At 44.3% G+C, this 57,671-nt stretch carries 63 protein-coding genes (1 of these 63 only partly in view); 45 read left to right on the top strand and 18 right to left on the bottom strand.

From position 1 onward, the window contains the following. Positions 1–13 precede the first annotated feature (13 nt). The 13 genes from bamA (at position 14) to AC790_RS08790 (ending at position 16,379) form a co-directional block, all read left to right on the top strand. The gene (gene bamA / locus AC790_RS08730) at positions 14–2,425 is read left to right on the top strand and encodes an outer membrane protein assembly factor BamA (protein WP_049851495.1); all 2,412 of its coding nucleotides are present in this window, start codon (positions 14–16) and stop codon (positions 2,423–2,425) included. A 95-nt stretch (positions 2,426–2,520) separates the two neighbouring features. Then, the gene (locus tag AC790_RS08735) at positions 2,521–3,021 is read left to right on the top strand and encodes an OmpH family outer membrane protein (protein ID WP_007893920.1); all 501 of its coding nucleotides are present in this window, start codon (positions 2,521–2,523) and stop codon (positions 3,019–3,021) included. A gap of 3 nt (positions 3,022–3,024) precedes the next feature. Beyond that, positions 3,025–4,050: a UDP-3-O-(3-hydroxymyristoyl)glucosamine N-acyltransferase gene (gene lpxD, locus AC790_RS08740; protein ID WP_007893922.1), complete on the top strand. Its 1,026-nt coding sequence runs from the start codon at positions 3,025–3,027 to the stop codon at positions 4,048–4,050. Positions 4,051–4,240: 190 nt separating this feature from the next. Next, entirely contained in the window at positions 4,241–4,696 is a 456-nt protein-coding gene (gene fabZ / locus AC790_RS08745) for a 3-hydroxyacyl-ACP dehydratase FabZ (protein ID WP_007893924.1), read from the top strand. 3 nt (positions 4,697–4,699) lie between these two features. Beyond that, positions 4,700–5,488 carry an acyl-ACP--UDP-N-acetylglucosamine O-acyltransferase gene (gene lpxA, locus AC790_RS08750; protein ID WP_007893926.1) on the top strand — a complete coding sequence of 263 codons (789 nt, stop codon included), beginning with the start codon at positions 4,700–4,702 and terminating at the stop codon, positions 5,486–5,488. 3 nt (positions 5,489–5,491) lie between these two features. Beyond that, a complete protein-coding gene (gene lpxB / locus AC790_RS08755) occupies positions 5,492–6,640 on the top strand; it encodes a lipid-A-disaccharide synthase (protein WP_007893927.1) in 1,149 nt (382 codons plus the stop codon). Further along, positions 6,633–7,259: a ribonuclease HII gene (rnhB, locus tag AC790_RS08760; protein ID WP_049851496.1), complete on the top strand. Its 627-nt coding sequence runs from the start codon at positions 6,633–6,635 to the stop codon at positions 7,257–7,259. Before lpxB ends, rnhB begins: the two co-directional genes overlap by 8 nt. 31 nt (positions 7,260–7,290) lie before the next feature. Next, positions 7,291–10,773 carry a DNA polymerase III subunit alpha gene (gene dnaE / locus AC790_RS08765; RefSeq protein WP_007893933.1) on the top strand — a complete coding sequence of 1,161 codons (3,483 nt, stop codon included), beginning with the start codon at positions 7,291–7,293 and terminating at the stop codon, positions 10,771–10,773. Between the two features lie 12 nt (positions 10,774–10,785). Continuing rightward, the gene (gene accA, locus AC790_RS08770; RefSeq protein WP_049851497.1) at positions 10,786–11,745 is read left to right on the top strand and encodes an acetyl-CoA carboxylase carboxyl transferase subunit alpha; all 960 of its coding nucleotides are present in this window, start codon (positions 10,786–10,788) and stop codon (positions 11,743–11,745) included. 339 nt (positions 11,746–12,084) lie between these two features. Next, positions 12,085–14,235 (top strand): lysine decarboxylase LdcC, encoded by a 2,151-nt coding sequence (locus tag AC790_RS08775; protein ID WP_049851498.1) that lies wholly within the window; start codon positions 12,085–12,087, stop codon positions 14,233–14,235. Positions 14,236–14,310: 75 nt separating this feature from the next. Then, the gene (locus AC790_RS08780; protein ID WP_007893941.1) at positions 14,311–14,700 is read left to right on the top strand and encodes a VOC family protein; all 390 of its coding nucleotides are present in this window, start codon (positions 14,311–14,313) and stop codon (positions 14,698–14,700) included. Between the two features lie 54 nt (positions 14,701–14,754). After that, positions 14,755–16,056, top strand: coding sequence for a tRNA lysidine(34) synthetase TilS (tilS, locus tag AC790_RS08785; RefSeq protein WP_049851499.1), 1,302 nt, complete (start codon positions 14,755–14,757; stop codon positions 16,054–16,056). A 14-nt stretch (positions 16,057–16,070) separates the two neighbouring features. Next, positions 16,071–16,379, top strand: a complete 309-nt coding sequence (locus tag AC790_RS08790) for a cytochrome c (RefSeq protein WP_049851500.1) — start codon at positions 16,071–16,073, stop codon at positions 16,377–16,379. A gap of 39 nt (positions 16,380–16,418) precedes the next feature. On the opposite strand, the gene rof is transcribed toward AC790_RS08790, so the two are convergent. Then, positions 16,419–16,679 (bottom strand): Rho-binding antiterminator, encoded by a 261-nt coding sequence (gene rof, locus AC790_RS08795; protein ID WP_049851501.1) that lies wholly within the window; start codon positions 16,677–16,679, stop codon positions 16,419–16,421. A gap of 575 nt (positions 16,680–17,254) precedes the next feature. On the opposite strand from rof, the gene AC790_RS24875 reads away from it, so the two are divergent. The 5 genes from AC790_RS24875 (at position 17,255) to AC790_RS08815 (ending at position 20,369) form a co-directional block, all read left to right on the top strand. After that, positions 17,255–17,407, top strand: a complete 153-nt coding sequence (locus AC790_RS24875; protein ID WP_161804874.1) for a hypothetical protein — start codon at positions 17,255–17,257, stop codon at positions 17,405–17,407. Between the two features lie 45 nt (positions 17,408–17,452). Further along, positions 17,453–17,929, top strand: a complete 477-nt coding sequence (locus tag AC790_RS08800) for an HNH endonuclease (RefSeq protein WP_049851502.1) — start codon at positions 17,453–17,455, stop codon at positions 17,927–17,929. 92 nt (positions 17,930–18,021) lie between these two features. Then, positions 18,022–18,537: a hypothetical protein gene (locus tag AC790_RS08805; RefSeq protein WP_049851503.1), complete on the top strand. Its 516-nt coding sequence runs from the start codon at positions 18,022–18,024 to the stop codon at positions 18,535–18,537. A 1,032-nt stretch (positions 18,538–19,569) separates the two neighbouring features. Then, positions 19,570–20,079 (top strand): hypothetical protein, encoded by a 510-nt coding sequence (locus AC790_RS08810; RefSeq protein ID WP_049851504.1) that lies wholly within the window; start codon positions 19,570–19,572, stop codon positions 20,077–20,079. A gap of 32 nt (positions 20,080–20,111) precedes the next feature. After that, on the top strand, positions 20,112–20,369 hold the full coding sequence (locus tag AC790_RS08815; RefSeq protein ID WP_049851505.1) for a hypothetical protein: 258 nt from the start codon (positions 20,112–20,114) through the stop codon (positions 20,367–20,369). Between the two features lie 32 nt (positions 20,370–20,401). Here AC790_RS08815 and AC790_RS24145 read toward each other — a convergent pair whose 3' ends face one another. Then, a complete protein-coding gene (locus tag AC790_RS24145; protein WP_072093404.1) occupies positions 20,402–21,214 on the bottom strand; it encodes a chaperonin in 813 nt (270 codons plus the stop codon). A gap of 9 nt (positions 21,215–21,223) precedes the next feature. Continuing rightward, complete coding sequence (locus AC790_RS08820) at positions 21,224–21,883, bottom strand: hypothetical protein (RefSeq protein ID WP_152929120.1); 660 nt, start codon at positions 21,881–21,883, stop codon at positions 21,224–21,226. Between the two features lie 349 nt (positions 21,884–22,232). Between AC790_RS08820 and AC790_RS08830 the strand changes: the two genes are divergently transcribed. Then, positions 22,233–22,430 carry a hypothetical protein gene (locus AC790_RS08830; protein ID WP_049851508.1) on the top strand — a complete coding sequence of 66 codons (198 nt, stop codon included), beginning with the start codon at positions 22,233–22,235 and terminating at the stop codon, positions 22,428–22,430. Between the two features lie 83 nt (positions 22,431–22,513). On the opposite strand, the gene AC790_RS08835 is transcribed toward AC790_RS08830, so the two are convergent. From AC790_RS08835 to AC790_RS08840, 3 genes are all read right to left on the bottom strand, one after another. After that, on the bottom strand, positions 22,514–22,792 hold the full coding sequence (locus AC790_RS08835; protein WP_049851509.1) for a hypothetical protein: 279 nt from the start codon (positions 22,790–22,792) through the stop codon (positions 22,514–22,516). Between the two features lie 300 nt (positions 22,793–23,092). Then, complete coding sequence (locus AC790_RS24690) at positions 23,093–23,773, bottom strand: hypothetical protein (RefSeq protein WP_072093405.1); 681 nt, start codon at positions 23,771–23,773, stop codon at positions 23,093–23,095. A gap of 77 nt (positions 23,774–23,850) precedes the next feature. Further along, positions 23,851–24,180, bottom strand: coding sequence for a hypothetical protein (locus AC790_RS08840; RefSeq protein ID WP_049851510.1), 330 nt, complete (start codon positions 24,178–24,180; stop codon positions 23,851–23,853). Between the two features lie 209 nt (positions 24,181–24,389). Here AC790_RS08840 and AC790_RS08845 point away from each other — a divergent pair, with 209 nt between their 5' ends. Both AC790_RS08845 and AC790_RS08850 read left to right on the top strand, forming a co-directional pair. Beyond that, entirely contained in the window at positions 24,390–24,926 is a 537-nt protein-coding gene (locus AC790_RS08845) for a hypothetical protein (RefSeq protein ID WP_161804875.1), read from the top strand. 12 nt (positions 24,927–24,938) lie between these two features. Next, positions 24,939–25,298 carry a hypothetical protein gene (locus tag AC790_RS08850; protein WP_049851512.1) on the top strand — a complete coding sequence of 120 codons (360 nt, stop codon included), beginning with the start codon at positions 24,939–24,941 and terminating at the stop codon, positions 25,296–25,298. A gap of 16 nt (positions 25,299–25,314) precedes the next feature. Here the strand turns inward: AC790_RS08850 and AC790_RS08855 are convergent, their stop codons facing one another. From AC790_RS08855 to AC790_RS08865, 3 genes are read right to left on the bottom strand one after another with little or no spacing between them, the layout of a single operon-like run. Further along, the gene (locus tag AC790_RS08855; RefSeq protein ID WP_049851513.1) at positions 25,315–25,905 is read right to left on the bottom strand and encodes a DUF4326 domain-containing protein; all 591 of its coding nucleotides are present in this window, start codon (positions 25,903–25,905) and stop codon (positions 25,315–25,317) included. Continuing rightward, positions 25,902–26,342 (bottom strand): DUF488 family protein, encoded by a 441-nt coding sequence (locus AC790_RS08860; protein WP_049851514.1) that lies wholly within the window; start codon positions 26,340–26,342, stop codon positions 25,902–25,904. The genes AC790_RS08855 and AC790_RS08860 overlap by 4 nt, the downstream gene beginning before the upstream one ends. Continuing rightward, entirely contained in the window at positions 26,342–27,016 is a 675-nt protein-coding gene (locus tag AC790_RS08865; RefSeq protein WP_049851515.1) for a hypothetical protein, read from the bottom strand. Before AC790_RS08865 ends, AC790_RS08860 begins: the two co-directional genes overlap by 1 nt. Positions 27,017–27,784: 768 nt before the next feature. On the opposite strand from AC790_RS08865, the gene AC790_RS08870 reads away from it, so the two are divergent. The 12 genes from AC790_RS08870 to AC790_RS08925 all read left to right on the top strand — a co-directional run bounded on the left by AC790_RS08870 (position 27,785) and on the right by AC790_RS08925 (position 40,899). Further along, positions 27,785–28,303, top strand: a complete 519-nt coding sequence (locus tag AC790_RS08870; protein ID WP_049851516.1) for a hypothetical protein — start codon at positions 27,785–27,787, stop codon at positions 28,301–28,303. After that, positions 28,242–30,128, top strand: a complete 1,887-nt coding sequence (locus AC790_RS08875) for a terminase gpA endonuclease subunit (RefSeq protein WP_072093406.1) — start codon at positions 28,242–28,244, stop codon at positions 30,126–30,128. Before AC790_RS08870 ends, AC790_RS08875 begins: the two co-directional genes overlap by 62 nt. A gap of 8 nt (positions 30,129–30,136) precedes the next feature. Next, on the top strand, positions 30,137–30,595 hold the full coding sequence (locus AC790_RS08880; RefSeq protein ID WP_049851518.1) for a hypothetical protein: 459 nt from the start codon (positions 30,137–30,139) through the stop codon (positions 30,593–30,595). Between the two features lies 1 nt (position 30,596). After that, on the top strand, positions 30,597–32,063 hold the full coding sequence (locus AC790_RS08885; protein WP_235440735.1) for a phage portal protein: 1,467 nt from the start codon (positions 30,597–30,599) through the stop codon (positions 32,061–32,063). Then, positions 32,005–33,753, top strand: a complete 1,749-nt coding sequence (locus AC790_RS08890) for a phage major capsid protein (RefSeq protein WP_049851519.1) — start codon at positions 32,005–32,007, stop codon at positions 33,751–33,753. The genes AC790_RS08885 and AC790_RS08890 overlap by 59 nt, the downstream gene beginning before the upstream one ends. Before the next feature lie 2 nt (positions 33,754–33,755). After that, positions 33,756–34,040, top strand: a complete 285-nt coding sequence (locus tag AC790_RS08895) for a hypothetical protein (RefSeq protein ID WP_049851520.1) — start codon at positions 33,756–33,758, stop codon at positions 34,038–34,040. Next, positions 34,040–34,438, top strand: a complete 399-nt coding sequence (locus AC790_RS08900; protein ID WP_049851521.1) for a hypothetical protein — start codon at positions 34,040–34,042, stop codon at positions 34,436–34,438. The genes AC790_RS08895 and AC790_RS08900 overlap by 1 nt, the downstream gene beginning before the upstream one ends. A gap of 4 nt (positions 34,439–34,442) precedes the next feature. Next, positions 34,443–37,457, top strand: coding sequence for a tail fiber domain-containing protein (locus AC790_RS24545; protein ID WP_082204270.1), 3,015 nt, complete (start codon positions 34,443–34,445; stop codon positions 37,455–37,457). A 71-nt stretch (positions 37,458–37,528) separates the two neighbouring features. Next, on the top strand, positions 37,529–37,987 hold the full coding sequence (locus AC790_RS08910; protein ID WP_049851523.1) for a phage tail tube protein: 459 nt from the start codon (positions 37,529–37,531) through the stop codon (positions 37,985–37,987). A 20-nt stretch (positions 37,988–38,007) separates the two neighbouring features. After that, the gene (locus tag AC790_RS08915; protein ID WP_049851524.1) at positions 38,008–38,310 is read left to right on the top strand and encodes a hypothetical protein; all 303 of its coding nucleotides are present in this window, start codon (positions 38,008–38,010) and stop codon (positions 38,308–38,310) included. Between the two features lie 215 nt (positions 38,311–38,525). Further along, positions 38,526–38,708 (top strand): hypothetical protein, encoded by a 183-nt coding sequence (locus tag AC790_RS25115; RefSeq protein ID WP_049851525.1) that lies wholly within the window; start codon positions 38,526–38,528, stop codon positions 38,706–38,708. Continuing rightward, on the top strand, positions 38,695–40,899 hold the full coding sequence (locus AC790_RS08925; protein ID WP_049851526.1) for a phage tail length tape measure family protein: 2,205 nt from the start codon (positions 38,695–38,697) through the stop codon (positions 40,897–40,899). Before AC790_RS25115 ends, AC790_RS08925 begins: the two co-directional genes overlap by 14 nt. 24 nt (positions 40,900–40,923) lie before the next feature. Here AC790_RS08925 and AC790_RS24880 read toward each other — a convergent pair whose 3' ends face one another. Continuing rightward, positions 40,924–41,568 carry a DUF6216 family protein gene (locus AC790_RS24880; protein ID WP_049851527.1) on the bottom strand — a complete coding sequence of 215 codons (645 nt, stop codon included), beginning with the start codon at positions 41,566–41,568 and terminating at the stop codon, positions 40,924–40,926. A 53-nt stretch (positions 41,569–41,621) separates the two neighbouring features. Here AC790_RS24880 and AC790_RS08935 point away from each other — a divergent pair, with 53 nt between their 5' ends. The 11 genes from AC790_RS08935 (at position 41,622) to AC790_RS08990 (ending at position 49,620) form a co-directional block, all read left to right on the top strand. Next, positions 41,622–42,176 (top strand): hypothetical protein, encoded by a 555-nt coding sequence (locus AC790_RS08935; protein ID WP_152929121.1) that lies wholly within the window; start codon positions 41,622–41,624, stop codon positions 42,174–42,176. Further along, the gene (locus AC790_RS08940; protein WP_049851529.1) at positions 42,176–42,814 is read left to right on the top strand and encodes a hypothetical protein; all 639 of its coding nucleotides are present in this window, start codon (positions 42,176–42,178) and stop codon (positions 42,812–42,814) included. The genes AC790_RS08935 and AC790_RS08940 overlap by 1 nt, the downstream gene beginning before the upstream one ends. Beyond that, complete coding sequence (locus AC790_RS08945; RefSeq protein WP_049851530.1) at positions 42,814–43,212, top strand: hypothetical protein; 399 nt, start codon at positions 42,814–42,816, stop codon at positions 43,210–43,212. Before AC790_RS08940 ends, AC790_RS08945 begins: the two co-directional genes overlap by 1 nt. 4 nt (positions 43,213–43,216) lie before the next feature. Then, positions 43,217–46,237 carry a fibronectin type III domain-containing protein gene (locus AC790_RS08950; RefSeq protein ID WP_072093408.1) on the top strand — a complete coding sequence of 1,007 codons (3,021 nt, stop codon included), beginning with the start codon at positions 43,217–43,219 and terminating at the stop codon, positions 46,235–46,237. 291 nt (positions 46,238–46,528) lie between these two features. Further along, positions 46,529–47,170, top strand: coding sequence for a hypothetical protein (locus tag AC790_RS08960; RefSeq protein ID WP_049851533.1), 642 nt, complete (start codon positions 46,529–46,531; stop codon positions 47,168–47,170). A gap of 39 nt (positions 47,171–47,209) precedes the next feature. Further along, entirely contained in the window at positions 47,210–47,473 is a 264-nt protein-coding gene (locus tag AC790_RS08965; RefSeq protein WP_049851534.1) for a hypothetical protein, read from the top strand. Between the two features lie 60 nt (positions 47,474–47,533). Next, the gene (locus tag AC790_RS08970) at positions 47,534–47,986 is read left to right on the top strand and encodes a glycoside hydrolase family protein (RefSeq protein ID WP_049851535.1); all 453 of its coding nucleotides are present in this window, start codon (positions 47,534–47,536) and stop codon (positions 47,984–47,986) included. Positions 47,987–47,989: 3 nt separating this feature from the next. Continuing rightward, complete coding sequence (locus tag AC790_RS08975) at positions 47,990–48,418, top strand: hypothetical protein (protein ID WP_072093409.1); 429 nt, start codon at positions 47,990–47,992, stop codon at positions 48,416–48,418. Continuing rightward, positions 48,415–49,002, top strand: a complete 588-nt coding sequence (locus tag AC790_RS25055; protein ID WP_049851536.1) for a hypothetical protein — start codon at positions 48,415–48,417, stop codon at positions 49,000–49,002. Before AC790_RS08975 ends, AC790_RS25055 begins: the two co-directional genes overlap by 4 nt. After that, positions 49,002–49,316: a hypothetical protein gene (locus AC790_RS08985; protein WP_049851537.1), complete on the top strand. Its 315-nt coding sequence runs from the start codon at positions 49,002–49,004 to the stop codon at positions 49,314–49,316. The genes AC790_RS25055 and AC790_RS08985 overlap by 1 nt, the downstream gene beginning before the upstream one ends. Before the next feature lie 4 nt (positions 49,317–49,320). Then, the gene (locus AC790_RS08990; protein WP_049851538.1) at positions 49,321–49,620 is read left to right on the top strand and encodes a hypothetical protein; all 300 of its coding nucleotides are present in this window, start codon (positions 49,321–49,323) and stop codon (positions 49,618–49,620) included. 13 nt (positions 49,621–49,633) lie between these two features. Here AC790_RS08990 and AC790_RS08995 read toward each other — a convergent pair whose 3' ends face one another. The 4 genes from AC790_RS08995 to AC790_RS09010 all read right to left on the bottom strand — a co-directional run bounded on the left by AC790_RS08995 (position 49,634) and on the right by AC790_RS09010 (position 53,260). Then, positions 49,634–50,611 carry a hypothetical protein gene (locus tag AC790_RS08995; RefSeq protein WP_049851539.1) on the bottom strand — a complete coding sequence of 326 codons (978 nt, stop codon included), beginning with the start codon at positions 50,609–50,611 and terminating at the stop codon, positions 49,634–49,636. A gap of 57 nt (positions 50,612–50,668) precedes the next feature. After that, a complete protein-coding gene (locus AC790_RS09000) occupies positions 50,669–51,265 on the bottom strand; it encodes a hypothetical protein (RefSeq protein ID WP_152929122.1) in 597 nt (198 codons plus the stop codon). 49 nt (positions 51,266–51,314) lie between these two features. Next, complete coding sequence (locus tag AC790_RS09005) at positions 51,315–52,988, bottom strand: recombinase family protein (RefSeq protein ID WP_072093410.1); 1,674 nt, start codon at positions 52,986–52,988, stop codon at positions 51,315–51,317. A gap of 62 nt (positions 52,989–53,050) precedes the next feature. Beyond that, positions 53,051–53,260: a YaeP family protein gene (locus AC790_RS09010; protein WP_049851542.1), complete on the bottom strand. Its 210-nt coding sequence runs from the start codon at positions 53,258–53,260 to the stop codon at positions 53,051–53,053. Between the two features lie 215 nt (positions 53,261–53,475). Here AC790_RS09010 and arfB point away from each other — a divergent pair, with 215 nt between their 5' ends. Continuing rightward, positions 53,476–53,886, top strand: a complete 411-nt coding sequence (gene arfB / locus AC790_RS09015; protein ID WP_007893949.1) for an alternative ribosome rescue aminoacyl-tRNA hydrolase ArfB — start codon at positions 53,476–53,478, stop codon at positions 53,884–53,886. Between the two features lie 30 nt (positions 53,887–53,916). On the opposite strand, the gene proS is transcribed toward arfB, so the two are convergent. The 4 genes from proS to AC790_RS09035 all read right to left on the bottom strand — a co-directional run. Continuing rightward, the gene (proS, locus tag AC790_RS09020; protein ID WP_007893952.1) at positions 53,917–55,635 is read right to left on the bottom strand and encodes a proline--tRNA ligase; all 1,719 of its coding nucleotides are present in this window, start codon (positions 55,633–55,635) and stop codon (positions 53,917–53,919) included. Positions 55,636–55,724: 89 nt separating this feature from the next. Beyond that, on the bottom strand, positions 55,725–56,432 hold the full coding sequence (gene tsaA / locus AC790_RS09025; protein ID WP_007893955.1) for a tRNA (N6-threonylcarbamoyladenosine(37)-N6)-methyltransferase TrmO: 708 nt from the start codon (positions 56,430–56,432) through the stop codon (positions 55,725–55,727). Next, positions 56,429–56,830 (bottom strand): Rcs stress response system protein RcsF, encoded by a 402-nt coding sequence (gene rcsF / locus AC790_RS09030; protein WP_049851543.1) that lies wholly within the window; start codon positions 56,828–56,830, stop codon positions 56,429–56,431. The genes tsaA and rcsF overlap by 4 nt, the downstream gene beginning before the upstream one ends. 128 nt (positions 56,831–56,958) lie before the next feature. Continuing rightward, positions 56,959–57,671, bottom strand: the 3' portion of a protein-coding gene (locus AC790_RS09035; protein WP_007893960.1) for a MetQ/NlpA family lipoprotein. It continues 103 nt past the right edge of the window; the window shows 713 of its 816 coding nt (coding positions 104–816); its start codon lies beyond the right edge, outside the window — the gene reads right to left on this strand; the stop codon is at positions 56,959–56,961.

Genomic DNA, 57,671 nt, shown 5'->3' on the forward strand with positions numbered 1-57,671 from the left:
ACGCATAACAACGATGGCGATGAAAAAGTTGCTCATAGCGTCGCTGCTGTTTAGCAGCGCCACCGTTTACGGTGCAGACGATTTCGTAGTGAAGGACATTCATTTCGAAGGTCTACAACGAGTCGCCGTCGGCGCGGCTCTGCTCAGCATGCCGGTACGTGTCGGTGATACGGTGAATGATGATGATGTCAGAAACACCATTCGCTCACTGTTTGCCACCGGTAACTTTGAAGATGTGCAGGTTCTGCGTGACGGGACAACCCTGATTGTTCAGGTGAAAGAGCGTCCAACCATTGCCAACATCACTTTCTCCGGTAACAAAGCGGTGAAAGAAGATCAGCTGAAACAGAACCTCGAGGCTTCTGGCGTGCGCGTTGGCGAAGCGCTGGATCGCACCACGCTCTCTTCAATCGAAAAGGGTCTGGAAGATTTCTACTACAGCGTCGGTAAATACACCGCCAGCGTCAAAGCGATTGCTACGCCGCTGCCACGTAACCGTGTTGACCTGAAATTCGTCTTCCAGGAAGGCGTTTCTGCGCAGATTCAACAGATCAATATCGTCGGCAATAAAGCTTTCAGCTCTGACGAACTGATCTCACGCTTCTCACTGCGTGATGAAGTGCCGTGGTGGAACGTGGTCGGCGATCGTAAATATCAGAAGCAAAAATTAGCGGGCGATCTCGAAACCCTGCGCAGCTTCTATTTGGATCGTGGTTATGCGCGTTTCAATATCGATTCCACGCAGGTGAGCCTGACGCCAGATAAGAAAGGCATCTACATCACCGTGAACATTAACGAAGGCGATCAGTACAAGATTGCTGGCGTGATTGTGAACGGCAGCATGGCGGGCCATTCTGCGGAAATCGAAAAGATGACCAGAATTCCATCGGGTGAGCTGTACAACGGCACCAAAGTTACCCAGATGGAAGATGACATCAAGAAATTGCTGGGTCGTTATGGCTACGCCTATCCGCGTGTCGTGACACAACCTGAAATTAACGATGCCGACAAAACCGTCAAGCTGCATATCAACGTTGATGCGGGCAACCGCTACTACGTGCGTAAGGTACGCTTCGAAGGCAACGACACATCGAAAGATTCAGTACTGCGCCGTGAAATGCGTCAGATGGAAGGTGCCTGGTTGGGCAGCGACCTCGTTGATCAAGGTAAAGAGCGTCTGAATCGTACGGGTTACTTCGAAACCGTTGACGTTGATACACAGCGCGTTGCGGGTGCACCAGACCAGGTTGATGTGGTTTACAAGGTGAAAGAGCGTAACACCGGTACCTTCAACTTTGGTGTCGGTTACGGTACCGAAAGTGGAGTGAGTTTCCAGGTTGGCGTGACTCAGGAAAACTGGCTCGGCACCGGTAACACCGTTGGCATCAGCGGTACCAAAAATGATTACCAGACCTATGCTGAGCTCTCCATGACCGATCCGTACTTTACGGTTGATGGAGTGAGCCTTGGCGGTCGTTTGTTCTATAACGATTTTAAAGCTGATGACGCGGATCTGTCCGACTATACCAACAAAAGTTATGGTCTCGATGGAACGCTGGGCTTCCCGGTCAATGAAAATAACACGCTGCGTGTTGGTTTAGGATACGTACATAACGACCTGTCCAACATGCGTCCACAGATTGCTATGTGGCGTTATCTTGATTCGGTGGGGCGTCATCAGGGCCTGAATGATGAAGGCGATTTCTCCGCAGATGATTTCACCTTCAACTATGGCTGGACGTATAACACCTTAGACCGCGGCTTCTTCCCAACGCGCGGTAACCGTACCAACCTAAACGGTAAAGTGACCATTCCGGGCTCTGATAACGCGTTCTACAAAGCGACATTAGATAGCCAGCAATATGTGCCGCTGAACCGCGATGGTACGTGGGTGGTATTAGGTCGTGGTCGTGTTGGATATGGTGACGGACTCGGTGGAAAAGAGATGCCGTTCTATGAGAACTTCTACGGCGGTGGTTCAAGCACGGTTCGTGGCTTCCAGTCTAATACCATTGGTCCTAAAGCTGCGTATCTGAACGATGGCTCATCTACCTGTAATCTGACCAACCCGAACGGGGTTTGTAAGTCAGATGATGCGGTAGGGGGTAATGCTATGGCGATTGCCAGCCTTGAGCTGATTACGCCTACGCCGTTCCTGAGCGAAAAGTATGCAAACTCTGTGCGTACCTCGGTGTTTATGGATGCCGGTACCGTTTGGGATACCAAATGGCAGAACACCGCAGAAACACGTGCGGCGGGTGTGCCGGACTACAGCGATCCTAACAACATTCGCGTCTCTGCCGGTGTGGCACTGCAGTGGATGTCACCATTAGGACCGTTGGTATTCTCATACGCCCAGCCGATGAAGAAAGTCGAGGGAGACAAGTCAGAGCAATTCCAGTTTAACATCGGTAAAACCTGGTAAGGCTCTGAACAAGGAAGTGAAAATACCGTCTTGCATGCGTGCCGTTTAAAGATGCGGCACGCTGCAAACACACACGTTGAGGTAAGGAGTTTATAGTGAAAAAGTTGTTCTGTGCTGCTGCTCTGGGTGTTGCATTAGCTGCTTCTGCGGGTGCCCAAGCGGCTGATAAAGTTGCCGTCGTGAACCTGAGCCAGGTTTTCCAGCAGTCTCCGCAGCGTGCCGCTGTTGCTAAGCAACTGGAAGGTGAATTCCAGAGCCGCGCCTCTGACCTCCAGTCTCAGCAGCAGAAGATCCAGCAAGAAATTCAGGATCTGCAGCGTAATGCGTCGACCATGAAAGCGAGCGACCGTACCAAGAAAGAGAAGCAGATTTCTTCTGAGCGTGCTGCCTTTGAACAAAAAGCACAGGCTTTTGACAAAGACAACCAAACCCGTCAGATGCAGGAACGTAACAAGCTGCTGGCTAAAATCCAGACCGCTGTGCAGTCTGTAGCGAAAAGCGAAGGTTACGATCTGGTTCTGGACTCTCAGGCCGTGCTGTACTCTTCTTCTGATGCTAAAGACATCACTGCTGACGTTGTAAAACAGGTTAAATAATTGATGTCATCAATTCGACTGGCTGATTTAGCCCAGCAGTTGGATGCAGAATTGCACGGAGATGGCGATATCGTCATCTCCGGCATTGCTTCTATGCAATCCGCCACAACTGGCCAAATCACTTTTCTTGCAAACAGCCGCTACCGCGAGCAGCTCGCTACTATCCAGGCTTCAGCCGTGGTGCTGACGGAAGCGGACCTGGAGTGGTGTAAAACGGCCGCCCTGGTGGTGAAAAATCCTTACCTAACTTATGCCCACATGGCACAACTGCTGGACACCACGCCGCAGCCCGCGCAGAATATCGCGCCCAGCGCGGTGATCGATGCAACTGCGAAGCTGGGTAAGAATGTTTCGGTAGGCGCAAATGCGGTGATTGAGTCCGGCGTTGAGCTGGGTGATGACGTCGTTATTGGCGCAGGATGTTTTGTTGGTAAGCAGACGCGTATCGGTCGCGGCTCACGCTTGTGGGCTAACGTCACGATTTATCACGAAATCCAGATTGGTCAGGATTGTCTGATTCAGTCCGGCACGGTAATCGGTGCTGATGGTTTCGGGTATGCTAACGATCGCGGCAACTGGGTGAAAATTCCGCAGCTGGGTACCGTAGTGATTGGTGATCGGGTAGAAATTGGTGCCTGTACCACTATCGATCGCGGCGCGCTGGATAACACTCTGATCGGCAATGGTGTTATCATAGACAACCAGTGTCAGATTGCCCACAACGTGATCATTGGTGATAACACCGCAGTTGCTGGTGGTGTGATCATGGCGGGTAGTCTGAAGATTGGACGTTACTGTATGATTGGCGGCGCCAGCGTCATTAACGGCCATATGGAAATCTGTGACAAAGTGACCGTAACGGGCATGGGCATGGTAATGCGCCCCATCACAGAACCTGGGGTATACTCGTCGGGTATTCCACTGCAACCCAACAAAACCTGGCGTAAAACTGCAGCGCTGGTGATGAACATCGATGAAATAAGCAAACGCTTAAAAGCCATCGAACGTAAGGTCGGCAAAGACGACTAAACGCATCCCACGCTACTCGCTTTCATAACAAGAAGTGTACTTTCTTCCACCGTCGGTTAAGCCGAACATGGCAGCAGGTATGGTAAGAAAGCGAAACGCCCCGAACTAATTTGCGGCCTGCGGAAGATCATTTTGATCGGTGCAGGCCGTGTTATTGTTGCCATCAGATTTTTAGGACAGGAAGAGTATTTTGACTACTGAAACGCATACTCTGAAAATTGAAGAGATTTTAGAACTGCTGCCACACCGCTATCCTTTCTTGCTGGTTGATCGCGTGCTGGATTTTGAAGAGCATAAATACCTGCGCGCGGTTAAGAACGTTTCTGTTAACGAACCGTTTTTCCAGGGACATTTCCCTGGTAAGCCGATTTTTCCAGGCGTTCTGATTCTGGAAGCGATGGCGCAAGCGACCGGTATCCTGGCGTTTAAAAGCGTTGGAAAACTGGAGCCAGGCGAACTTTATTACTTCGCCGGTATCGATGAAGCCCGTTTCAAACGTCCTGTAGTACCGGGCGATCAGATGATCATGGAAGTGACATTCGAGAAAACCCGTCGTGGCCTGACGCGCTTTAAAGGCGTGGCGACCGTTGACGGCAAAATTGTCTGTGAAGCGACCATGATGTGTGCCCGTAGCCGGGAGGCATAATAAGTGATTGATTCAACCGCCAATATTCATCCCAGTTCAGTTATTGAAGAAGGTGCCATTATCGGTGCCAATGTTCATATCGGCCCGTTCTGCTTTATCGGTGCCCACGTGGAAATTGGTGAAGGTACCGTACTCAAATCACACGTGGTGGTGAACGGCCATACGCGTATCGGCAAAGATAATCAGATCTACCAGTTCGCTTCCATCGGTGAAGTTAACCAGGATCTGAAATATGCTGGCGAACCGACGCGCGTTGAAATTGGCGATCGCAACCGCATCCGCGAGAGCGTCACGATTCATCGTGGTACCACCCAGGGCGGCAATGTGACCAAAGTCGGCAGCGATAACCTGCTGATGGTTAATGCGCACATTGCCCATGACTGCGTGATCGGCAATCGCTGCATTTTTGCCAATAATGCCACGCTGGGCGGTCACGTAACCGTTGATGATTTCGCTATTATTGGCGGCATGACAGCGGTACATCAGTGGTGCACCATTGGTGCGCATGTGATGGTTGGCGGTTGTTCAGGTGTCGCGCAGGATGTGCCGCCTTACGTTATTGCACAGGGTAACCATGCAACGCCGTACGGTATTAACATCGAAGGTCTGAAGCGTCGCGGCTTTAGCAAAGAAGCGCTGCATGCCATTCGCAACGCGTACAAACTGCTGTACCGCAGCGGCAAAACGCTGGATGAAGTGAAACCAGAGATTGAAGAGCTGGCGAAGCAACACAGCGAAGTACAGCCTTTCTATGATTTCTTTGCCCGTTCAACGCGTGGATTGATTCGTTAATCCATGTCAGCGCGTCCCCTCACGATTGCCCTGGTCGCCGGAGAAACCTCCGGCGATATTCTTGGTGCAGGTCTCATCCGTGCGTTAAAAGCGCGTCATCCCAATGCACGCTTTGTTGGCGTGGCTGGCCCGCTGATGCAGGCCGAAGGCTGTGAAGCCTGGTACGAGATGGAAGAGCTGGCGGTGATGGGTATCGTCGAAGTGCTAGGCCGCTTGCGCCGCTTGCTTAAAATTCGTCACGACCTCACGCAGCGCTTTACCGAACTCAAGCCGGATGTCTTCGTTGGCATTGATGCGCCGGATTTCAACATTACGTTGGAAGGCAGCCTCAAGCGCCAAGGCATTCGCACTATTCATTACGTCAGCCCTTCGGTTTGGGCGTGGCGTCAAAAACGCGTGTTTAAAATCGGCCGTAATACCAATTTGGTGCTGGCCTTTTTGCCGTTTGAAAAAGCATTCTACGATCGCTTCAACGTGCCGTGCCGCTTTATTGGCCATACCATGGCCGATGCGATGCCGTTACAGCCTGATAAACTGGCGGCGCGCCGCGAGTTAGGCATAGCCGAAGAGGCGATTTGCCTCGGCTTATTGCCCGGCAGTCGCGGTGCAGAAGTTGAAATGCTCAGCGCCGATTTCCTGCGCGCTGCCCAACTTTTGCGTCAGCGCTATCCAACGCTGGAAATCGTGGTGCCGCTGGTCAATGCCAAACGTCGCGAACAGTTTGAGCAGATCAAAGCTGAGGTGGCGCCGGAACTGCCGATGCATTTGCTGGATGGCAAAGGCCGCCAGGCGATGCTGGCCAGTGACGCGGCTATTCTTGCGTCTGGCACCGCCGCGCTGGAGTGTATGCTGGCGAAATGCCCGATGGTAGTGGGCTATCGTATGAAGCCGTTTACCTTCTGGCTGGCCAAACGTTTGGTGAAAACGCCGTATGTTTCGCTGCCGAATCTGCTGGCTGGTCGCGAACTGGTGAAAGAGCTGCTGCAGGACGAGTGCCAGCCTGAAGCTTTAGCTGCGGCGTTAGAACCCTTGCTGCACGCCGGGCCTGAGCGCGAAGCGTTACTGAACACCTTCACCGAACTGCATCAACAGATTCGCTGGAATGCCGACGAACAAGCGGCGGATGCGGTACTGGAGATCATCAATGGCTGAATTTATCTATCCCAACGCGCAGCGGATTGCCGGCGTTGATGAAGTTGGGCGCGGCCCGCTGGTTGGTGCCGTTGTCACTGCTGCGGTGATCCTCGATCCTGCCAATCCTATTGCAGGCCTGGCCGACTCAAAAAAGTTGTCAGAGAAGCGTCGTCTGGCGTTGTATGACGAGATCAAAGAGAAGGCGTTGGCCTGGAGCCTTGGCCGTGCTGGACCTGAAGAGATCGATCAGCTCAATATTTTGCACGCTACCATGTTAGCGATGCAGCGCGCGGTGGCAGGTTTACCCGTTGCGCCAGACTTCGTACTGATCGATGGCAACCGTTGCCCAGCATTGCCGATGCCTTCGCTGGCAGTGGTGAAAGGCGATAGCCTGGTGAAAGAGATCAGTGCGGCCTCGATTATCGCTAAAGTGACGCGCGATCGGGAAATGGCCGCGCTGGATCTGCTATTCCCTGAATATGGCTTCGCGCAGCACAAAGGTTATCCGACTGCTTTGCATATGGAAAAGCTAACGCAGCACGGTGCCACACCTCACCATCGTCGCAGCTTTGCGCCGGTGCGTAACGCCCTGATTGATGCCGATGTGCGGGCTGCACATCAGCCAACTACGCTTTAATAGCCTGACGCTGTTTTAACCGGAAACTGATATGGCTGAACCTCGTTTTATACATCTGCGCGTCCATAGCGATTACTCCATGGTTGATGGTCTGGCGAAAACCGGACCTTTAGTCAAGAAGGCGGCCGCGCTTGGCATGCCAGCGATTGCCATGACCGACTACATCAACCTGTGTGGGTTGGTGCGTTTTTACGGCAGCGCGCACGGAGCGGGGATTAAGCCGATTGTGGGGGCTGACTTCCACGTCGCCAGTGAACTGATGGGTGACGAGCTGACGCAACTCACCGTGCTGGCCGCGAATAACACCGGTTATCAAAACCTGACGCTGCTGATTTCACGTGCCTATCAGCGCGGTTATGGCATCGATGGGCCGATCATCGATCGTGACTGGCTGCTGGAATTAGGCGAAGGTTTGATTCTGCTGTCGGGTGGACGCCGCGGTGATGTTGGTCGTAGCCTGCTGCGCGGCAATAGCGCCATGGTGGCGCAGTGTTTGAGCTTCTATCAGGAACACTTCCCTAATCGCTATTACCTCGAGCTCATCCGCACCGGTCGTGCTGATGAGGAAGCTTATCTGCACGCTGCGGTTGAGTTAGCGATCGCCGAAGGCGTGCCGGTGGTGGCCACTAACGAAGTGTGCTTCCTGAATGAAGAAGATTTTGATGCGCATGAAATCCGCGTCGCAATTCATGACGGCTATACGCTGGATGATCCTAAGCGCCCGCGCAATTACAGTCCTCAGCAATATATGCGCAGTGAAGAGGAGATGTGCGAGCTGTTCTCGGACATCCCGGAAGCGCTGGAAAATAGCGTAGAGATTGCTAAGCGCTGTAACGTAACCGTGCGCCTCGGCGAATATTTCCTGCCACAGTTCCCCACCGGTGAGATGAGCACCGAAGACTTCCTCGTGGCGAAGTCACGTGAAGGTCTGGAAGAGCGTATGGAATTTCTCTTCCCGGATCCGGCGGAGCGCGCTGAGAAACGCGTGGAATATGATGAACGTCTGGATATTGAACTCACCGTAATCAACCAGATGGGCTTCCCCGGCTACTTCCTGATCGTGATGGAGTTTATTCAGTGGTCCAAGGATAACGGCATCCCCGTGGGTCCTGGCCGCGGCTCGGGTGCGGGCTCGCTGGTGGCGTATGCGCTGAAGATTACCGATATTGATCCGCTGGAGTTTGACCTGCTGTTCGAACGCTTCCTTAATCCAGAACGTGTGTCGATGCCCGACTTCGACGTCGACTTCTGCATGGAGAAGCGCGATCAGGTTATCGATCACGTTGCCGAGATGTACGGACGTGAAGCGGTATCGCAGATCATCACCTTCGGTACCATGGCGGCGAAAGCGGTAATCCGCGATGTGGGACGCGTGTTGGGTCATCCGTATGGTTTCGTCGATCGTATCTCCAAACTGATCCCGCCGGATCCGGGCATGACGCTGGAAAAAGCCTTCCTGGCTGAACCGCAGCTGCCGGAGATCTACGAGGCAGACGAAGAGGTTAAAGCGCTGATCGACATGGCGCGCAAGCTGGAAGGTGTCACGCGTAACGCCGGTAAACATGCCGGTGGTGTGGTGATCTCGCCAACCAAAATTACCGATTTTGCGCCGCTGTACTGCGATGAAAACGGACAGTTCCCGGTTACCCAGTTTGATAAGAATGACGTGGAATACGCCGGGCTGGTGAAGTTTGACTTCCTCGGCTTGCGTACGCTCACCATCATCGACTGGGCGCTGAAGATGATTAACCCGCGCCGTGAAAAGCAGGGTTTGCCGCCGATCGATATCGCTGCCATCCCGCTGGATGACAAGAAAAGCTTCGACATGCTGCAGCGCTCGGAAACCACCGCAGTGTTCCAGCTTGAATCGCGCGGCATGAAAGATCTGATCAAACGTCTGAAGCCTGACTGCTTCGAAGATATGATCGCTCTGGTGGCATTGTTCCGTCCGGGCCCACTGCAATCGGGCATGGTAGATAACTTCATCGACCGTAAGCACGGCCGCGAAGAGATCTCCTATCCGGATATTCAGTGGCAGCACGAAACCCTGAAACCGGTACTGGAGCCGACCTACGGCATTATCCTGTATCAGGAACAGGTGATGCAGATCGCGCAGGTGCTGTCCGGCTATACGCTGGGTGGCGCAGATATGTTGCGTCGTGCGATGGGTAAAAAGAAACCAGAAGAGATGGCGAAGCAGCGTTCGGTATTCCAGGACGGTGCGGAGAAGATGGGCGTCGATGGCGAACTGTCGATGAAAATCTTCGATCTGGTGGAGAAGTTCGCCGGTTATGGCTTTAACAAGTCGCACTCCGCCGCTTACGCCCTGGTTTCCTATCAAACGCTGTGGCTGAAAGCGCACTATCCGGCAGAGTTTATGGCGGCGGTAATGACCGCCGATATGGATAACACCGAGAAAGTGGTTGGACTGGTCGATGAGTGCTGGCGTATGGGCCTTAAAGTGCTGCCGCCGGACATCAACTCAGGTTTGTATCCGTTCCACGTCAATGACGAAGGCGAGATCGTTTACGGCATTGGCGCGATTAAAGGCGTGGGCGAAGGTCCGATCGAAGCGATCATTGATGCGCGTAACGAGGGCGGCTACTTCAAAGAGCTGTTCGATCTCTGTGCGCGCACTGACACCAAGAAGATCAACCGTCGCGTGATGGAAAAACTGATCATGTCGGGCGCGTTCGATCGTCTGGGTCCGCATCGTGCAGCATTGATGAGTGCGCTTGGCGATGCATTAAAAGCCGCCGATCAGCACGCTAAAGCCGAAGCCATTGGCCAGGCCGATATGTTTGGTGTGCTGGCGGAAGAGCCGGAGCAGGTTGAGAAATCCTACGCCAGCATTACGCCATGGCCGGAACAAGTTCAGTTGGATGGCGAACGTGAGACGCTTGGCCTGTATCTCACCGGCCATCCTATTAATCAGTATTTGAAAGAAATTGAGCGTTACGTTGGCGGCATGCGGCTGAAAGACATGCATCCAACAGATCGTGGTAAAGTAACCGTCGCGGCGGGGCTGGTGATTGCCGCCCGCGTGATGGTCACCAAGCGCGGCAACCGAATTGGTATTTGTACGATTGACGATCGTTCTGGTCGTCTTGAAGTGATGTTATTTACCGATGCGTTAGATAAATACCAGCAGTTGCTGGAGAAGGACCGTATCCTGATCGTCAGTGGACAGGTCAGCTTTGATGACTTTAGCGGTGGCCTTAAAATGACCGCTCGAGAAGTTATGGACATCGACGAAGCGCGGGAAAAATACGCGCGCGGACTTGCTATCTCGCTGACGGACAGGCAAATTGATGACCAGCTTTTAAACCGTCTCCGCCAGTCTCTGGAGCCTCATCGCTCCGGGACCATTCCGGTGCATCTCTACTATCAGAGAGCCGATGCGCGAGCGAAGCTACGCTTTGGTGCAGCGTGGCGAATTTCGCCTAGCGATCGTTTACTCAACGATTTGCGGTCGTTAGTAGGATCGGAGCAGGTGGAACTGGAGTTTGACTAAAACAGGAACATTATGAGTCTTAATTACCTGGATTTTGAACAGCCAATCGCAGAGCTTGAAGCGAAAATCGACTCGTTAAAATCGATTGGCCGTTCGGATGAGAAACACGATATTAATTTGGATGAGGAAGTGCAGCGCCTGCGCGAAAAAAGCGTTGAGCTGACCCGTAAAATCTTCTCCGATTTAGGCGCCTGGCAAGTGGCGCAACTTGCGCGTCATCCGCTGCGTCCTTATACACTGGACTATATCCGCAACGCGTTTGATGATTTCGACGAACTGGCTGGCGACCGCGCTTATGCCGATGATAAAGCGATTGTCGGTGGTATTGCACGTCTCGACGGCCGCCCGGTGATGATCATTGGTCATCAGAAAGGTCGCGAAACCAAAGAGAAAATCCGTCGTAACTTCGGCATGCCGGCACCGGAAGGCTATCGCAAAGCGCTGCGCCTGATGGAAATGGCGGAACGTTTCAAGATGCCGCTGATCACCTTTATCGACACGCCGGGTGCGTATCCGGGCGTCGGTGCAGAAGAGCGCGGTCAGTCTGAAGCGATCGCTCGCAACCTGCGTGAAATGTCTGGCCTGAAAATTCCGGTGATTTGTACCGTAATCGGCGAAGGCGGTTCCGGTGGGGCGTTGGCCATCGGCGTGGGCGACAAAGTGAACATGCTGCAGTACAGCACCTATTCAGTGATTTCACCGGAAGGTTGTGCGTCGATTCTGTGGAAAAGCGCCGATAAAGCGCCATTGGCCGCAGAAGCGATGGGCATCACCGCTGAACGTCTGAAAGAGCTGAAGCTGATTGATTCCATCGTTCCAGAACCGCTGGGGGGTGCACATCGTCATCCGCTGGATATCGCTGCCAGTCTGAAGCAGCAGCTGTTGGCTGATCTGGCCGATCTCGATGTGTTGAGCACCGAAGAGTTGCTTAACCGTCGCTATCAGCGCCTGATGAACTACGGCTACGCGTGATAAGCAATGCTGCATAAGAAGAAGCGGACTTCGGTCCGCTTTTTTTATGCCTGTTAATGGGTGAATTCGCATTGGTCGCCATTAATGGCGAGCCGACACACTTGCAGCAATAAAAATGTCGGAAGGGTCAGGAAAGGCCAGTCCGAAGAGCAAAGCGTCCGAGCCAGGATGGCGAGGCCGATCAAAATGGATGCAGGCCTTCTTTGCGATCGGGCTGGCCTTTCCTGGCCTCAGCCGCCAGCCGCCAGCGATGTAACTTAACAGCAGAGCATTCCAGGTTTATCCACGTCCGCTTTTCGCTATCCTTATTCAGTGCCACAACACCACAGGAGGTGAGCATTGAATATTATTGCGATCATGGGACCGCACGGCGCTTTCTATAAAGATGAGCCTATTCGCGAACTGGACGCCACACTCAAGCTGCAAGGCTTCCAGACCGTCTACCCCAATAATGCCAGCGACCTGCTGAAGTTGATTGAACACAATCCGCGCATCTGCGGGGTGATTTTTGACTGGGACGATTACAGTCTGTCGTTGTGTAGCGATATCAATCAGCTCAACGAATATCTGCCGCTGTATGCCTTCATCAACACCCATTCGCAAATGGATGTCAGCATCAACGAGATGCGCATGGCGCTGCACTTCTTTGAGTATGCCCTAAGCGCCGCCGATGACATCGCGCTGCATATTCGGCAATACACCGATGAGTACATCGACAACATCACACCGCCGCTGACCAAAGCGTTGTTCAATTATGTGAAAGAGGGCAAATACACTTTCTGCACGCCAGGTCACATGGGCGGTAGCGCCTTTCAGAAGAGCCCGGTTGGCAGCCTGTTTTACGACTTCTTCGGCTCGAACACCTTAAAGGCGGACGTTTCGATCTCGGTGACAGAACTGGGTTCGTTGCTCGATCACACCGGCCCGCACCTGGAAGCGGAAGAGTATGTCGCGCGTACCTTTGGTGCAGAGCAAAGTTACATGGTGACCAACGGCACCTCGACCTCGAACAAAATCGTCGGCATGTACGCGGCTCCCGCCGGCAGCACGGTATTGATTGACCGTAACTGCCATAAATCGCTGACCCATTTACTGATGATGAGCGACATCATTCCGATTTGGCTCAAGCCGACGCGAAATGCGCTGGGAATTCTCGGCGGTATTCCGCAGCGTGAATTTACGCGCGACAATATTCAGCAAAAGGTTAACGCTACGCCGCGCGCCAGCTGGCCGGTGCATGCAGTCATCACTAACTCGACTTACGACGGCCTGCTGTATAACACGCAGTTCATCAAGCAGACGCTGGATGTGCCCTCAATCCACTTTGATTCAGCGTGGGTGCCTTACACCAACTTCCATCCGATCTACGCCGGAAAAAGCGGCATGAGTGGCGATCGTACTCCAGGCAAAGTGATCTATGAAACGCAATCAACCCACAAGCTGCTGGCGGCATTTTCACAGGCCTCGCTAATTCACATCAAAGGCGATTACGACGAGCACACCTTCAACGAAGCCTACATGATGCACACCACCACATCGCCAAGCTATGCGATCGTGTCATCGATTGAAACGGCGGCAGCGATGTTGCGCGGTAATCCGGGTAAGCGACTGATTAACCGCTCGGTCGAACGCGCGCTGCATTTCCGCCGTGAGATTCAGCGCTTGCGTGAAGAGTCCGACGGCTGGTTCTTTGATATCTGGCAGCCGGAGCAGGTTGATCAAGCTGAATGCTGGCCGATCCAGCCGGGCGAAGAGGATTGGCACGGTTTCACCCATGCCGATCGCGATCACATGTACCTCGATCCGATCAAAGTCACCATCCTGACGCCGGGCATGAGTGAACTGGGTAACATGGCGGAAGAGGGGATTCCAGCCGCGCTGGTGGCGAAGTTCCTCGATCAGCGCGGTATCGTGGTGGAGAAAACCGGGCCCTACAATCTGCTGTTCCTCTTCAGCATCGGTATCGATAAAACCAAAGCGATGAGCGTGTTGCGCGGGTTGACGGAATTTAAGCGTGCCTACGATCTCAACCTGCGGGTGAAAAACATGCTGCCGGATCTGTATGCCGAAGATCCTGACTTCTATCGCAACATGCGCATTCAGACGCTGGCGCAGGGCATTCATCAACTGATCCTGCAGCACGATTTGCCGCGCCTGATGTTGAAGGCGTTCGACGTGCTGCCGGAGATGAAGATGACGCCGCATCAGGCGTTTCAGCGCCAGGTAAAAGGCCAGGTTGAAACCGTTGATATTCGTGAGTTGGTGGGGCGCATTTCGGCCAATATGATTTTGCCGTATCCGCCGGGCGTACCGGTGGTGATGCCGGGTGAGATGATCACCGAAGAGAGCCGTTCAGTACTCGATTTTCTGCTGATGCTCTGCACCATTGGTCGCCACTATCCCGGCTTCGAAACCGATATTCACGGCGCGACGCTGACCGAAGATGGCCGCTATCTGGTGCGCGTGTTGCGTGATGAAGACGATTGCTAACTTAGGATAATCCCCCCTTTCCATCGCCGCTTATGCCACGTAGGGTAAGCGGCTTATGTGAAAAACGGAGCCGCTATGCTGCAGATAAAACAGATCCACCACATTGCCATTATTGCCACCGATTATCAGCGCAGTAAGGCGTTTTACTGTGATGTGCTGGGTTTTGAACTTTTGGGTGAATATTACCGCGCCGAGCGCGATTCCTGGAAAGGCGATCTTGGGTTGAACGGAGTTTACACCATCGAGCTGTTCTCGTTCCCGTCGCCGCCGCCACGTGTCAGCGGACCGGAAGCCTGCGGTCTGCGCCATCTGGCGTTTTGTGTTGAGGATGTCGCGCAGTCGATAGCCGCGCTAGCGGAGAAGGGCGTGACCTGTGAACCGATTCGTATCGATGCGTTAACCGGCAAAGCCTGCACCTTCTTCCCCGATCCGGACGGTTTGCCGCTGGAGCTGTATCAGGCGTAAACTAGCGTCCGCCGCGAGCCGCAATTCGGTGGCTCGCCTGGACGGAACGCGCTCATGTCTTTATCTCATCTTGCTTCGCTGCTGACACCCGACGCTGGCTATGTGCTGGCGTTCAGCGGCGGACTTGACTCTACCGTGCTGCTGCATCAATTGGTTTGCTGGCAACGTCAGCAGCCGCAGCTGCGTGTGCGCGCGTTACATATTCATCATGGCTTAAGCCCCAATGCTGATCGCTGGGCGCAACATTGTCAGCAGATTTGCATGCAGTGGCAGATTCCTTGTGCGGTTCTGCAGGTGCAGGTTGATGGGCGCGATAGCGGTATTGAAGCGGCGGCCCGCGAGGCACGCTATCAAGCGCTGTTTCAGCAGCTACAACCCGGTGAGCACTTACTCACTGCGCAGCACCTCGACGATCAGGCGGAAACGCTGCTGCTGGCATTAAAACGCGGCAGCGGACCGGCGGGTTTGGCGGCGATGCCGCTGCAGCGCAGCGTTGACGATCGTCTGCATCTGCGCCCGTTGCTCGACGTCAGCCGTCAGCAGTTGGAAAACTATGCTGCCGAGCACCAGCTCAGCTGGATTGAGGATGAAAGCAACGCCGATAGCCGCTATGACCGCAACTTCTTGCGCCAGCAGGTTTTTCCGCTGCTGCAGGCGCGCTGGCCACATTTCAGTGCCGCTAGCGCACGCAGTGCAGCACTCTGTGGCGAGCAGGAGCAACTGCTGGATGAGTTGCTGGCTGAACAGCTGATACAGCTTACCGATGCACAGGGCGCACTGCATTTTCCCCCGTTACTCGACATGAGTGAAGCGCGCCGCCATGCGCTGTTGCGCCGCTGGATCGCTCAACAGGGCGGCGCGATGCCTGCGCGCGAAGCGCTCAAACGTATCACCGATGAAGTCATTAACAGTCGGGATGATGCTAAACCTTGTCTGCGCTTCGGCGCTTTTGAACTGCGACGCTATCGCCAGCAACTCTACTGGCTCAGGCCGCAGCCATCCCTGAGTCAGCACTCGCTAACCTGGCAAGACCGCAGCCAGCCACTCGATTTACCGGCTGGTGTAGGCATGCTGCAGGCTAACGGCGAGATTGCTGAGTTACGTCACCCTAATGCGGATGAAGAGATCAATATTCGCTTCAGGGCGCAAGGCTATTATCACCTGCTGGGTCGCGCGGGTGGCCGAGAGATGAAGAAGCTGTGGCAAGAGTTGGGCGTTGCGCCCTGGCAGCGTGAACGTATCCCCTTGATTTACTACAACCAGACGTTAATTTGCGCGCCGGGACTGTTTATCACCCGGGAAGGCGCGGCTGGCAATGCGCAAGGCTGGCAGGCGATCTGGCTACCACAACAATAAAATGGAGAGCAATGATGAAGTATTTGATTGCCGCGCTTTTATGCGCTGCGACGCTGCCGGCGTTTGCCGACGGTGATGTCAATGCCGGCGCGCAAAAAGCGGCAAGCTGCATGGCGTGTCACGGCGCGGAGGGCAAAAGCGCCGTGCCGCTTTATCCAAATCTCGCGGGACAACATGCGCCTTATCTGCTGCATTCACTGCAGGCCTACAAAAAAGGCGAACGCAGCGGCGGTCAGGCAGAAGTGATGAAAGCATTTGTGGCGGGATTGAGCGATCAGGATATGGAAGATTTGTCGGCGTATTACAGTTCGTTACAGCCTTAAGCGAGGGGGGCGGGATGGGATTCCCGCCCGAGAGAGGGTTTACTCTTCGCTAACGACGACGGTGCCCAGCTCCGGATGCGTGAAGCTGGCGATGTGGTCGAGCCGCACTTCGCGGGTCTCGCCGGAGAGATCGACGGTAAGGTACTCGACGTTTTTACGTGAGACCATGTCCACGGCTTTCGCCTTGAGCTGATCGCCGTTTTTTAACTCTAACGACAGCGTCCAGTTTTTTTGGCAGGCGAGTTCGAGGTTGTCGTAGTCATCGCAGTTGATGGGTTTGTAGGCTTCATTCGTCAACATAATGTCCTCACTTATAAGTAGCTATAAAATCAACCACTTAACAAAAATCACGTCTTTTTATGGCTTTATGCTCATAAAACCTATGCCTAGCCTGAGTGTACATGAAAACCCTTCAAACTTGCGATATACCTATAGTACCGATACGACATGTAGCACGCACTGGTACATTCTCAGATCCCTTTGACGATACTTCAACACGTTTTTTCTTAATTACTTTTACATGAAGTTATATCGTTTGAATACACGCAATACCTTATATCATTTTAAAAGTACTCAATATATAGAAGGTATTGAGTACTTCTTAATTTTCATGAAATGCCCTCATTATGTGGCCTATACTTAGGTTGTAAGATAAATATTCATGTCAATCTTTAGAGGAACATGAATATGATCATTCCCGCCATGCTTATCTTAATCTTTGCAGGTTTCCCCAAAGGGGCATTTGCAATATTTGCATTTTTCGTTGTTATGTGGCTCTTAGCACCGCCAAAAGATAAATAGAAATGTAGAAAGAATAATACACCTCACATGAGGTGCGTTTTTTGTCGTCAAAAATTTGAAAAAGGACATACCCAATGAGTGAAAAAGAACTCAAAGATATTCGCATGTCATTCAAGATGAATCAGAGGCAGTCAGATTATCTTGATGACATTGCGAAGAAGAAAGGTCTAACGAAAAGTGCAGCCTTACTATTAATAATAAACAAAGCACAGGCATTAAGCCTATAACGAAAATTTACTACAGGATGTAGTAATTCTATACAAGGAAGTAACATGAACATTTTATGGAAGCAAACACAATACAAAAATTTTGAAGTAAGTAATACAGGTTTGGTACGAAATACCAAAACAAAGAAAACATTCAACCCATCGCCCGGTACTAATGGGTATAAGAAGGTAACCCTATCATTAGGTAATGGGGTTAATATTACTAAAGAGGTACACAGATTAGTAGCAGAGACATTTAAACCAAATTCAACACGTGGCCTTGTAGTAGATCATATTGATGGCGATAAGCTTAACAATCATATTGATAATCTACAATGGATTTCACAGAAACAGAATTTAAAGAAAGCTAAACGAAAAGGTACTAACCAACCACGACTAACTCAAAGTCAGATAGATGAAATTGTGAAAATGCGTAATGCCGGTAAATCATTTATTCAAATCACAAAAGAATTGAATACAAAGTACTCGCGTTCTTCCCATCGGCAGACTTATACAAAAGCATATTACAAGGCAACTAAGTAAAAGAAAAGGTGAGGTATGTTAATGCATACCTCACCTCAAGGAAAATTAACTAAAGGATTATAATCCTATTTATATCTATAGGAATTTGAAAAATGACAAAGAAAAAAGAACCGGGAGAACTTAAGAAACGAGGACGCAAGGAAACCATATATAACAACGGTGATCTAAGTGCTCATCTCGCAGGGGTGACTATGATCAAGCATTTAACCAAAGAGGCTCAGGCCGTTCTACGCGAAACCGTGAAAGGGGAAGCCACTAACAAGAATAGTGACCGTGCATATAATACACGTAATATACTTTTTCTTGTAGGGCGTCTCAGTAAGGTATCTCAGAGCAGTATAAAGTACACGATTGAACATGATGATAAGTTCTCTCAGGACGAATACTCTGAAGCGAGTGTAAAGCAGTATAAGAAGGTTACGGTAGCGACTTGCAAGGCACTCTCAGAGCTTTGGCAATCAGGCGTACCAATCAGGGCAGACAAAGCAAAAAGCGGCTCAGAACACTACACGTTAAGCGAGATGGGACAGTTAAAGATGATGTTAGAAAGTTGCTGTACTAAAGACGATTTTGAAGTACTCGTAAAAAAATTTAGTGACCGTAATTAAGCTGGTAACTTTGGCTTAATTCGGGGTTCACCAGCTTAATTCGGGGTACTTTAGCTTAATTAAGGGTTATTGATGACTGTTTTGTACGTTTTTCACTTCAAAAATGCTCATTTATCGCACATTAAGGGTGTTTTTTATCTTATTTCGTGAGTTTCCCGAATTAGGATAACTATATTATATATTATAAATTCAGAAATAAGTGACTTACTGACTATTCAGTCTCAGAGAGACTAACTTCGCTTTGCTCGTCAGTCTCTATAAAACTCAATTGTTAGATCAGAACTCGCGTTTTTTCGGCAGTAAACTACCTCAAAGAACACCTTGTTCGTTTCCCGCTTTGCTCAATCAGTTAAGTACTGAAAACAAATAATTCGCTACGCTCACTATTGATCAATCGTCGCTTTGCTTCTCATGATCAATACAAATCGGATTTCTTGCGAATTCGTCAGTGAACTGACTCACTCGCGGCGTTCCGTTCTCGCTTTGTTCAGTCAGTTAAGTACTTCATGAAGTAAGTGTCGACACTACGTGCCTAAAGTATTCGTTTGTACTACCGCCTTACGGCTCTCGCTTCGCTCACGGGGAATCGGGCTATTAAAGCCCTTAGTACTAAAAGAAATCCGATCCAATAAACGTTGAACTTCAGTATTGATTTGCTATGAAAGGCTGGTTCACAAGGGAAGTACAAAAGTTAATAAGCTTTAGGTATGGGGGAGCAGTCTGAATTAACTCAAATTTTAGTGGGAAATTCTGTTTAAAATAGAAAGTGTTTGGATTTGTGGGATACAGGAAGGAAGTGCTGAGTGTTATTTGAACAGAGCTGAGGGTAAATTAACCCGCCCCTCAGGGTCTAATCTGAATTTATACCGAAACAACACGTCATAGGCAAATCAATTTACATGGATAGTACTGAGTGAAAATGCTTTTGTCAAGATTCGCCTATTTGCTCAAAGCATTTTGACCAGATAATATGACTCCATCGCAGCAACAATGCGAAATACAATTTACTGCAAACTTAATAAGGTAATAAAAATGACTACAGCAATTAACGCTAAAGTTATGGCATCCGTATGTCCAAAAGTAGAAGAGTACATTAAAAAGAATATGATTGGCTCTATGAGTACTTCAGTTGCCGTACAGAATATGGATGATAAAAACCAATCGAAATTGTATTTATGCGATAAAGATAGTGATGTTGGTACTTACCTGTTTTCATTTAACGAACAAGGTTCAGTACAAGTATCAGACTACTTTGAAGAAGATATTATATTTGGTACTTACGGATTATATGAAGGTACTAAGTTCAACAAAGACTTTGATCTAAACGTTAAGTTCAACAACATTGTATACTTCTTGGGTCTGTTACAACAAGAAAAGGCAAACATGTACATCTGCATTGATGACGACATGATTCAACATCAAGACCTTATCATGCGTAGAGGATGGACAGATCGACGCATTAAACAAGTGTTTGGCATCAAACCATACGAGTTTGGTGAACGTTGGTACTCGCTACTTGGAGTACTTAAAGAAGAGAAATAGTAGTGATTTTTGAATAATAAGTGAGGTGAAATATGCACATAAGTATTAAGAAAGGTATCCCATTTACTACTGTTGAAGTAAATGGGGATGAGTACTTTGTTTCATATGATTCTAAGACAAATATAGTAACAGGGGTAGTAAAAAAGCCCACAGACCCAATTGATAGCGGCACTTGTAATGTAGGTGGTGCTCAGGAATCGGTTAAGCCGGAAACTGAAATCATATTTGACCAAAATCAAAGTGATGGTGGAAACGAACTTTCCGATTTCATAATCAATACATTTTCCTGATTTATCCAAGTACCCAAGTTTAGCTTGGGTACTTATTTCCCATTTGAGGGGTAACTAACACAGGTATAGCCAGAGTTGAAAAGTACCATTGTGTTGCCTTTCAATGGTACAAATGGGAACGAAACATAATCAGAATTCCCCATTGAAACATTAAAATGTAAATTTCTATCATTAAGTTCTAATCTATTTGCTTGGGCAGGAAATGTACCTTCACCTTTAAATGTCACTAAGAATGATATTGGGAAGAAATGTATAGCACTGCATATGCAGTTATGGCCTTTATTGTGAAATAGTACATGGCGAGCGGTGATTTGTGCTCTTTTAGGGTAGAACCAATAGTAAAGATCATGAGTATCTTCAAAAGTCTCTGTTTCACCTAAAACGTACTTACGAAGAGGTGTGAAAAATGGGGTATCAACTAATGGTTCTTTGCACTCTTCAACAGATGATGCGGCAATCAAATGCCCAAGCATTGCCCTAGTGAATTCAACAGAATTGAACGGTACTTTTATATAGTTAGAAAGTGAACTTGCATAAGTTTGATATAATTTTAGTTGTTCAGTTAAGTTTTTAGTAACATCTGATATGAAATGATCTCTTGAGCCTAGTACTTCATTATTACATTGCTTACATATTGTCTTAAAGACCGTGCCTGAAACGGCATCTATAGGTTTGATAGAGTCATTACCCCACCATTCTGTAATGGTTTTTTGAAGCATGGGGGTAAGCGTGATAGCACTTTTAGGTGGTACATGATCCTTACTTAGCTTACCAAATTGGCCGCATATCAAACAATGCCCTTGTTCAATGCGTACATGTTTAATTCTTTCGCTGATAGAAGTCATATCTTTAACCTAGTTAGTTTTTATATGGTTAATTTCAAAGATCTGATCAAAAGGAAGAGCTAATTTATTACTAACCAACGTCTTCATTAAAGCATCTAATTCATCTTCCTTCCCTGGTTTTAGTGTCGAGTAAATTCTATCAGCTGTAGACCGAGATATAAGATGTTCATAGTGGACACACTGGCCCCAAGCCAAATTGCAATAACTTAATAAATCTTTAAAAGATGATTCTATCGATTCATTTTTGGCTTTTAATCCCCAGCGTGATGCCGATGTGAGATTATTATCAAGTTCAATGCATCGATAAGCTAAATCTTTAACCTTAATTTTTACAGAATTAAACTCATCTCTATTTTCTCTGTAGCTTGAGAGGTTTATTAAGTCATGATTTATTTTATGAATATTTGATAGGATTGAATCATATTCAGTTAGAAGAGACTTTCCTAAATTTATTGCTTCATTTTGTTTATGTGAATCGAACCATCTCAGTGCTTTGTACATTGCTACCATAGCTGCAAATGCCATCAGTATATTACAAGCAGCACTTATCCAATCCGAAAGATTGCCAATATCTTTCTTATAAGCACCTCCAATCACTAACCACAATGTAAGTACTAACAGTATCCCGATAGCAACTTCCTTGAAGACTTTCCACACCTTGCTAATCATGGTTTTATCCCTTAACCCAAAATTACCTAATATCACAAAATCATTGAATTTCATAGATCTATGATAAATACCTCATATAACTAATGAGGTGAAAACATGTTAAGAGTCGAATACAACTATAACGAAGGGAAGTACTACTTTCTCTACGTCACAGATGAGGTGCGTATCAGTACCGATAATCCTGATTCTCTCAATCTTGAATGCAGGGATGGTAGCACAGTGAAGATTCACTACGTATGGACGTATCTTGAACCTACCAAGGATGCTTTTTTTGCATTATCCCTTCTCACGCAACATACAGATGAAGTTGTGAACGCAGTTCAGATACTTAAGGCTTGTGGAGCTTGCTATGAAGATTGATACATTCAAGGTAGGTCGATTTGAGTTAAGGAATACTCAGGAAGGTATAAGGTATTTCATTGATGGAGAGCAAGTGCGATACGTTGAGCTGGCCTATGATAGCCCTGAACGCATCACACTTGATATTTTACAAGAGATTTATGATAGAGAATCCAACGATCTCAAGCTGAAGTGGGAAATGACATAATATTACTAAATTAGGGAGCGTTGCTTATCAAATTCAGATTATAAGTACCGTCACAATAAACTGTGACAGTGTATAAGTGATTTTCAATCGAACTTTTTTCGCAGAATATTTTTGATGATTGCTTTCCCTCGCATTACAAATTCCTCTTCAGTTTCGTTTTCTCTAACGACACCGATTTTTTTATCAAGTTCAATAATGAACTCTTCGCTTTTGACTACATCCATCATATCATTTACTAGCTTTTTTGCCTTGGAGTCATCATCGGTATGGAATGCTATTAATTGTCGAATTTCAGTTGCTTTGGTTGCAACTTTAGTTCCATTTAAGCTTGTTTTCAAAGCAAGCAATTTAGTCTTGTCCATTATGGTTTCCATTTTTTTTTGATTTATACATAACCCTCAAAAACTCTTCAAACAAATCAGCAACCAAATTATATAACTTAGCTTTGGTTTCTGGATTTAATGATTGAAAGAACTGAAAAATGGATAGAAAAATACTAATCAACTTACCTAACATGGTGCGAACCTCAGTTACTATAAGTCAATACAATATCGGCAAGTTGTAGAATACCTTTAGTGCTTAGTGTTACTATATTTTTTCTCGCCATGAACCATAACTACTGGTGGTTCTGCACAAACTTTCGGTGATTCATGGCGAGTCCTTCAGAACTGGCTAGTAGAGTCGAAACCTGACAGCACTGTATAGGTTATTGATGAATTGTCAGCTTTCACTACTTTGATACGAGCACCTTTATAGGTAACTGTATTACCTTCTGATGAATCAATCGTAAAGTCCGTTGTATAAGCTGAACGTGCCATATCATTGCTGAATTCGCGATATGTGAACTTCAGTACCCCACCTGCATTGCCATTGTATTCAATTGTTCTAACGAAAGAGTTTTCTTGCAAGCAAATTGCTTCAGGTAAGCGGGTGATTGATATCTCTTTTGATGAGTATGCGTAGCCGCCAGGAGGGGATACTGTATTTTTAACAGGATCGTAGGCTACATAGTTGAGTCGCAATGTTGGATTACCCGCTACATCCGTGAAGGTTACAGCACTTGGATTTTGTGTATTCTGGTAAAAATTATCGCCGATGTTGCAGTATGTACCTGCCGCAATGATGGAATAAGTTCCTTTTGCAAAACCTAACCGCAGAGCGTCAGCCTTGAACCCATTCGCAGACTTTATAACAGGATCACCCATGTATACAGTTGCTGTTTCTCCTACATGGGGTTTCAAAAACTCAGCGGATTTCAGGACGGTGCTTTTGGGGCCGGGTATACAGCCTACAAGAGCAGTAACCGCCAAAGTTATGTAGGTTATTCTGCGTAAAGAATGCATTTCATATCCCTATTAAAACATTTTGAAACATCCATTTTACGCCTTCTTGATAATGTGAGAACTACCAATATTAGTAGTCAAAACGGCAATTCCCCCTGCATATCACAGAATTCATCGAGATTGCCATTATGAGCATTGATCATGTCTTGCTGATGCCTGAACCAGCTATCAACATCATAGATTGATACTGGCTCATCCAATACAAACCAATATGCAGTGTGTGTAACCCTTCCAAACCAAAACATACGTTGACCATCAGCAGGTTTTGTCTCAACTAGCAATACTTCACCAGGTTCAATATGTGGCAGAAAAGCCCCAATCTGATGAAGTACGGTTACCCGCTCAGTAGTCCAGAAGTATTGAACCCCTGAAGTTTGTGCAGGATTAAACGTGTTTTTGTTGCCCATAGTAAATACCTCACGATATCTTTTACTGTAAGAATATACAGTGCCTGTGAGGGCTACAAGTATTTGCAGACTTAATTAATAAAAATGATCATTTTCAGTTAGTTAAGTTGATCATTGAGTGCTATCAGTACTTCCATTGATATCTAAAATGATCAAATATTGATCATCTATTCAAATCGGATATCAAAACAATGGATGGTTTTTGCACGGTGTTGCACACAGAAAATGGCAAGATCTTCGGCTTACAAATTGAAGGGCAGATTGAGAGTACTGAACGCTTCATTGAGCTGCTTCAGTTCATAGAAGGTAAGGCCAAGTACATAGAGCAGCATGATTTAGTGTTGGTAGTGCCTATAGGTTTTGGTATCGCTTCAGTACTAAGCCATGAAACGTACGTTAGCAAGTTACTCGATTCCTATCCATGCATACGCCTGATGATCTACGAGGATTTCCCAAACTTGATTGATGGATGTAAGAACCGGTTACTAAATCATTTATCAACACAGTACAGGCTATGGCTCGGTAATCTTGGTAGTGGTGCAAGAACCAATTTAGTAGCAGTGATGGAAGGGTGTTTCGACGGTTTAGTACTAGACGAGCGATTTACTCAAGGGAATAGGGACAAAGCAATCTTTCCGGCAGTAATTAACGAGGTGAGTAAATACACAAATACCTTGATTGTGCCCGGTATCAACACTGGCAGGTACAGATCTTTACGTCTGTGGCACATAGAACAATTAATGTAGGAACAATAAAAAATGAAAGAACTATTCATCGCAGCAGTCTTTGCTTTGCTTACTGGATGTACCTCACAACATACATGGATGGACAAAGCCTATGTTGGCTATGTAGACAATCAGGCCTTAGTTATGTTTGAGGCAGGCACGCGTAACGGTGCTAAATATTACCGTCCACAGTTCCAGAGTCAGTGCCATTACAACAAGGCGTACTTCGATGAACAATTAAGTACGGGATGTGTAATTAACGAAGCTCGCATTGCTGATCTTCATTTGTATAGTGAACATGTAGAGCGTGTTGGGAAAAGTGGCAGTATTCAGATAAACCATGAGTTCTTAGAAGGGGTGAATAGTACCATTCATATTACAGATGGTATCTAAGATAAGTGATGGTGCGTCACTCACCATCATCTAATTCATTTAGATATTGTGCTAAAACGTCACCATGGCAAGCGTAGGGCTTACAATGACACCCTAAAGTGTGTCCTCTTAGTGCTTTCAGCTTTTCTTTAAACTCTGAGCCACCTTTGAGATAGTCACGATCAAAATCGTACTTAAATTTTCTTATGACTTCATCACGATCACCATCTGCACCTATTGCGTAAGGGTTTCCCCAAAGCGTTCCTCTGCCACAATAAGTATCGAAGTGTTCACCTCTATCTTTGTTAGAAACAAAAGTGATGTTGTCCTTGATGTAACGTACTGGTATCTTCTCGGATAAAACTTCGTTAGGCGTGAAAAATTCAGGTTTATTAGCTGAGTCGAAAATAACAGCATGGGTTAAACCGATTGAAAAGGGGTCTGCTAAAACTTCAGGTTCAAGCTTATTCAACACATCTGATTTGAAATATTGAATTAATAAACCATGATGATCTTCAAAGTAGAATATTTGATAGTCATTAGACTTTGAAAAAATACGGGAAAGCTTACGCTCAAACTTCCCCTTTGATGCAAAGTCAGGATGATACATTATCAATACATTCATCATATCAAGTGCTTAACCTCAAAATCAGTATCCCAATGGCTATTCAAATACTCTATCACAAGACGGCGGTGACAGTGATGGGGTTTGTGCTCACTACAGAGTAAACAGCTATCTTCAATCACGGATTTATCAATTCGCTCAATGTTTCTTTTTGCCATTAAGTTCAAGAAGTTACCCTCATAAACTTCCCATGAGACATTGCCCTTTTTGTAAGGATCTAACATCTCTTTAGTTGGGGCAAGATCAGGTAGATGAACATAATCAACATTACAAAGTTCCTTTAAGAAGTACTTCAGATCATTCTTCTTAGCGAAGCCAGCAAGCTGAGAGACATTATTAAGACGCACATCAACTAAAGTTTTCAGGTCAGGCTGAGATTTTATTAGGTTGAAAAACTTTTCAGCAGGTTTTTCAGTAAAGCCAATTGAATATATTTTCATCACATTACCTCAGCTAAAATTTTGTAATGGTAACTACCTGACTCACTTGTATGAATATCCAGAGCTAAACTCACAGTTACAAATCTACCATTCTCAGGATAAACCCCAGTGGGTTGTGTTTCAAAATACTGAATCCATGCGATGTCAGTGACTCTAAGATTATAAGTAACATTATTAAAAGTGAATTCACCTCTTACTTTAATCGGGTCATCTTGCCATCTTGAAGTGTGAAATATTACCTTGTCCACATATAAAAAATATATACTTTCTCGATAATTTGCTGCTTCTTGAGAAGTAACTTGATCAAATTTACCGCCTTTAGATTGATGATTATTAGACCATAGTGACAATGGGCTATCACATAATTTTAAAACATCTTTATAATTAAAAGGATATTCTCCCTTCTTAGTCCAATACTTTGTGGAATCGATAAGATGATTTTCAGTCTGGAATTTTTGGGGCGTGTGTTTTACAAATTCAGCTTCGATAATATCAATTGTATTTGCGTAAGTATGATCTCGATAAACACAATCTTGATCACAAATTGAACCAAACTCGTTTAATGGTCTTATCCACTCACCAATCGTACCGTCACTTGAGAAAACCTTTCCAGCTATACAATATCCACCGGGTTTCTTAGATTTGCTGAGACAAACAAAAGTTTTTTTTCCCATGCTCGAACACTCCTTTTAGGCGGTAAAAAAGACATTACCATCGGATTCTTCCTAAATCAACTCAGGTTCTCTACCCTTACCTTTCCACCGAGCAGTTTCGCCCCCCTTGTTGAAATAAATGTGTCGGGTTTTAAATTATCCCCGACCCGAATTTTAGAAAATAATATATCCAATTTTATCGCAACCGCAGTTGGGGCTTGGCGGATAGCAATTGCATAAATTGATAGTCTTACAAATAGTAGGATATTCAGTGTAGTATTTTTTTAGAATTCCTTTAACGTCTCTTACCGAGGAACTGTCTGTATCCAAAAAAAATCCAATACACCAAAAAGATCGCATTTTTGATTCTGACTTATTAATAAAAGACTTTTTAATTGAACTAAGTTTTGCAGCATCACTTTCCATCTTATAATAAAGCTTCAGAGCAGTGTCATAACATTTAAGTTCAACGTAAATGAAGTGGTCATCTCTAGATGTTCTTTTCCTTATTAATAAGTCAACAAAAATATTATACTTACCCAGAAGGTATCGCTGATCAGAAACTGCTCGCACTTCTCTTTTGGCTTCACAATTACATAGGTATTCAAAATGATATTCAAGTTCCAATTGAAGCCACTTTTCCCAGTCCTTAGTTTTCCTTGATAGTACTAGATTTAACTTGTTTCTAGTGTTTTTTAATTCAAGAAAACTTTTTATTGATCGATTTAATAAATTAAAATCAGTTCTAAAGTCCATTTTGCTAACCATAAATACTAAAAAAGGGATTTTATGAAAACGATAAGCATTAATCAACTCGCTAAGCAATATGGCTACGATGAATCCACTATAAGGCAAATTTGGATTCCAAAAGGTCTAGATATGACTCGTTCGGAGCAAGAAATTAGGGCTTGGATTGTACAGAACATACTACAACCACTTAGAGAAACAGACCTACGCGAACAAATGGATCGTGAGAAGCTACGTAAGCTACAAGCAGAAGCAAGTCAGGTAGAGTTAGAACTCAACAAACAGCTTGGGCTGGTGGTTGATACATCTTACTTAGAATCCAGCCTTAGCGAGTACTTCAGTCAGATGAAGAATTATCTACGCACAATCCCACAGAAGCATTACTTAGAACTATTTGAATCAGAGGATGCACTGCAACTTAAAACTAAATTATCAGGATTTATTGATGCAGTACTGAATGAAATAGGCACTCATGAATACGAGATGCCAGAGGATGAAAATGAACAAGGACAAGTTAACGAATATACTGAACAGGGCACTTCAGAAGATACTTCCACCTAAAAAGTTAAAACCTTCAGATTGGTGTGAAAGGAATCTAACATTTCCAGATGGCCCGATGGGTGGACAAAGACTTACTTTATTTGAATTTCAAAAAGAACCACTAGACATAATTACAAACCCTCGCATCAGAAAAGTGGTCATGCAATCTTCAGCACAATTATTGAAAACCACTATTATGCTGAATAGTTGCATGTACTTCATGGTAAATGAAAATTCTAATATGGCTTTCGCTTCTAGTACTGGGAAAGAAGTAAAGCTCATGAAGACGGGTAAGTTTGATAATGTAGTAGCCCGTTCTGAAGTACTAAGCCATATTGTTACAGATAAGAACAATAAGAACTTTGCAAATAACGCAGACCAGACACAGATGATTGATGGATCATTCTTATATTGGTTGAACTTGAACGCTGCTAGTACCTTACGTGGTAAAACAATCAAACGTCTATTCCTTGATGAAGTGAGTAATGTTGAGGCAGATGGCGAGGAAGGTAACCCCTTAAGACTAGCTGAACAACGTGCAAGTACTTTCACTGATGGCCTTGTCATGGTGGCAAGTACCCCAAAACTAAAAGATGATCTGATCTGCAATGAGTACTTGCTCAGTGATCAACGCCGCTTCTTTGTACCATGCCCGAACTGTGAACATGAACATACCTTGGAATGGGAAAATGTGCGGTTCAACTGGCGTCAGATCAATGGCGGTCGTCGTGCTATGCCAGATGAAGATACAGCAACATTACATTGCCCAAAATGTGATGGTGAAATCTCAGAGGCACAACGAATACGCATGGTTAAACAAGGCCGTTGGATTGCAACTAATCCAGAAGTAAAAGAGATTGCAGGGTTCCAGATCTCAAGACTTTATTCCCCCATTACTACTATTCGTAAGCTCGTTTCAGAGTACGCACAAGCACACTTTGAGTTCGATCTCATGAGTTTCTACAACAATGCCCTTGGCTTGCCTTGGGACGATGAGATGAACTCTGATATCGACCTGGTAGTACTAGAGAACTTACGTAACAGTACTTTCGATATAAAGAACATCCCCGATGAAGTACTAGCTGTAACGCACGGTATCGATCAACAGTTAGACCGCCTTGAAGTAACCACTATCGGCTTCTCTGAGAAGAAGGTATTCGTACTGGATCATCGTAGTTTCTACTCACCAGACTGTACTAAACCAGGTGCTAAGGCATATGCAGAACTTGATACGTTCATCACGGCACAATTGCGTACCGTGTCAGGCCGTGCAGTTAAAGTACTTGGTTCCTTCATAGACAGTAGTAACGGTAATGCCACATCAACAATCTACCGATACGCAGCAAACCGCCGTAACGTGTATGCGATTAAAGGTAGTTCCTCTGCCAGTGGTGACTTGTTCAAGGCAAGCCGTGTAGGTGGGCATGATTTACTAATGCTCAACGTAAACGAAGGGAAGAACACCATACGTAGATTACTAAATGGGGCAGTTAGTGAAGAATGGGAAGAAATGCCTACTCAATTGCACTTCACCAATGGGCTACCAGATGACTACTTTGAACAATTGACCAGTGAAGAACTAAAAAGGAAGGGTGATAACCTCTATTGGGTTATCAAAAAGGGATATAAACGCAACGAGTCCCTAGACTGTTTAAATTATAGCCTAATAGCTAAAGAGTACTATCTCAGTAAATTAGGTGCACAACCCTACGCAAAATTACGCATATTCGTATCACGTCAGAAACAAAAATTAGTACAGGATGATAAATACCCTGAAGAACAACCAATTGTATCTAAACCAAAAGCAACACAACCTACGAGGAAGCGTAATAATTGGTTTAACTAAGGAATTCAATGAAAGAACTAATCTATATTGGTGAGCAATTCACACAAATCATTCCCGCTAAAACAAAGATTGTAATTGGAAACAAAACCACAACCGTATATGAGTACGAGAACAGTACTTCAAGTGATGTATCAGTAGTAATCGATACTTTGAGTTTTACGGTAGGTAACTATGCAGTAGTAACTAACTCCAATGGTTCAATCTCAATTGCACAGGTTCAAATTGTCGATCCACTGGCTTCAAGTGATGAATTGAATGATGCCTTAACAATGATTAAGGAAATCGATCAAGTACTTGAAGACCGTGCAAAGAATGCTGTGAGCCAAATTACAATCAATAATAAAACCATCATTAATTCCTCATTCGATAGCCTGCTTTCTCTACGTGCAATGTATGTGAAGAAGGTGAATAAGTTACGTGGTACTGGTGGTGTGTTTAAGTCAGTGACCGTATTCAAGGGGAAATAACATGGCATGGTTTTCAAGGAAGAAAGCTATAGTACAAGAACAAGTACCAAAGCCTTTAAAAAGACATTCAGAAGCAAAAAATATCGGTACTAATGAGTTAAAACGTTCGATCACTAATGGTAGTAAACCAATTATTGATTTCAGCGTTGCGGGTGTAGCAAGCACAGATATCAATTCAGTACTAAAATTTACACTAACCCATATCCGCAATAAATCACGTGAGCTATCACTTAACAACCCAATCGCAAAGAACTACATCCAGAAGTGTGCCGATGGAACAGTAGGTGCAGACGGGATAACAGTTAAACCCAATGTTGAGATTGGCGTATCTGGCACTGATAACAGCGAAACCAACCAGCTAATCGAAAAGCTATTTTATCGATATGCAGACAACCCCGAACAATTCAGCTATGACGGACAGTTAAGCCTCGATTTGTTTCAACAGGTAGTTGAAAAGACACGTGCACGTGATGGTGAATGCTTCATTCGTATTCGTGGTAATCAGTACGAAATCATTGATGCGGCTCGCTTGGCTACTACCCGCTTTGGACTTACAAAGAACGGTTACTACTCAAACAGTATTGAGTTCGATGGCACTACTCGTAAGCCAATCGCTTACTACATCCATAACTACAACCCGATTACCTACCAGATTGATACTGGTGCATTTGAAAGGGTAGATGCTAGCGAGATCATTCACTACTACATCCCTGAGTTCCCTAATCAGGAACGAGGTATACCCGACTTGTTTGCAGGTCAGAAAGTACTTCAAGAGTTGCAGGAATATATTCAGGCAACATTGGTTAGTAAGAAAGTAGCGGCAAGTACTACCGCCTTTATTACTAACGCTATCCAGACTGATTATGAGCTAGAAGAGGGTGAAGATACACGTCTCAACGTTGAGTACTTAGAAGCAGGAAGCATCTATGAACTTAACCCAGGCCAGGATATTAAATCGGTAAATCCGAATGCAGGAATCGACGGCCTTGATACATTCGTTAATAGCCTGATGAATGAAATTAGTATGTCATTGGGTATTACTAAGATGAATCTAATGGGTGATACAAGTCAGGCTTCGTTTTCGGCAGCCAAATTAGCAGATAGATTACAACAAACAACATTCAAGACACGTTCAAATGTTCTCATAAGTCGAGTGCTTAAAAAGATCTACTCTAATTGGCTAGCTAATGAATTACTAAATAATAGTAAGTTAGGCAGTTTCAGTAACTTTGATGATCTCGTTGTAGCTCACTATATTCCCGTTAAGAATATTTCAATAGACCCGGTTAAAGATGCCCAATATGAAATTATGTTACTCGATGCTGGACTTAAATCAAAACAACAAATTATTCACGAAATGGGATATTCACCAGATGTAGTGTTTAAGCAAATTGAGGAAGAACAATCACATGGAAGTGATGAAGAACCAAAAACGGGAGATGGGAGTACAGACTCTACCGACGAATAATGAAAGTCGTGAAGTACTAATTGCATTCTCAAGTGAATCCCCAGTAACTCGTACTATCAATGGTAAGGACTACCAGGAAATTCTACTTCATACCTCTGAAGCCGTAGATCTCTCACGACTGAATAACGGTGCAGCACTGCTATTCAATCATGATTTTGATAAGCATATTGGCATTGTTGAAGATGCAAATATTGATTCAGATAAAGTAGGGCGTGCATTAGTACGTTTCTCAAGTGTTGGAATGGGTGATGAAAAGTACCAACAGGTTAAGGAAGGCGTACTTCGTAAAGTATCCGTTGGTTATGAAATCAATGATTATGAAATAGATGGTGACAACCTAATTGTTACCAATTGGGCACCTTATGAAATATCAATGGTATCTGTACCTGCTGATGATTTTGTTGGTGTAGGTCGTTCACTTGATGTACCTGAAAGTACCGAAGAATCAGAACAACCAGTACCAGAAGAACCAATTATTGAAGTACTTCAAGATGAAGTACATGCAGTAATTGATGAAGTCGAAGAAGCACTCTCTGAATCAGTACAAGTTATTGAAGAAGTTATCGAAGAAGTTAAGTCTGAAGTGACAGAGTTAATAAATAAAGATGAAGAACAACGCATTGCCGAACTGAACGGTATGGCTCGCGTGCTCAAAATAGACGTGGCTGGAGCAATCGCTAACGGAATTAGCGTTGAAGATTTCAAGCGTCAAATGAAACAACCTATCAAGGATGATAACAATATTATGGAAAATAAATTCTCTCTATCTAATAGCATTCGTGCAATGTCTAACTTAGACGCTGAAGTTGAAGGCATAGATATGGGTACTCGCGGTATTAAAGTACCTACAAGTGCTCTACGTGCAGTTAATACCACTACTGCTGCAAATTTGATTCAAGAAACTATCGAGTATGATTCATATATCGATATTCTTCGTGCTAACTCTGTATTAGCTAAATTCCCTTTAACCGTAATTTCTGGTTTAGAAGGTGACGGTAAGTTAAGCCTACCCGCTCTATCAAGCGATTTCACTGATGCTTTCGGTTTCGTTACTGAAGATGGTACTTCTCCAGAGGCAACACCGGCTTTCGGCAAAGTAACCTTAGAACCTTCAGATTTTACTGGTTCAGTGTACCTAACCCGTATCATGATGAAATCAAGTGCAGCGGCTGAACGATACACTACCGATGCAATGATCAAAGGTGCTGCTTCTCAGCTCGAAAAGCATGTTATGGCCAATGTAGTAAGTGAAGCCGTAGCCGCTGGTAATACCGCTGCTGTTGCTACCATTGATTTCGATTCTGTAGTAGATGCAATGGGTGTACTAGGTTCAAAGAACGTAGCTTCAGGTACTGTTGTTGCTGTAATGAGTCCTGCTACCCGTGCAACCCTTCGCAAGCAGGTAGTGAAGGGTAATACCGCTGCTAAGTTCCTCGTTGAAGGTCAGGGTGATGCACAATTACTAGCGGGTGAGATTCCAGTAGTAGAAAGTACCTTAGTGGATGATGGTCAGGTAATCCTCGGTGATTTCAGCCAGATCGTAATTGCACAATGGGGTTCAGATGTAGAATTAGATCGCGATACCACAACTTCCCGTAACCGTGGCGGTCTGTACCTACGTGTATGGGCGACTATGGATACTAAAGTAGCCCGTAAAGAATCTTTCTACGTACTAACAGTGACGCCATAATCATGAGGGCGTTTACTACTACACAATTAAACGCCTTGATTGAAACGTTTGGTGAGCCATTGGAATTAACAAATGGTTCAACTCTTACCGTTATATTCGAATCTCAGACTGTCGCAATCGATACGCCTGAAGGATTCGTAGAAACAGAAGAAACCTATCTAACAACAAAAAAAGGCTTGATGGATTATCAAAGTACTTTCATGTACGGCGATGTTCTACAAGTTGTCTATAACATTGTCGATGACCTATCAGGCGTTATCAATGTCTACTTTCGGGAATCACAGTAATGAATCTTATCACAATCAAGAATCATATCAGTGATTCCCTTTTTTCGTTGGGTTTTCAGGTAAGAAAAGCGACAACTATCAATCAAGATGCGGCAGAGTACATTTTAATACTAACCAATCTTTTAGAACAGAATGAGAACATACCAATGGGAGTACAGAACTATAGTACTCTCACGATGAATGTTATTTGTACTTCAAAGGATGAATCCAAAGTACAGGGAGTAATGACGGCAGTTTACGATCATGTTCGTACATCTGATTTCCTAAAGTCATTCGTTACTGAAAAGCAGATCAATGTAAGTACTATCACAGTTAGTTCTATCGCAGAGGATACCGACACTACTAGCGGCATAAATACCCTGATGCTAACAATTCAAATGAATTATATATCGAGGTAATTAAATGTCGTCAATTTTCCACGGTGGAAATACCTACATATTCTATAATACCGATGCAAACAATAACATTCCAACTAGTGTTACTTATAAGAGCATCGATGAACTTGGTGCATTCCCCCAAGTAAAAATAAATTCCAGTACTACATCAATTGAAACCTACAATGATGAATGGGTGCAAGTACTATCAGGCAACATGAGTATTGACTCAGTAAGTATTGTTGTTCATTACTTGGCTGATAACGAATCTCACCAATACTTAGATGGTGCATTTACAAATCAAACTAATTTCCAAATCAAAGTAAGCCTATATGAATCACAGGACTCGCTTGATCAACACTATGTGATTCTTAATGGTTATATCAGTGGTTTCTCTGATTCAGGTGATCAGAATGAAGTCTATAGCCGCACCTATACCTTTACTGCTGAAGACGTAGTATCACGTGGTACAGCACAAGATCCAGCAAACTTACGTATTGGTGACTTTGGTGTTGGTGCCAATGGTGAAACGTACCCACAATACGAATCCGCTACACCTGCTGGTAATAGCTTTATCAAAGTACCAGCACTACGGGAAGATAACCCTATTGGTGGTGATCTTGGTGGTTTTGCTTTCGTTGATAATGGTGGTGATAAGACCGCACAATTAGCTATCCCTTCTGATGGTAACTTGGGAATCTATATCAAGAATACTGATAATGATTGGCTAAGTATCCCACTGAAAAGTACTAACGATGGTCTATATTTACCCCTAACACGCACAATCAATGGGAAAGTACTTTCCAGTAACATTACCCTTAGTAAAACTGATATTGGTTTATCGGCGGTAACTAATGATGCTCAGTTAAAGATTGCCAGTAACCTATCTGATCTAGCCAATGTAGCTACGGCACGTACCAATCTCAATGTTTACTCAAAAGCAGAAGCTGACGCGACTACTTTAACATTAGTGCCTAAAAATACTACCGTAAACGGTCACGCATTATCAGGGAATGTATCGGTAACCGCAGGTGATGTAGGGCTTGGTAACGTTTTAAATGCTGTACAGTTAGTAGCCAGCAATAACCTATCTGACTTAGCCAATGAAGCTACGGCACGTACCAATCTCAATGTTTACTCAAAAGCAGAAGCAGTACCATCTACTTTAACGGTCAATGGAAAAGCACTAAGCACCAACATCACACTAACAAGTTCTGATACTGGTTCATTCAGCATTGCTAACAACCTTAGTGAAGGTGTTCCTGCGACTATCCGTACTAATATAGGTGCGGCAAAATCAGGCATTAATGCGGATATCACAGGAATAACGGGTTTATCCGGCCCATTACGTTTAGGCGGAGATGCTGCAAGTGATTACGACGCTGTTACCTTAAAACAATTATTAGCTAATGCTGGCGGGGGGACAGGTGCAACGCTTAACGGTGTGATGAATAACTTTCTTGGGGCTGTGGAGTGGTTTAACGGAACTCGTGCAAAACTTCCCGCAGGCCACGCAGCAGCAGATGGACAACTTCTGAACCGTGCAGACTATCCAGATCTATGGAACGCAATTAGTACAGGTGTCTTAAACAGTGTTACAGAGGCTCTTTGGCAAAATAGTGGTGTAACAACTAACGTTGCTTCTAACCGTGGTATGTATTCAACAGGCAACGGAACAACTACCTTCCGTATGCCGGATCTAAATGGCTCCCAGAGTGGTTCAACCCCTAACCTGTACTTACGCGGTACAGGAACGGGTGTATCAGGAATACCTGCTGGAACTACTTCAGAAAGTGCTTTGCCTAACCTTACGGGTCAAATGAGCCTACACGGTGGACAGGTTGCAAGCATAATATCTGCGGTAAATGGTGTTTTTGCAGGCGGCGGCGGCGGAACAACTTATCGCACACCAGTAAGTTTGCCTGAAAGTACGGGGGCTTCATCTTTCGGAAGGCTTGATTTTGATTCAAGCAAGAGTAACTCGGTTTATGGGCGTGACGGTGTAGGCGAAGCAAGACCTCGTTCAGCCTGGGGTATTTGGCTAATACGCGTTAATGGACTATATAGTGCCGCTAACAGTATTTTCAATGTAATTACAGCAGACACATCACTTCCAGCAACTGGAACAGCAGTTTACGGTGGTGGCTTACGTTCTGATTATAAAGTTGGTTCAGCTAATTATGTGTCAACTACATTAACCTCACGCTCTATTATTGGTAATGAAATAAGTGCAAGATTAGACATTATTGATAATTCTGGTAGTACTGAAAATCGCACTGCTTTTACTTTTAAACACGGAGCGTCAGGTAGCAGTGGTTTAGGTGGTGATATCAGGTGTATATCTGGTGAACTCGGTCTTTACAGCTCAGGGGAATCAAGCCTAAGACTTCGCCAGGATGGGACTGCTAGAATTCAAATAGCAGGTTCGACAGGGAATTATCTTGAAATGAATAACTCGGGAAATAGTCTTGGGCAGAATTTGACGTTAAATACCAATAATGGTGCTTGGTTGAGGCATATAAATGCTGATGCTGATGGGACTTCATATATCTTTAGTCAGCTGGGTGGAGTTAATAACTACTTCATTGGAACGCCAAATACAGGAGGAAATAGGAATTTGTACATAAACTCCTACGTTCTTGGAACTCAGATACAAATACAGAGTGACCGTGTTTTTGCAAACAAGTTCATGAATGCTCCAGCATTTACACCAACTTCAGATGAACGTATCAAAACTGAGCGTGTAATAATGACTAATGCAATCGATAAGGTACTTCAATTGCAAGGATATGAATCATATAAACTTACCTTCTCGGAAGATAATACTTTTACTACTGGAGGGTTACTTGCTCAGGATGTTCAAAAAGTAATGCCAGTTGCTGTCAAAAGCGGTGGTGGTAATGGTCTAAATGAAAATGGTGATTTAGTTGAGAATCTATTGTCTGTCGATTACAACGCTTTATCAGCATTATTTGTTGAGGCAATAAAAGAACTAAGTGCCAAAATAAACCAGCTTGAGGTTGAGGTGGCTTCTTTAAAATAAATTTATAAAATAAATAATATGAACGCTCTACAAGGATTGTGGGGCGATAACTTAATCAAGGATGAATCCCTATGGCATTTAATATTCAATCCGGTGCGAACATTACAGCATCTATCGGTACTGCTGGCGATGCAGTTAGTACTACATTCACTGCTATCCCTGAGTTAGCATCTTTCACTACAAGTGGCGGTACTAGTACTGTCATTGATGTAGTGACTTTTAACAGTCCGTACAATCGTAAGCTATTAGGCACTAAAGCAGTAGCTGATATTAGTATCACAGTTAACTACATTGCTGATGACACTGTACACGCACAATTAGTAGCGGCTAACGAAAACCAAACTCGTATTCAGTTAAAACTTGAGTACTTCCAGGATGCAACTAAGCAAGAAGGTTTCTTTGTTGTTTACAATGGTTATGTAAGCGGTGACCAGTTGGCTGGCGATAAAGATGCAGTAGTTACACGTGAATTCACCTTCGCAGTGGATGGCGGCCCGGTTTCAAGTGGCCTAATTGACGTTTCTCCATAATAATACCAAAAGGAATTGGAATGAATCTCGAACAATTGAAAGAAGCATTAAAGCCTGAACTACATAAAATCACTCTCACTAATGGTACTGAACTGTACGCACATCGCCCTAAACTTAGTGATCTTGAAAAGTGCATTACTGCTAAAAGTACTTTAGTACTATGCATCACTGATGATACAGGCTATCACGTTTTCTCAGATGGTGATGAGTCAGGTAAGATCGATATTAACGAAATCGATACTGTAGTTGCCAATGAGATTTACACTAAAGCCATGGAACTATGGACTACTGACACCACACAGGATGAAGTAGAAAAAAAATAAGAACCGGTAATCCCCGCATTAACTTAGCTCTGAAGTTAATCCACAAACGGGGATTGTCACCGGAAGACCTAGACAAACTTGATCCCGAAATATTTGAAGCTTTGCTTATCTATGACTCAGTAATAGAACCGAATGGGGGCAGAGTAGAACAAATCCGTTTTGCCAACTTATGCCACCTGATTCTAATGTCGTCTGGTAATTTGACAGAAGAGGGTATGAAACGTGCCAAAGTTGAAGATTGGGATCTATTCGGATTGTTAAGTAATAAAAGTACTAAACAAATCGCTGAAGAAGCAGCTAAGGCGAAAGAAGAAGAACAAAAACGCAGCTTTAATGCATTGGCAGAGAGTATTAAAGATGCCGCATTAAAGGGTAAAAACAAAAATGGCAAAAAATAAGCAGCAAATGATTTTTGAAATCGATGGTAATGTTACTGGCTTACGCCGTGCACTTTCACAAGGGGCAAATTCTCTTCAAACATTTGGACAACAATCTGATGATCTATTTGGTGGATTTACTACTCAATTTGCAGAGATGGCAGATCGCTTCAAGGGATTCAATACTGGTATTCTTGGTGTAGCAGGTGCTGCTGGTCTATTGGCTGGCGGTATCTATACTGCAATTGATTCAAGTAATGAATTCGTCAAAACATACAATGAAGTATCTAAAGCCAGTGGGTTAACAGTTACTGAACTTCAACAGTTACAGAAAACATTTAATGGCTTAGGTCTAGATGTTGAAAAGTTTGGGGATATCAACAGAGACGTACTTGATCACTTAGGCGATGCTTTTCGTGATGGAAGTGGCCCAGCAGAAGATCTAAAAACCTATGGTGTTAATCTTCAGGATTTGAATAAGTACCTAAACCAGACTGACGGCGGCATTAAATCTCTTGCTACTGCATTCTATACAATGCAAAAGGCAGGTAAGAACAATGCAGAAATCACAAATGCCCTTGAAACACTGGCTAGTGATGGCAGTAAGTTAATCAGCACTTTCCAGAAGTACAATGACGTTGCCGATTTGATGAATGGCATTCACTCACAGACCGCAGTACTGACAGATGAGAACGCACAGAAGTTTGCCGATTGGGATGCAAAGGTAACGAACCTAAGTACTACATTTCAGTTATGGAAGGCTAACGCACTTGCACCGACACTTGATGATATTCAAACCTTATTCGATGTTATGAACAAGGATTGGTCAAAGACTGATTTCATGCAAATGTTCCGTAACTTCTACTACGGTGGTGATAATGCAATTGCGAAGGTACTAAGACAGATTGACGGAGTAGATCCGGCAGGGATATTTGGTACTAAAGAATGGAATGAAAAGCACAAGGACGACAAGCCCAAAACCGATACAGAAAAACCTGCACCTACTGGCGGTTATATCAATCAGGCAAAGGTAGATGCAGCAGCTAAGGCCGCAGCCGCGAAAGCAGAAGCAATAGCTAAACAGGAAGCAGCGAAGCGAGTACAGGCACAGAAGAACTTAGAGCAAGTAATCAGCCAAATTGGACTATCTGAAGGTGATATCCGTATTAAAACCTTCAATCGTCAACAGGATGAAGTAGTACAAAAGATTAAGGACTCAGCTAAAACTCTGAAGCTTACAGAATCTCAAACTACCTCATACCTATCCCAAGCCTACGATTCACGTACTAAACAGTTCAAGGCAATGATTGACGATATGATTGGGTACTCAGATCCTAACAAGGGACTGAAACAGCTATCAGACAACATTGCAGCAGTTGGTACTAATATGACTAACTCACAGGCTCAGATGCTGTTACAGCAACAGAACCAGCGTGTAGGGCTACAGGTACAAGGTACTGATGACAGTAATCCATTCGATAACAGTGAAGTACTGAAACAGAAGCAGACTGACTTACAGAATGAAATGCAGTTAGAACTCACGATGAATGAACAACTGAACAGTAAGTTGGGTACTTCACATGAGGAATACCTGAAGCGTAAGCAGGCTATCACCAACAAGTACAATCAGAAATCATTGGCTATTGAAGCAGAAAATACTCAATCGCAGATGCAATTGCTAAGTGATTCTGCTGGCAGCCTCGGTACTATCATGGCGGGTGCACTTGGTGAAGGTAGCAAAGCGGCACAAGCAGCGTTTGCAGTACAAAAGGGTATCACCATAGCGAACACCATAATGAAGATTCAGGAAGCACTGGCAACAGCACTTGCTACGCCATTCCCGATGAACATTGCAAATTATGCCCAAATACTTTCAATGGGTGCATCAATCATCACTACTGCAAAGGGTGCAAGTGGTCAGGCCCACAGCGGTATTGATTCAGTACCAACAATGGGCGGTAAGGATGAAAGTACCTGGATCTTGCAAGCAGGTGAACGAGTACTTAGTAAGAACAATAACCGTGATCTTACTAACTTCCTAAGCAATCAGAATGCAAACGGTAATGGTGGTAGTTCATCACCAGTTATCAATGCACCATTGATTGTTCAAGGGGCACCAAACATGAGTGATGCCCAAATGAATGCAATGCTACAGAAACACCAGAATTCAGTACTTCAATCAGTTCGTGCAGCACAAAAAAGAAATACATAAAGCCCAAATTAGGGCTTTAAATTTTTAAGGTGTAGGTGGTGTAGGTGGTGTAGGTGGTGTAGGTGGTGTAGGTGGTGTAGGTGGTGTTAACGCTTGAATTATAGCTATTGTCTTGTGTGCTTTTCGTAACGATCTATACCCAACGCAAAGTATCAATATTACGGAAGCAATTTCTGCCGCAAAGACGTAGTTTGTGAAATAATCTATAGCTACTGTGTTGCCGGTTATGTTTATGAACTGATGCGTGTTTATCCAGAATATAAACGCAATGCAGGCTACTAAAATAAGTATCGGAAATAAAATAGTATCACTGGTCTTGGGTTTTGATACGGCGTAAGTGGTATGATCAAAGTATCTGCTTAGATTGCTATACCAGTAAATTTTATGCTTATTATCTTCCAAGTGCTTTAGGAAGTCTTTTATTTGAGTTTCATCTTCGAACTTAAAGCCATTAACAAAATTGAATTTATCAGTGTCGTGTTGCTTCTTGGAAAAGTCATTTATTTCAGTGTTGTAATAATCTTTTTCGCCATAAAATAAAGACCATAATTTATTGAATAATATTGAAAGAGATGAGCTTTTCCAAATAAACATGGCCGTAAGGAAAATTACACCAGTAGGAATGATCAATGTTATTAAAGTTGCAAAATTACTTGTAATGAAATCCATTATAAAATTGTCCGTAATAAATATAAAAGATAAGATAAATGAGGGCTGTCATAGTGGCACTATTTTCAAAAAACATCAAGATTGGTGACTTTCAATTGTCATCACAGGAACCACGCTACAGTAACCGTAGTTGGACGGGTTCACATATCCAACGTAATACTGGCATTCAGTACTATCAGATTTCATTCACACTGAACTTCAATAAGAAGGACATTCAGGAATACCAATCATTCATTGCAAAGTACGGACAGGGTGCAGCTTTCGCTATGGACTTGGGACATTTGAGTACTTACTACGGTTCTCAGCAGACTTCATTACGAGCTACCGCAGTAGCCGCTAAGGGCGTTAGTGCTATCACTTGCAGTACTAATACCCTTGAAGTGGGTACATTGATTCAGTTCAGCAACCACAAGAAGATCTACCGCATCATCGGTAACTCGTCAAACGTTATGACCGTATTCCCGGCACTACGTGCATCAGTAGCTATAAATGAAACAGTGAAGTACTCAAACATAGAGGGTTCATTTGTACTGGATGTAGATAATGATTTAAAACTAAGCGTGGGTAATGTGATGAATATTACTTTAAAAGCAACTGAGGATATCTAATGAACTCAGCCATTTTTACAAATGCATCATTACTTTCATATTATAATATGACTCATGGAACATCACTGATGGTACTAAATCTTGCTCAGTTAATGTCTATGGGTGTTCATGTAAAGTGCGTTGATGTGTACCCACAACAGGGATTAGGCGTTAATGCTATTCACTTAACAGACGGGTACGTTGATATTGTAGCTAATGGAATTAACTACACATCATTTCCCGATTTCATTAATGATAGTTTCCCTACATTCACTGAACAAAAGGATATCAGTAACGATAGTATCAACTTCAAGATCAGTAACGTAAACACATCGTTTCGTACTCTTGCCCTCGGTGGTGCATTCAAAGCAGCACAGGTAAACGTCTTTCTGACTATTCTTAATCCGGCTAACAATGAAGTACTCGTACATGATCTAATGTTCAGTGGATACATTGACTACTTTGAAAGTACTTCAAATAACTCTGCCGAGAATATTCAGAATGAACTAACTGTTAATCTTAATTCAGTATGGAAGAAGTTAGATGTTCAGATGAAAACTACTGCTGCTAACTCAGTACACCAATCCACACATCCTAACGACGCATACTTTAGCCTATTAGGTATTGTTAATAGTGGTCAAGTATGGAAGTACAAGTAATGAAGAAAAGAGAAAGAATTAAACATCTTCTTGAACATGCAGAACAAGTACTATCAATGCCATACGAATTAGCTACTAACGATTGTAATATTATCGTAGTTAAAGCAATTGATATTCTATGTGATACCGAATACACGCCTATTGCATATGGTAAGTACTCAACGGTTAAAGAAGGTATGGAAATATTCAAGGTTAATGGATTTGAAGATCTTAAAGCACTTGTAATGAAACATGGTGTGATTACAGAATTCCCTGTTATGGGGGATATCATGATTGATAATCTCAATGCGAGTATTGTACTTAACGATGTAGTACTTTCAGTAAATCATCAAACTAAAAAATTTGAAGTTAAGAGGCTATCGGACTTTAAGGATAAAGTCTTTTATAGAATAGGATAATGGAATGGGATCAGGAAGTAATGGAATACTTGGTGCATTGATTACAGCAGTAGCAGTATTTGCAGCAGCCTATACGGGAGGTGCTTCACTAGGAGCGGCAGCCGCATACGGGGCAGCCGCAGGTGTAGCCAGTTATGTAGCAACAAGCATGTTAAGCCAGTTAGGTTTACAAGCTACTAGTGATTCAGCAACAACACTATCACGACAAACATCACCAACTTCAGGTATGCCAATCTTGTACGGTGGTGATAAGCCGAATTTGAACAATGGTTGTTATATTAAAACTGGTTCAATCGTGAACTGGTTCAATGTGCTCAATGGTGATTCACAATATCTATTCACTAGCCATGCTATTGCAATGGGTGAAATCACTAACGTAATTAGCCAAATCTATATTGATGATGAACCAGTATTAGCAAGTTCAATTACGACTGAAGGTGTAGTAAATCCTTCAGTAATTGCATCAAAGTACCGCGATTATCTACAACTGGAAGTATACTTTGGAAAAGAGACATACACTCAACCTAAAGTACTAGCTGCTCAATACGCTGGTGCAAACTGGAATAACTCAACATTCCACGGTAACGGTGTAGTACAGATCTATACGGTAATTAAGAAGACTCAGGATAGCCTTGAGGATTCACTACTAATCAATGACAACTACGTACTAACTTGTGAAGCAAAGGGCCGTATCATCCGTGATTTGGTTGATATGCAATTACGTTGTGCAAGTAATGGCCCGTCACAGATTTATGACTTAATCACCAATACAGATTTTGGTATGGGACTAGACGTTAACCTTATTGATCTCGCTAGCTTCAGAAGTGCCGCACAATACTGTGAAAACTTTGAGTACTACAGTAATGGTGCTATTGATTACTCACAGACATACAAATCAAATATTGAACAAATTCTACAAACGTTCGGTGGTATTCTTTATATTCATGCAGGTAAGCTTTACCTAACAGTTGATGTACAAGGTACTTCAATTGCTACCTTTGATGAATCGAATATCTATGGTGATTTTAAAGTAACTACTTCAGGTATGAGTGATTATGCAAATACCATTGATGCAACCTGGAAGAACGTAGCCAATAGTTATTCAGACGATATTGTACGTATCCCTTCTGATATCAGTCAGGATGATGTGATTGCAAGTGATGGTCAGATCATTACCGTAGCTCGCGATTATACATGGTCATACGATAAAGACGCAGTAGCGGCTATGGTTAACGTTGACCTACTGAAATTGAAGTACTCACAGAATCAAATCAGCTTCTCTACATACGATGGCTGGGATTTGAAGGTATGGGATATTGTCACTGTTAACTTCCAGGAAAACGGAATGGTTAACAAGCTCTATCGAGTACTCAGCAAAGATATACTAACTACTCAAGATTCAATCGGTTTAGTGCAGCTCAGATGTGTTGAGTACCATAACGAAATCTATCAAGGCGTTGATCCGGGCGTTTGGTCTGTTGATGGCAGTATCAGTACTGTAGTGAACGTGATTCCACCTACGAACCTTCAGGTAACTAAAGTAGGCGGCACAGTAGCGAATGGTCAGGTAGTACTTGTAGATTGGGATGCTTCATTTGATGCGTACTTACGTGGGTACTATGTCTATTACAGGCTTACGGGTGCAACAACTTGGACGTTTGCAGGGCAGACAAGCCAGTACGTAACCAGCTATGAACTGTACTCACTCGAAGCAAGGCAGAACTATGATTTTGCAGTTGCTGCATTCAACAATCTAGGCTTTATTTCTAGCAAGCTAACCATTACCGGCGTTAAGCCAGATTTTGAATTTACCTTACCGGGAATCACGGGATTACGCCTAAGCAACGCTCAGGATTCACTGACAAGTACTAACAGTACTGATTTCATGTTCACGTGGGATTCACAGGCGTCTCTAAGCGTTAACGGTAAGCCGTGGTCTACGTACTTCACTCGCTATCAGATCATTATCTATAACAGTAGCGGTGTAGCTCAGAAGTCGTACTACACGCAAGACAACCACTTTACGTACACGCTCGCGATGAACAAGAGTGACAACATCGGGCGTAATGTGAAGATTGGTATAGTGGCATGGGGTGCAACATCCGGTACTTACTCACCAGAAGTACAGTTAGCGGTGAACAATCCACAGGCACCACTACTACCAAATCTGGTAGCACGTTCGGCGATTGGGCAGATTGTGTTTACCTGGGATGATACGAACAGACCAGAAGACTATGCCGGGATCTTATTTCAGATTAGTAGCTCAGAAGACTTCTCTAGCGGCGTTCAGTACTTCACTACTGATAAGTGGTATACCGAATGGGTAACAGTACCAGATGGTCAGTTCTATATCCGAGCAGGCCAATATGATGTATTCGGTATGGATGGGATTATCTATACCCAAATGATTCCTTTCCTACAACAAACATCAATACCGTTTAGCCAACTGAATAATGATGTAGTGGATGGTATCATTGGCAGTTCAGAGTTCAATGAAGTAGTAACACAGATTGTTCAGGATGAATCCGGTACTTCTTACTTCTTATCTGTAAATGACAAAGGTTATGTTTCGGGTATTGGTATTAAGGTGGATGGCGAAACACAGGAATCGGTATTCACTATCATTGCTGATAGATTCAGTTTGATTAGTTCTGCAACGGCTGGTGATAGTACTAAGGTTTACCCATTCGTAGTTCAGAATGGTACAACTTGGCTTAATAACGCTGTCATACAGAATGCTGCGATCGGTACAGCACAGATTCAGGACTTAAGTGTATCCAATTCTAAAATAGCTAACCTTTCAGTTAATGCATCCAAGATTCAAAAAGCTAGTATCGGATCTGCTGAAATCGCTACTACTATTCAGAGTGATAACTACAGTGCAAACCAATCAGGTTGGCAGATTAATAAGTCTGGTACTTTCTATATCAATGGTAACGGTAATGGTCGATTAGTCATAAATAATACTCAGATATTAGTGTATGACGCTAACAACGTCCTACGCGTAAGAATGGGATTATTTTAATATGGCTCAAGGTTTACAGTGCTGGAATGCATCCGGCAATTTAATAGTCGATCTTCAAGATTACAATATGCGTTATGTGGGTAGTCAATCGCAGACTCTAGGCGGTACATACCAGTGGAATATTGCTTACAATGGTATGACTGCAAGCGGCTGGATAGTGTATCCGCAAGTAGGGTACACATTTCAGGAATATGTAGTACGTTGTTATGATGGCGGTTACATCATTACCTTTGCACCTAATCAGGTTCCACCTACCAGGACGATTACCTTTGATATCTGGAGGTACGAGTAATGGCAGGATTTGAAGCCTATAACAGTGCAGGTAAGCTAACCATCGATGGTACTTACAAGCCCGCAATGATCAGTAGTCTAAGTACCTTGGGTACTCTTACGGATCAGGGGTACTACCAAATCACTAACCCCTTCGTAGATGCATACTCGTTTGGGTATTTGCCGCAGAATTTCTATCCAAACCCCTCGGCACGTTGGGTTAGATTGAATGCAGGTAAGGCAGCATTTGCAGGTGCTGATCAGTTCATGCCTAACAGTGGGCAGATGATGATCAGTTCTCAAAGTAATGGTGTTAGTAGTGGGTATCTCGATGTGTTCAATGCATCCGGTACTCTAATCTGGTCGGCAGTAAGTGCAGCATCAGTACCCCGAGTACTGGAATTCATCGACATTCCAGCAGGGTATGATTTGCAGAACAACACGTACAGTAAATCACTCAGCTTTCAGCCGTGGTTTCTACAGAACGCATGTCCGGGAAATATCTCAGATGACGGTACAGTAGTAGGTTTATCGGGATTAGTACTTTACTGGACGGGTTCAGCTATTCAATGTCGTTACATAGTGAAGAACCAAAGAGCATATAGTGCAACAGTACAATCACAAGGGCTAAAGATTCCATTGGCGTACTTTACTGGTTATTAATAAATACTATTAGTACTAAAATAATAATAAGGTAATAAGATGGAATGGCTATTAGGATCTGTACTGATCCCTATTATCGTTTGGTTATACACAATCTATAGAGATAGAAAAGAAGATTATGACAGGAACGAATCTAGATTTTACGATCTTGAATCACGTGTCACAGTAGCAGAAACTCAGATTGAAACACTTGAACGTGATGTGAGTGAAATACAGAAGTTGAGTAATAAAATCGAACAGATTCAGATGGATTTAGTACGAGTACTAACACTACTGGAAGAAAGAACCACTAAAGGGCCGTAACTGGCCCTTTTTTCATGTCCGTAATAAATACTGGAGAAAAATAATACAAGGATGTAAGTAATGGATTTAATCGAACAACTCAAGGTCTATGAGGGTACTAAAGTGTATCAAATGGCTAAGGGGTATTATAAAAATGGTAAGTTTCGCGTTTATAAAGACTTACTTGGTTATTCAACCATTGGGTACGGTCACTTAGTAAAAGAAGGTGAAAACTTCTCTGAGGGAATCACAGAAGCACAGGCTAACCAGTTACTACTTAATGATGTTGGTGTCGCACGTGTTGAAGTAGACCAAATGAAGTTGGGATTATCTCATGAAAGTGCATGGAATGACTTCATGGTACTGATGGTGTTCCAGCTAGGGATCACTAAGACCAATCAATTTAAGAAGTTCCTGTACGCATTGCGTATGCAGAACTACTCAACCGCTATCGCAGAGGTTAAGAACAGCAAGTGGTATCGTCAAACACCAAATCGCGTTGATGCAATGATCAGTGCAGTACTGAAGGGGTGAGCCATGAATAAATGGACGATGTTTTACCCCGATGAATTCAGTACTTCAGATGTAATGGACTATGCCGCATTCGTGTACCTCATACAGTTCTCAGATACAGGTGAGTACTACATAGGTGTTAAGCAGGTATGGAAGGGCATTAAGAACCATTGCGAGGTACGTGATAACAGTAGTGAGAGCAATTGGATCACTTACGACAGTAGTTCCAAGACGGTAAAGGAATACATTTCGCAGGGTATGGATCACCGCAAGCAAATCCTATGGTGCTTCAAGAGCCTTCAGGAAGCGGCGGTACTTGAAACTGCACTTATCGCCGTATTGGGTACTGACTGGCGATGCTTGAACAAGGCAATCATGGTTAAGACACGTATGAAGAAAGATAACGGTGAACAGTTTCGAGTACTTCAACGTGTAATCGGTGATTTGCGATGAGTGGCTGGGTTAGGGGTAATAGCCCACAGGCTGTAAGTACCTGGTTAAACAATCAGGGCCGGGCAATCATTATCAATGTGCAGAGTGAAATCAGTAAGCGTATGAGGACACTCACGGCACAGCTACAGAAAGAACTCAATAAGGATATTGCAGGTGGCCCCGTACCGTTTACCAGTCGTGCGTTGTTCTTCAACTTCATTATTAAAAGTAATGGCAGTCGTACTAACCAGATCATAGTACGAGGTGATCAGGCTGCTTATCTACGTACAGTACTGACAGATATGAATGAAGTATTCGACAAGATGATCCCTACTCAATCTGCGAAGTTAAACAAACAGGGGAACATTACGGGACTCAAGGCAGGTATTGGAAGTAAGAAACTTGTAGTAGTTGAAGAGAAGGGCAAGAAGTACTTAATCGATACAACTAAGAAGAAAAAGAAACGAGACCAACGTGTAGTTGCTGTACGTGAGAAGAAACGCCGCAGTATGGTTTTTGATTTCTTCCAGAAGGCAGAGGACGGGGCAAAACTAATTCTTAGTGACGTAAGCGGAACCTACACATTTACCAGAAGGATTAATTAATGGAAGAACATTATACACAGGAAGAAACGCAAGATATTGCATTAGGGGGCGTACAGCCGTTGATGAATTCCTTGCAGTACCATTTTGCACAGATGGCACCTGAATTTTTTACGGGGAAAGTACATATCAATTCCCTTGCAGGAATGGTTATGAACGTTGCTTTTAAAGATGGTGCAGAACCAGAATTGAAAGAAGGGCAGTTTGCCACATGGAAGTACTTAGATGATGAATATCCATGTCGTGTTATCCGCCGTAAACGCATCTTCATTAAAGGGGTGTATGTGGTTTTATTTATAGTGCAATTGAAGGAGTAGGGGCATGTTTGGATTAGGGACGATCCTTGAACTGGTGAAGAACGCATTTGGGTACTTCACTAAGGAGCAGGAAAGCAAGGATGAGTTTGAGGCTAAGAACTCTGAACAACAGAATAAAATCACACTTGAAGACACATGTAAGGGCTTTACATGGCGTCAAGCACTTGGCTACGTACTCACATTCATAGTTGCTTGGAACTACATTGTGATCCCCATTCTAGGGGTTTGTTTCGGTGTAGTACTTCCCACTATCCCACTTGCTGATGTGTGGAAAGTACTAATAATCTTGATTAGTGGTAGTTGAATACAAAACCTTGTTAATCTAGGCGTTGGTTATTGAAGGAATGGTGATTGAATCTTTTTGTTTGTTCATTATAAGCGTAACGCAGTAAATTAATTACAGGGGATATGTATTCTTCCCAATTTTTTTTGTTGTAAGTTGAGATGATTCGGTAGAGCACAAGATCAGCATATCTTGTGTAATTATATTCTTTAAAATTCTTATCCAATATTTTCTCTTGAAAAATGCCCAGGAAATTATGGTAATCAAATTTTTTATTTTCATTGGTTGGAAGCATAGTGCTTTCGATAGATCTTGAAATGGAAATGATCTCTTTAGTTTCTTTTATTTTAGTTTTATGATCATTTATTTCAATTTGAATTCCAGCTCTATGCGATTCATCTTTCAAGTTCAACAACCAATCTTCGCGTTTAGAGATTTCTTCTTGATGATGATTATCAACCATTTCATCAGTGATTTCATCAATCATGCTTTTAAAATTGAATTCTGGTGTTCCAGTAGAGTTTTCTGGCAAATCAGTAATTTTTTTAGCTAGGTTGAACCCTACTAAATGTTGAGATATAGTCTCTTGTATATATTTCAAATCTTGAGGTGGAAATTTTCCATGATAAGTTTTTTCAATATTTTGGTTGAGTTCATGATTAGAAATGTCGCCATCAATAATACCAACAGCCTTAAGGGCCTTTTCATTTCCAGATTCAATCAATTCATTCTCATAAATTAGAAACCCAGTCAAGGTCTTTAGAATATTTCTCCAGACACCACATTGAATTATTTTGAACGCTCCAATGTTTAAATTAATATGTTGCAAAGCATACCCTATCATTAATTCTGCGAATTCATCTTCACAGAAGACGATGACTTTGGGGATTTTATGTGCCCTTGCTGATCCAGCTATAGTTATTTCGTATTTCGAACCGTCACCACTACTGCTTTTAGAAAAACTTTGGAATCCAGTTATTCCAACGCTTAAATTCATTACGGGTGGTTTCATTTTTATAAAATCCTTTGTGATTATAAATGATATTAAAATTATTTGCTATTATTATGATTATCCAAAGAAAACGCAGCTATAAAAACTCTCTGAATAGGGCGATGTTACACGCCAATTATTTTTATTGCATACAAAAGTAACTTTATCACCATCTTCTAAGTCGGGTAATTTTTTATTTGCTTCTTTAAGTATTGTATACCAAATCGGATATTGATTTAGTTGGCCTGTATACTCATCTATTGGTACATAAATTGAATCATATATGTACTTATTTCCACCTCCATTATAAACCTCAAAGATAAGTGTGTTTTGTGAGTTTGTAGAAACACGCTTGAATTTTGATTCAAGGACGAAGTAAGAATTTCCCATAAGCTGCTTTGCTTTGAATTCATTTACTTTAGCAGCTTTATGTATTCTTTCTGTTGTTAACCAAGGATATCTATCAGCAATGATTTTATCATATTTAAGTTTGGCTTCTTCGCTTCCAGAGTCGGCTTCATCACATTTTGCATAATTATTATAATCTACAAAAAAATCATTATCACTTGAAGTGGTTAGTTTTTCACACGATTCGTGATCGATTACGTTTTTTGGATCTGCATAAGCTAAACGTGATACCGCCAATATTAGAAAGAATAGCATGTTCTTTTTCACGTAACATTCCTTTTTGATTATCTTTAGTTTTTGCTTGACCATGTTTCTGTTAAGGGGGGGGGTAAAATAAATTAATTTTTCCGAGTTCTAATCGAACGCAATCAATTAAGTGTGACTGAGCATTTATCATTTCCATAAAATTAAGCATTAAGGCTAAGTCCTGAGAAAAGTATAATCCTTCAATATTGCATTCACTTGTTGTTGTATTGTAAGTTATATTCATAACGGGAGAGAGATAGATATCATCTTCTCCTTGGCTGTACTTGGTTATGTTTGAAAGAATATTACCAGTCATACTATCTAACAATATCACGTGCTCTATATTACTACTAAAGTACGAGAATGTAATTTTAGTGATTGTATCGTGTCGTACCAGGTCAATTTTAGATACAATCTTCTTTAGCATTAAATTGTATTTTATTCTATCTTCATCATTTGTTATGTCAAAATTTGATGCATCTACAATAACTGGTGTATTTTCAATTGATGCCATTCGTGAAGTGATATCATCAATACTCTTTTGGACGTTTGCTAATGCTTTTAGAAAATGAATTGGTGGTCGTGAAGATGCATCTATCATTTGTGAAACTTCATTTCTATAGTTAGTATCTTCGACTAACTTGGCTCTTAGTTCCTCTAAAGCATTATCTTGATTGTTCTTATTAAAGAATTTACCCCAATCAAAATTTAAGATGTGCTCTGAAACAATATGTTCCACCAAGTCATATCTAATAGAAGTGGCTTTGCATTCTTGCGTGGTCTTTCTGTTTGCACAAAAGTATCTTAGATACTCTTTTCCTTTGACCCTGCTTTTTACTACTGCCATTGAAGAACCACATAAACTACATGTACTAATACCGTTAAGTAGATTATTAAAACCCGGCTTAGGCTTGTGTTTTAGTATTGGCTGTTTTGATTTCTTAATATCTTGCACTTTGTCGAATTGTACATCACTGATAATTTGAGGATAGATTCTAATATCCTCGCGATCTTTATTAGATGATACAACCCAACCCTTGACACGAATGTCTGAAAGTAATCTGTTAACATTGCCGGGATACCAAAGACCATCACCCATTAGCATGTTCTTAGCGTTGAGCTCTCTTGCAATACTTGTAGAACCAATACCTTCACAAAATCTATCAAAGATGTAGTTTATCAGATATGTCTTTTCATTAAGTACATACTTATTATCTTTAACATCCATCCATTGCGGTACTCTCTTTGTTAATACGGCATTACCTGCTATTGCATCTTCAAAGCGAATTTTCCAGTTAGCATCAGATAGTACTTTTTTACGAACACTTTCGCGGTTAGCACGGGTAAGACTTGAAGATAATTCTTCAATATTAAGAGTGTCTGTGAAAACCGTTTTAGTTTCAGCTTCGTGTATGTGTACACCCGCCATAACTAAACCAAGAAAAGTAAATGTACTCTTAGCTGGAGTAGCTCGGGAGAATCGGTCTATATTCTCAATTATCAAACATGAGTTTTTATGCCTACCTTCAGAGGCTTCCTTAATAAAGTCTGCAAGTTCGCCTTTTTCTAGGTTGTAACCATGGAAGCTACTTTGTCCGGGTTGAAGCATCCATTGGAAATTATTTTCATCCAATGAGTACCCTAATTTGTCTTTATCATCGTAATTCTGAATATAGGCAAGAATTAGCTTTTGCTGGCGAGACATGCCGAGGCGATTGGCTTCGCTTTGCTTAGCTGAGGACACACGGCAGTAACAATATGATTTTCTTATCATTTTAAGGAGGGCTATGCTGGTTTAAGTTGTTTCTATTTTATCGTATCATCAACATAGTCGCTCACCAATAAGTTTGCAGCGGCATACGCTGCTTGTTCCCTGAGAGAAGAGTTTAGCGCAGAATCAGCGGCAATATCGTTGAGAGCCTTCAACGCACAACCTATGGCGTCTGGCACATACCCAAGGTCGCCGCTACCAATTTCGGCATACTTCTGGCGAACTAACTCACAATACTTTTGCACATACACCTCCTCAGCAGAGCTTGATACTCTGGATGATAGGCGACTATATCACAGGAAATTCATGGAAATCAGCCCGGTCGTCACGGGTTTGATGCATGGAAAAGAGCAAAAGTGACATTTCGCGCTGGTCTCATGCACTCAGCGTGCGCACAAAAGGTTAAGTTGATGAACAGGTTATTACGCGACACAACGTCGAACCAAACGGCAGGTGACAGATGATTGTACTGTCTCGTTCGGTTTCACTGGCCGATAATGAAGTAGAGCTTAGTGCCATCCGTGCGCAAGGTGCGGGCGGCCAACACGTGAATAAAACCTCTACGGCCATTCACCTGCGGTTTGATATCAACGCATCGTCGCTGCCGCCGTTTTATAAGGAGCGACTGCTGGCGGCGAGCCATCATTTGATCACTGCGGAAGGTGTGGTGATCATCAAAGCACAGGAGCACCGTAGCCAGGAAATGAATCGTGAAGCGGCCGTGCAGCGGTTGATCAATCTGATTCAGGAGTTAACTACGGTGGAAAAAGTCCGGCGCGCGACGAAACCGACGCACGGTTCTAAAGTGAGGCGGCTGGAAGGCAAAACAAGGCGCAGTAACGTAAAAGCGATGCGCGGGAAAGTGCAATAAAAAACGCCTCCAGTCGGAGGCGTTTCAGTGTTACTTGTTGAGGGCTTTCGCCAGGAAGTCGACGATGTCGTGCTGCTTGATCATCTGCTTCTCGCTGGCGGTACGCGCCTTGTACTCAATCTCTTGGTTATCGAGATTACGATCGCCAATCACGATGGTGTGCGGCACGCCAATCAGCTCCATATCCGCGAACATCACGCCTGGACGCTCTTTGCGATCGTCCAGAATTACGTCGATGCCTTTAGCACGCAGCGTGTTGTACAGCTCTTCTGCCAGCTGTTGTACACGGAAAGATTTATGCATGTTCATTGGCAAAATGGCGACTTCGAACGGCGCCAGCGCCGCAGGCCAGATGATGCCGCGCTCATCGTTGTTCTGCTCAATCGCTGCCGCCACCACGCGCGTGATACCGATGCCGTAGCAACCCATAGTCATCACCTGGTTACGGCCATCTTCGCCCTGTACCGCCGCTTTCATCGCTTCGGAGTACTTGGTACCCAGCTGGAAGATGTGGCCAACTTCAATACCGCGTTTAATCTGCAGCGTGCCTTTACCGTCCGGGCTTGGATCACCTTCGACCACGTTACGGATATCTTCCACGCGCGGTTCTGGTAGATCGCGTCCCCAGTTGATGCCGCTCAAATGCTTACCATCGATGTTCGCGCCCGCACAGAAGTCGCTGGTTTTCGCCACGGTACGATCGGCGATCACTGGCAGAGTCAAACCAACCGGACCGAGTGAACCTGGGCCTGCGCCTAACAATGCGCGAATCTCTTCTTCGCTTGCCATCTCCAGCGGTTCAGCCACGATATCCAGCTTTTCGGCTTTGATTTCGTTCAGCTGATGATCGCCGCGCAGCAGCAGGGCAACCAGCGTGTGGCCGCTCTCTTCGGTGGCTTTGACGAACAGCGTCTTGACGGTTTTCTCGATCGGCAACTGATGTTGTTCAACCAATTCAGCAATGGTTTTCGCGTTCGGCGTATCGAACTGCGTCATCGCCTGTGTGGCCTGTGGACGTTCACCAGCCGGCGCTAAGGCTTCAGCTTTTTCAATGTTGGCCGCGTAATCCGATTCGCTGGAGAAGATCACGTCATCTTCACCGCTCAGCGCCAATACCTGGAACTCGTGTGAGGCGCTGCCACCGATAGAACCGGTATCGGCCTGTACGGCACGGAAATCCAGCCCCATGCGGCTGAAGCTTTGGCTGTAGGCGCGGTACATCGCGTCGTAAGTTTCCTGCAGCGACTCCTGCGTGGTATGGAACGAGTAAGCATCTTTCATGATGAACTCGCGTGAACGCATCACACCAAAACGCGGGCGTACTTCATCGCGGAATTTGGTTTGGATCTGATACAGGTTGAGCGGCAGCTGCTTGTAAGAGCTCAGCTCGTTGCGGATCAAATCGGTCACCACTTCTTCGTGGGTTGGACCCAACACGAATGGACGCTCATGACGATCTTTAATGCGCAGCAGTTCCGGGCCGTACTGCTCCCAACGGCCACTCTCTTCCCACAAATCGGCAGGCTGAACCACCGGCATGGAGATCTCAATCGCGCCGGCGTTGTTCATCTCTTCACGCACGATGTTTTCAACTTTTCGCAGCACGCGAATACCGGTCGGCAACCAGGTATAGAGACCCGAAGCCAGTTTGCGGATCATGCCGGCGCGCAGCATCAGCTGGTGGCTGATCACTTCTGCATCGGAAGGTGTCTCCTTCAGAGTGGAGAGCAGATATTGAGTAGTACGCATTGATTACGATTCCAGTTATACGGAAGGAAACTGACAAAATTTTTCTGGCGGCTAGTGTACCAGCGAGATCAATCACTCAAAAGCGAGTTTTAGCGTGGATCGAGGGCGATCACTTCGGTTCCCGCGTCATCAATGCGCCAGCGCACATTAAAGTCGAGTAGCCACGCGGCATATTCGCGATCCTGCGTCTCACCTTTACGATATGCTGGGCGCGGATCCTGCGCCAGCACGTCGGTGATAAACCGCGCCAGCTGGGGATAGGTTTTCTGCTGCTGTTGAAGCTGGCTCTGCGCCAGTGGCGAAAAGCGTACCGGCATAGTGGCATCCGGAGCGGCTTGCGCAAAGCCGGCACGCGCATCCGGTAACGCCTCGGCAAACGGCAGATAGGGTTTGATATCCACCACCGGCGTACCATCGACTAAATCAAGGCTGCCGAGCTGCAAGATCACTTGCTGCTTCTCGCAGCGAATACCTTTTAACTCAACCAGCGACATGCCGATGGGATTGGGACGGAAGGTCGACCGTGTGGCGAACACTCCCATACGCGCATTGCCACCGAGGCGCGGTGGACGCACCGTTGGACGCCAGCCACCCTCCATCGTTTGGTGAAAGACGAACAGTACCCACAGATGGCTAAAGTCTTCGAGACCGCGTACCGCTTCCGGTTGATTGTAGGGCGGCAACAGATGCAACTCGCCGCCACCATCCTGCACCAGACCGGGCTGGCGCGGGACGGCAAATTTCTCTTTCCACGGTGAGCGAATCACGCCGATTTGCGCGAAGGCAAACTCACTCATTGATTGGAGACTTTCAGGGCGGAGCCCTGGCAAATGGCCTGGCGATAACATCCCGGCGTGCTGGTGACAATTTCGCACTTATGCAGCAATACCGCATTGGCTTTCATGCCGGCCGCTCTGATCTGCAAGCGTTTACGCGCGGTGTTGATATTCGGCGGTGAATCCTGGCTGCTGTTTTGGCAATCTTCAGCGGAGACTTCGCCTAAATCGCGGAACGGATTGCTGACCAAATCGGTCGCATCGGTGTAAATCTTCACCGGCGCAGGACGTGGTGTCGGTTTGCGTTCTGGCTCGCTGGATGCCTGCTGCGGACGAGAAGGAGCACTGCTTATCGGGTGATATTCACGCACGCACCCGGTTAGCATCAATGCCAACAAGCAGAGCGGTAAAAAACGCATGGCAACATCCTCAAGTAATAAAAAGTGGCGTTATTGAAACAAGGACGACAATAAATAACAAGTCAGGTGCAATTTATGGCAAAAGAAAGGGCGGCCGAAGCCGCCCTGCATGGCATGAAAGGTAAAAATTACCAGCCTTTCACTGCACCGCCGTTGAAGATCTTGTTGGCCGCTTCAGACACTTCGTCTGATTGGTAGGCTTGAACAAATTTCTTCACGTTCTCAGCGTCTTTGTTATCTTCACGGCTAACGATCAGGTTCACATACGGTGAATCTTTGTCTTCCACGAAGATGCCATCTTTCGCTGGCGTCAGGCCAATCTGGCTAGCGTAAGTGGTGTTGATCACCGCCAACGCGATTTGCTGATCGTCCAGGGAACGTGGCAGTTGCGGCGCTTCCAGCTCAACAATCTTCAGGTTTTTCGGGTTCCCGACGATATCCAGCGAGGTAGGCAGCAGACCCACGCCGTCTTTCAATTTGATCAGGCCCACTTTCTGCAGCAGCAGCAATGAACGACCCAGGTTAGTGGGATCGTTCGGGATAGCGACCTGTGCACCGTTCTGCAGTTCATCCAGTGATTTGATTTTCTTCGAGTAGCCCGCGATTGGGTAAACGAAGGTGTTCGCTACGATAGCCAGCTTGTAACCACGATCTTTAATTTGCTGATCGAGATACGGCTTGTGCTGGAAGGCGTTAACGTCGATATCACCTTTGCTCAGCGCTTCGTTAGGCAGCACGTAATCGTTAAAGGTGACCAGCTCAACATCGAGGCCATATTTTTCTTTGGCAACTTTCACCGCAGTTTCCGCAACCTGCTGCTCAGCACCCACGATCACACCCA

Origin of the sequence: Pantoea sp. RIT-PI-b (assembly GCF_001187905.1) — a bacterium.
GTDB lineage: Bacteria > Pseudomonadota > Gammaproteobacteria > Enterobacterales > Enterobacteriaceae > Pantoea > Pantoea nemavictus.

Coding starts and splice junctions, on each gene's coding strand:
- bamA (WP_049851495.1), top strand. CDS start 14: ATGGCGATGAAAAAGTTGCTCATAGCGTCGCTGCTGTTTAGCAGCGCC.
- lpxD (WP_007893922.1), top strand. CDS start 3,025: ATGTCATCAATTCGACTGGCTGATTTAGCCCAGCAGTTGGATGCAGAA.
- lpxB (WP_007893927.1), top strand. CDS start 5,492: ATGTCAGCGCGTCCCCTCACGATTGCCCTGGTCGCCGGAGAAACCTCC.
- rnhB (WP_049851496.1), top strand. CDS start 6,633: ATGGCTGAATTTATCTATCCCAACGCGCAGCGGATTGCCGGCGTTGAT.
- dnaE (WP_007893933.1), top strand. CDS start 7,291: ATGGCTGAACCTCGTTTTATACATCTGCGCGTCCATAGCGATTACTCC.
- accA (WP_049851497.1), top strand. CDS start 10,786: ATGAGTCTTAATTACCTGGATTTTGAACAGCCAATCGCAGAGCTTGAA.
- AC790_RS08780 (WP_007893941.1), top strand. CDS start 14,311: ATGCTGCAGATAAAACAGATCCACCACATTGCCATTATTGCCACCGAT.
- tilS (WP_049851499.1), top strand. CDS start 14,755: ATGTCTTTATCTCATCTTGCTTCGCTGCTGACACCCGACGCTGGCTAT.
- AC790_RS08790 (WP_049851500.1), top strand. CDS start 16,071: ATGAAGTATTTGATTGCCGCGCTTTTATGCGCTGCGACGCTGCCGGCG.
- rof (WP_049851501.1), bottom strand. CDS start 16,679: ATGTTGACGAATGAAGCCTACAAACCCATCAACTGCGATGACTACGAC.
- AC790_RS24875 (WP_161804874.1), top strand. CDS start 17,255: ATGAGTGAAAAAGAACTCAAAGATATTCGCATGTCATTCAAGATGAAT.
- AC790_RS08800 (WP_049851502.1), top strand. CDS start 17,453: ATGAACATTTTATGGAAGCAAACACAATACAAAAATTTTGAAGTAAGT.
- AC790_RS08805 (WP_049851503.1), top strand. CDS start 18,022: ATGACAAAGAAAAAAGAACCGGGAGAACTTAAGAAACGAGGACGCAAG.
- AC790_RS08810 (WP_049851504.1), top strand. CDS start 19,570: ATGACTACAGCAATTAACGCTAAAGTTATGGCATCCGTATGTCCAAAA.
- AC790_RS08815 (WP_049851505.1), top strand. CDS start 20,112: ATGCACATAAGTATTAAGAAAGGTATCCCATTTACTACTGTTGAAGTA.
- AC790_RS24145 (WP_072093404.1), bottom strand. CDS start 21,214: ATGACTTCTATCAGCGAAAGAATTAAACATGTACGCATTGAACAAGGG.
- AC790_RS08820 (WP_152929120.1), bottom strand. CDS start 21,883: ATGATTAGCAAGGTGTGGAAAGTCTTCAAGGAAGTTGCTATCGGGATA.
- AC790_RS08830 (WP_049851508.1), top strand. CDS start 22,233: ATGAAGATTGATACATTCAAGGTAGGTCGATTTGAGTTAAGGAATACT.
- AC790_RS08835 (WP_049851509.1), bottom strand. CDS start 22,792: ATGGACAAGACTAAATTGCTTGCTTTGAAAACAAGCTTAAATGGAACT.
- AC790_RS24690 (WP_072093405.1), bottom strand. CDS start 23,773: ATGCATTCTTTACGCAGAATAACCTACATAACTTTGGCGGTTACTGCT.
- AC790_RS08840 (WP_049851510.1), bottom strand. CDS start 24,180: ATGGGCAACAAAAACACGTTTAATCCTGCACAAACTTCAGGGGTTCAA.
- AC790_RS08850 (WP_049851512.1), top strand. CDS start 24,939: ATGAAAGAACTATTCATCGCAGCAGTCTTTGCTTTGCTTACTGGATGT.
- AC790_RS08855 (WP_049851513.1), bottom strand. CDS start 25,905: ATGATGAATGTATTGATAATGTATCATCCTGACTTTGCATCAAAGGGG.
- AC790_RS08860 (WP_049851514.1), bottom strand. CDS start 26,342: ATGAAAATATATTCAATTGGCTTTACTGAAAAACCTGCTGAAAAGTTT.
- AC790_RS08865 (WP_049851515.1), bottom strand. CDS start 27,016: ATGGGAAAAAAAACTTTTGTTTGTCTCAGCAAATCTAAGAAACCCGGT.
- AC790_RS08870 (WP_049851516.1), top strand. CDS start 27,785: ATGAAAACGATAAGCATTAATCAACTCGCTAAGCAATATGGCTACGAT.
- AC790_RS08875 (WP_072093406.1), top strand. CDS start 28,242: ATGAACAAGGACAAGTTAACGAATATACTGAACAGGGCACTTCAGAAG.
- AC790_RS08880 (WP_049851518.1), top strand. CDS start 30,137: ATGAAAGAACTAATCTATATTGGTGAGCAATTCACACAAATCATTCCC.
- AC790_RS08885 (WP_235440735.1), top strand. CDS start 30,597: ATGGCATGGTTTTCAAGGAAGAAAGCTATAGTACAAGAACAAGTACCA.
- AC790_RS08890 (WP_049851519.1), top strand. CDS start 32,005: ATGGAAGTGATGAAGAACCAAAAACGGGAGATGGGAGTACAGACTCTA.
- AC790_RS08895 (WP_049851520.1), top strand. CDS start 33,756: ATGAGGGCGTTTACTACTACACAATTAAACGCCTTGATTGAAACGTTT.
- AC790_RS08900 (WP_049851521.1), top strand. CDS start 34,040: ATGAATCTTATCACAATCAAGAATCATATCAGTGATTCCCTTTTTTCG.
- AC790_RS24545 (WP_082204270.1), top strand. CDS start 34,443: ATGTCGTCAATTTTCCACGGTGGAAATACCTACATATTCTATAATACC.
- AC790_RS08910 (WP_049851523.1), top strand. CDS start 37,529: ATGGCATTTAATATTCAATCCGGTGCGAACATTACAGCATCTATCGGT.
- AC790_RS08915 (WP_049851524.1), top strand. CDS start 38,008: ATGAATCTCGAACAATTGAAAGAAGCATTAAAGCCTGAACTACATAAA.
- AC790_RS25115 (WP_049851525.1), top strand. CDS start 38,526: ATGAAACGTGCCAAAGTTGAAGATTGGGATCTATTCGGATTGTTAAGT.
- AC790_RS08925 (WP_049851526.1), top strand. CDS start 38,695: ATGGCAAAAAATAAGCAGCAAATGATTTTTGAAATCGATGGTAATGTT.
- AC790_RS24880 (WP_049851527.1), bottom strand. CDS start 41,568: ATGGATTTCATTACAAGTAATTTTGCAACTTTAATAACATTGATCATT.
- AC790_RS08940 (WP_049851529.1), top strand. CDS start 42,176: ATGAACTCAGCCATTTTTACAAATGCATCATTACTTTCATATTATAAT.
- AC790_RS08945 (WP_049851530.1), top strand. CDS start 42,814: ATGAAGAAAAGAGAAAGAATTAAACATCTTCTTGAACATGCAGAACAA.
- AC790_RS08950 (WP_072093408.1), top strand. CDS start 43,217: ATGGGATCAGGAAGTAATGGAATACTTGGTGCATTGATTACAGCAGTA.
- AC790_RS08960 (WP_049851533.1), top strand. CDS start 46,529: ATGGCAGGATTTGAAGCCTATAACAGTGCAGGTAAGCTAACCATCGAT.
- AC790_RS08965 (WP_049851534.1), top strand. CDS start 47,210: ATGGAATGGCTATTAGGATCTGTACTGATCCCTATTATCGTTTGGTTA.
- AC790_RS08970 (WP_049851535.1), top strand. CDS start 47,534: ATGGATTTAATCGAACAACTCAAGGTCTATGAGGGTACTAAAGTGTAT.
- AC790_RS08975 (WP_072093409.1), top strand. CDS start 47,990: ATGAATAAATGGACGATGTTTTACCCCGATGAATTCAGTACTTCAGAT.
- AC790_RS25055 (WP_049851536.1), top strand. CDS start 48,415: ATGAGTGGCTGGGTTAGGGGTAATAGCCCACAGGCTGTAAGTACCTGG.
- AC790_RS08985 (WP_049851537.1), top strand. CDS start 49,002: ATGGAAGAACATTATACACAGGAAGAAACGCAAGATATTGCATTAGGG.
- AC790_RS08990 (WP_049851538.1), top strand. CDS start 49,321: ATGTTTGGATTAGGGACGATCCTTGAACTGGTGAAGAACGCATTTGGG.
- AC790_RS08995 (WP_049851539.1), bottom strand. CDS start 50,611: ATGAAACCACCCGTAATGAATTTAAGCGTTGGAATAACTGGATTCCAA.
- arfB (WP_007893949.1), top strand. CDS start 53,476: ATGATTGTACTGTCTCGTTCGGTTTCACTGGCCGATAATGAAGTAGAG.
- proS (WP_007893952.1), bottom strand. CDS start 55,635: ATGCGTACTACTCAATATCTGCTCTCCACTCTGAAGGAGACACCTTCC.
- tsaA (WP_007893955.1), bottom strand. CDS start 56,432: ATGAGTGAGTTTGCCTTCGCGCAAATCGGCGTGATTCGCTCACCGTGG.
- rcsF (WP_049851543.1), bottom strand. CDS start 56,830: ATGCGTTTTTTACCGCTCTGCTTGTTGGCATTGATGCTAACCGGGTGC.